The organism is Mesorhizobium qingshengii (genome assembly GCF_027563465.1).
In the GTDB taxonomy this organism is placed as follows: Bacteria; Pseudomonadota; Alphaproteobacteria; order Rhizobiales; family Rhizobiaceae; genus Mesorhizobium; species Mesorhizobium qingshengii_A.
Window position 1 is genome coordinate 1 of sequence record NZ_JAPFQA010000025.1, and the last position, 55,969, is coordinate 55,969.

Below are 55,969 nucleotides of genomic sequence, written 5' to 3' on the forward strand. Positions count from 1 at the left end.
GGTCATGCCAGCGCAACAACGCTTCGAAGCCGGCTATTTGCCCGGTCCGAAGGCATACCTTGGGCTGATAGAAGGGAACGATGCGATCGTCGTCCAAGGCGGACCGTGCGCGAGCAAGCATGGTGGCACGGCTTTCTGACACCTCGCGCATCGCCGGAGTAAAAACCCGGATTGTGCCGGGAAGGTCGGCCTTTGCGGCATAGAGAGCGAGGTCGGCGCATTTCATCAGCTCACCCGGTGTCTCCGCATCGCGAGGCCAAATCGAGGCACCGGCACAGAAGCTGATGGCGACACGCAGTCCCTCGATAAGCGCAGGACTCTCCAAGGGCGCCAAGATCTTTCGCACCGTTTCCTCGCGGGCATCCAGCAAACTCAGGCCCGGCAGAATGATGGCGAACTCATCCCCGCCAAGACGCGCCACGGTGGCCTCCGGAGGCACGGATCTCAACAAGCGGACCGCTATCTCGCAGAGGAGCGCATCGCCGGCAGCGTGGCCCATGCTGTCATTCAAGGTTTTGAAATTGTTCAGGTCGAGCACAATCAACCCGACGTATTGACTCATCTTTCCAGCCCGCGCGAGGGCGCGATCCAACATCCGGGCATAATGCGCGCGGTTCGGCAGCTTGGTGAGCGGATCGTGATAGGCGGCTTGTTGCAGACTTTCTTCCGCCTGCTTGCGTGCGGTGATGTCGAGCATCGAGCCGACAAGGCGGGCAGGCTCGCCATGCTCATTTCTGATGATGAGGCAGCGTGAAGCAACGTCGATGTAGGTTCCGTCCGCCTTGCGGAATTTATATTCCTGATCCCATTCGCTTCCCCCGGAGTCGAATGCATTCTTTTGCGCGGCAATGACGTGATCGACATCCCCCGGATGAATCCGGTCCAGCCACCATTTCAAATCGGTGGTCTCGTTCAAGTTCTTGTAGCCCAGCACCTCTTCGACTGCCCCGCCCCATGTTGCTCGGCCTTGCTCGAATGACCAATCCCAGATCACATCGTTGGTGGCACGTGAGGCGAGCCGATAGCGCTCCTCGCTTTCGCGAAGCGCGAGTTCCGACGCCACCTGATCGTCAATGTCTTCCAGAGTGCCGTACCAGGCGGTGATCTGGCCCACCTCGTCGCGTCTTGGTCGCGCGCGTGCACGAAACCACCGATAGGCTCCATCCTGCATCCGAAGTCTGTAGCGGGTGTCGGCGATCTTGCCGTCACCGTTCTCGATGGCTTGCGACCACAAAGCTGCAACCCCCGGCAGGTCATCCGGGTGAACCGAGGCAGTCCATCCCAGGCCCAGAGCGTCGGCCAAGGACCCGCCAACCAGTTCAACCCAATGAGGCGCCATTTCCACGACGTTGCCCGACGCGTCGGCCAGCCACGGCAACTGCGGATTGAGTTCAATCGAAGCGCGATGGTGGGTCTCGCTGGCCCGTAAGGCATCGAGAGCTGTACGCAATCGCTGACGATCCGCGGCGGTGGCGAGGGCGAGACGCTGACTGTGGTAGGCGACGGTCAAAGCCACCACGAGGATCATGATGCAGCCAAACACGACGATGGTCGCGATGGCGCTGAGGTCCACGGTGCCGCCAGTGCGCCTCTCCGTCGTCAGCGGCGTGACCGTGAGGCTGGCCATTGCAACAAAGTGAAGCGCAAGCGTTCCGGTCATGAGGGCAAGGGCTGCCGGCCAGGCGATTGGTACGTTCCGATAGCGTTGGAACAACCAGCCGGCGCCAGCGCAGATTCCGACACCCGCGACGACTGAAATGACCAAGAGGTCAGGGTCGTACCGAGTAACAGCTGAGAAGCGCAGGGAATATGTATCTAGAAAGTGAGCCGTCGCGAGTCCCGTGCCGACCAAGGCACCACCCAGCATGCCCCGCTGACGGGTATCTCCAAAGGCGACGAGCCAACCCGAAATGGCTAGAATTGTGCAAGATGCGAGCGAAAGCCCAGCTATGTCAGTGTAGATGCGCAGTGCAAGCTGCGCTGCATATCCAAGCATGGCCGTATAGTGCGTCGTCCAAATCGTCACGCCTGTAATTAAACCCGCGAGTGTCAGCCACCACATGCGGATCGTACGTGTTGCGGCCACGAATGCCCGTTGAATGATCACGGCGCTGGTGAAACTGCCAAGTGCGCAGACTGCAACCGCGACTGCAACCATTCTGAGGTCGTGTTGATAGGCGATACAGGTTGCGATTCGCCACATTGTCACTACCAGGTTGACCGTCCACTGTAGGGCCCAAACCTTCGTGAGAACTTAAGGCATTCATACGCTTTCGATATAGGACCAAGACGCGCATGATGCGGCGCAAGAGCTGACTGCTGATCGACACCTCCGACGGATTGCAAAGCGCCCCTTTCGTTGAAGGGTCCGAACTCCATGTCGACGTTTTCCGTGGCAAGCGCAGACCTGAAAGCCAAGCGAACTTCATCGCGGCCTGATGCTTCCAAGATCCAGCAACGTCGAACGTCTCCAGTCGCTTCTCGACTTTGAAAGGTTTCACTTGTCTGTTCAGGGTCCGAGCAGGGCGGAACCGTATTTTGCCCAAAGCACCGCGCAGCCTCTGGCCCGAATGTCTGGCGTTCCGGCAGTTCCGTATTCGACCACTGCAGCGCGAACGTCGTAGCCCAGGACCGATGCGTTGGCGACGAAATGGATGGCTTCGCCCAGCAGGCGGCTCTCGATTACGGCTACAGTGTTGTTGGCGACGTCGAACACACCAAGGATGTTCGCCTTCTGAGTTCTGGCCGCCAAAGCGGCGGCCATTGCCTGTTCGTCCATTAAAAACACTGCGGTTCGCTCGGCGCGTCGGCCCGGACCGGCAAGTGCTTTGCATGTTGCCTGATACGGGCGAGCGGTACCTCAGCACGATCCTGTCCGATCCTATCAGCGAGGAATTTTCGCGAAAGCTTGGGGAATCGAGGTTTGATCTCAAACCAGGTCTGGCGGCGCAAACCTGCCGCCGCCTGTGCCTGGCGAGGCGAGGTGGCCTCGCGCATCCAGCGCACCAATGTCGGGTTGACGTCTATCCGAGCCGACGCCGAGATCCTTCGCTCCCCCGAACCTGAGCGGCTTGCAAGCCCATTGCCCAAATCGCCCCAGCAGCACGGTCCAGCAAAAAACCGCGATTGCTGTTGCAGAGCCCAACGAAGGTTGGCGTCGTTGATGACAACCGGCCTACATTAACGATTTGTCCAGCGCATTGATCAGCCGGTCGATTTCATCGAGCGTGTTGTAGTGCACCATGGATACCCGAATGACACCGGAGGGGGACAGTCCAAGCGCGTCGGCCAGACGGCGCGAATGGAAATCCCCGTGACGCACGCCGATCCTGGCCTGGTCGGTTCGGGTCACGATCTCCTGAGGGGAGTGGCCTTCAACGGTGAAGCTTATCGTCGGCACGCGAACGGTTGCGTGCGAACCTTGGTCGCCGATGATACGGACCCCGTTGTGCGTGCGCAGCCATGACAGCAGCCGTTCTCCAATCACTGCCTCGTGAGCCGCGATCTGGTCAAATGCGTCCTCGATCGCCCGGCGGCCTTGGCCTCGGCCGAGCGCCTCCAGATAGTCGACGATACCGGCAGCGCCCCAGACCAGCTCATAGCAGGGATTTCCGGGCTCGAGTTTGCCGGGCACTTTGTCCTTGCCGTAAAAATAGTGGTACAGACCATCGAGTTCGAGCAGCAGCTCATGGCGACCGTACATGACCGCATAGTGGGGCCCGTAGGTCTTGTAGAAAGAGAACACGTAGTAGTCGACGTCGAGTTCCTGGACGTCAAGCGCCCGATGCGGTGCATAGGCGACGCCGTCGACGCAGATGCGCGCGCCGCGCGCATGCACGAAATCGGCGATCTGCCGAATGGGGTTGATGGAGCCGAGCAGATTGGATGCATGGGTCACGCAGACCAGCCGAGTGCGATCGCACATTAGCGAAGCAAGGGTGTCGAGGCTCGGCATCAGCGTTTCGGGATCGATCTCCCACACCTTGAAGAGGATGCCCCGCTCCTTGAGGATCAGCCAAGGGCCTATATTCGACTCGTGATCGAAATTGGTCACGACAATCTCGTCGCCCGCCGAGAGTTGGCTGGCCATCGCGGTTGCAAGGAAACGCACCAACACGGTTGTCGAGGGCCCGAAGAAAACCTCTTCCGGCCGCGCCGCGCCGACAAATGTGGCGATGCGAGCCCGCGCTTGCGCCAGCAACTCGCTGGCTTTGACCGAGGGCCCGTAGGAGGCTCCAGTCTGCACGCTTGTGGTGAGCAGATAGTCGGCGACGCGCTCGGCTACTGGGCGAAGCACTTGCGACCCGCCGGCATTGTCAAAAAAAGCCCAGTCTGTTTCCAGCGCCGGGAACTGGGAGCGAACAAAATCGATATCGAGCGACATGGATGGCCTCGTGGGTCTTCAACGTTCGGATTTGGCGAGACGCTTCTCGAGCATGCCGACAAGTCGGACCAGCGGAAGCAGGATAATGAGGTAGATGGCGGCCGCGACGATCAGCGGCGTGGGATTGGCGGCAAGCGCCTGGGCCTGGTTTGCCTGCTTGAGAAGGTCCGGCATTGCCACCACAGAAGCCAGTGCCGTGTCCTTCATGACGTTGATGGCGTTCGAAGTCAGCGGCGGGATGACGATCTTGATTGCTTGCGGCAGGATCACCTTGAGCATGGTCGAATAGAAGTGGAGGCCCAGCGCTCGCGCCGCCTCGAATTGACCCTTGGGAATAGCCACGATGCCGGCGCGGATGATTTCGGCGGAATAGGCAGACGATATCATCGAGATTGAAGTGGTTGCCGCAGTGAACGAACTGAACCGAATGCCGGCAAAAGGCAACGCGTAGTAGACGACGAACAACAGTACCAGAACCGGTATGGATCGGAATACATCGATATAGGCGACGGTCAAAACACGCACTGGCGCTGGTCCATAAAGCCGCAGCATTGCAAGGCCGATGCCGACAAGAAAGCCGACGACTATGCAGACGACGCCGAGCGTCAACGTGGTGGCAAGGCCACTCAAAATGAGCGGCAGGGTTTCCACGAAAACGCGGTAGTTCAAAAACGTATCGAAAATGGACATGTCCCAGCCTCTGCTTCACGGTGGAGGGAGATCGCGGCGCAGCGGTCTCCCTTCCCATGATGACCGGGATCAGAGTTTCGGCATATCCAGAACAGTCGATGTGGCAAGCCCCTCATCGGGCTTGGTGCCGAACCAAGTTTCGTGGATCTTTGCCAGCGTGCCGTCTTTCTTGAGCGCGGTGATGACGTCGTTTACCTTGGCGGCCAGTGGCGCATCCTTGGCAAACATCACGGAGTACTGCTCAGTGGTCTTGATGCGTTCAACAACTTTGAACTGCGGCTTGTCCTTTGAATAATAAAGGAGTGCCGGGATGTCCGAGATGTACCCGTCGATGCGGCCCGCCTGCAGATCCAACATCGCCGGCTGCAACCCCTCATACTTGTTGATGGTGGCGATTTTCGTCTCGGCCTGATGCGCGGTGGTCCAGATGTCACCGGTCGAACCGGTGTCGACGCCGACGGTCTTGCCGGCCATCCCGGCGAGACCGGAGATGCCACTGTCGCTCTTGACGGTCAGCGACTGGTCGCTGTCGTAGTAGGGTTGGGCGAAGCTGACCGACTCAAGACGTTTCTTGGTGATCGTTATCGATGAGACCGCAGCGTCGATCTGACCAGATTGTACCGCGGCAAAGAGGCCCGCGAACGGAATGTTGGTGAACTTGACGTCCATGCCGAGCCGCTTGCCTACCTCCGTCATCAGGTCGATTTCGAAGCCGACCATCTTACCGCTGGCGTCTTGGAACTCCCAAGGAACATTGCCGATGTTGGCGCCGACATTGATCTCGGCTGCGTGCGAGGCAGCGGCGCTGAGGGACGCCAGGGCAAATGCTGCCGAAACCCAGAATGCTTTCAACACTTTCATTTTATTCCCCTTTTTTGATGACTTTTTTGATTGGAGTGGTTAGACCGGTCTGACCAGTCCGACCAACCAATCATGAGCCTCTTCAAAATGCAAGGCATTCCGTTGGCCCATCGGATCGGTTACCTCTGGGAGCGATCCTAGGCGCAGCCGGTCGGCTCAGCCACAGAATGGAAGAATTCGATGCTTTCGCGTGTCCCAGTACCCCACGCCGCCGCGAGGAAAATCCAGGGCATGATCCTCAGTGGAGAACTGAGGTCAGGTGAAAAGGTGCCGTCCCAGCGCGAATTTGCGCAGAGCCTCGGGGTCAGCCGCGCCTCGCTGCGCGAAGCCCTTCTGACGCTCGAGACGCTGGGCTTGCTGAAGACGGAACCAGGGCGAGGCACGTTTGTTTCGCAGGCAAGGCCTTCGGCCTCGCGCAATATGGCGCGGTGGCGTTTCGCCGACAGCTATCCGGTTGCTGACGTCTACGAGACGCGCATCATGCTGGAAGGACGGATAGCTGGACTATCGTCACAGACCCTGGCCGAGGCCGACTTTCAGGCTCTTGAGATTGAAACAGATACTATGGAACGGAACTGGGAACGCGGTGACCTGTTGTCCAATGTCGAAGCGGATCTCGAATTCCATTCCATCATTGCATCCGGATGCCGGAACAGGATGATCGTTGATCTGTACCAGTCCGTTCGCGATCTGCTGACCGAGACACAAATGCAGCCAATTCCAATCACTGAACCAGCCCGCATGCAGGCCTCGATCGCCGAGCACAGGCGCATAATAAAAGCGCTGCGCGCGCGCGATGCGGCCAACGCAACCCACGAGATGCAAAACCACATCCTCAACACGGCCCGCTGCGCCGGCATTTCCATCGCCACGGATTAGGCCCGTAACCGGGAGGACGAACCGCACCCACTCTTGATAGCCTGGTTGAACAGATGAAAGTCGCCGGACGGATCGAGCATCCGCACCTCCTAGGGAGGGGTCGCGTTGGATTTCCTGGTCGTCCACGACGAACTGCGGAATTGACCCATGGGAACGAAGATGACCGTTCAGCGTTTCATGCGGCGGTGCAAAAGACCAATCGCCAAGGGGAGGGGCCGACGTTGCAGGTAAGCGGGGGCAGCCGGAATGCCACGGAGAGTTTGGACGAACTCAGCGCGCTTTACGTGCTGACGGATCGATTGTACCGGGCAAAGTCGAACCAGGAGGCTTTTGAAGCCGGCCTGGACGCCATTCGTGACGGCTTGGGGTGCCGGCGCGCGTCCCTGCTTCTCTTTGACGGAGCAGGTGTGATGCGGTTCGTAGCTTCGCGCGGCTTATCCGAGGGGTACAGAAAGGCCATTGAAGGGCACTCGCCTTGGGTTGTGGGCGAACGCAACCCGGACCCCATCTTTGTTTCGCACATCGCTGAAACAAACGAACCTGCCCGCGTCAAGGATATGGTTGCCAGCGAAGGCATCGTTGGATTGGCTTTCATTCCATTGACCGTCCAAGGCGAGGTGGTGGGGAAATTCATGACTTACTATGGACGCAGGCATTCCTTTGCCAGCCACGAGGTCAATCTCGCTACGACAATTGCCAGACAGATAGGGTTTCATCTCGAGCGGACGCGGGCGGAAGAAGCCCGAAGAGTTGCCGAAGAAGAGTTGCGAGAATCCGAGCAACAGTTTCGCCTTATGTCGGAACACGCTCCGGTGATGATTTGGACCTGCGACGCCTCCGGCAAATGCACAAATCTGAACAGGATGCTTCGGGAGTTCTGGGGCGTGGAGACCGATAAGGTCCCCACGTTCAATTGGCACCCAACGATCCATCCCGATGATGCCGCCGATATTGGGGCGCGGATGATGCAGGCACTGACTACACAGTCAGCCGTCACTGTGCAGGGTCGCTACAGAAATTGCAAAGGGCAGTATCGCGTTCTGCTCACGACTGCTCGTCCTCACTTCTCCGCAAATGGCATGTTTCGCGGATTGATCGGGGTAAATGTGGACGTCACGGAACGCGATCAGGCGGAGATGGCGATGCGCCACAGTGAGGAGCGGTTTCGATCGGCCGTGGAGGCTGCCCCAAGTGGCATGGTGATGACGAACGAGGATGGGCGCATTGTTCTGGTCAATCTTCATGCTGAAGCTCTATTTGGCTATGGGCGGGAGGAGATGGTCGGGCAACCCATCGAGATGCTTGTCCCCGATCGCTCTCGCAGCTCGCACCCGGTTTTCCGCCGCGGGTACGGCAGTTTGCCGCTGGCACGCCCGATGGGGGCGGGCAGGGATCTGTATGCCCGACGCAAAGATGGACGAGAGGTGCCGGTCGAGATTGGGCTCAGCCCAATCCAAACGAGCGAAGGATTGATGGCGCTCGCCTCTGTGGTGGATATCAGCGAGCGAAGGCGATCAGAGGCCCATCGTGAGCTGCTGATGGATGAGCTCAACCATCGTGTGAAGAACACTCTGGCGGTAGTCCAGGGTATCGCTCATCAGACGTTCAGAGGAACGGAGGCCACTGATGCTCATGCCGCGTTCGAAGGCCGGCTCATGGCTCTTTCGGCAGCGCACAACATCCTGACCCAGACTAGTTGGGAACATGCATCATTGGACCAACTTGTCTGCGACAGCCTTCAGATTCAAAGTGCGTTCTCCAACCGGGTCTCCACCACTGGGCCTGCAATTCTATTGCAGCCGAACCAAGCTCTTTCCCTGGCGCTCGCCTTCCATGAATTGCTGACCAACGCAGTGAAGTACGGCGCCCTTTCAAACGAGGCCGGCACAATTTCCGTCGAGTGGTTTCGCACCGACAAACCCAAGCCCAGGCTCAAACTGGTTTGGAGCGAACTCGGAGGCCCCACAGTTTCATCTCCGGCCAGGCGAGGCTTTGGCTCCCGCCTTCTCGAGCGGGGCTTGGCGGCGGATCTCGAGGCCGAGGTCGCACTGGAGTTCCAACCTCAGGGGCTCGTCTGCAGGATCGATGCGCCTCTGGCAGCGGGAGTACTCGCGCAATGACAACCCTCTCTGGCAAGCGCGTTCTCATCGTCGAAGACGAAGCCCTGATTGCCATGCTGGCCGAGGATTTCTTGATTGAGCTGGGGGCCACTGTTATCGGCCCTGCCACCTCCATCAACGACGCGATTGCGTTGATATCAACCCAAGAAATCGACGCGGCTGTCCTGGACCTGAATATACGTGGCGAGCGGAGCGACCGCGTCGCTGACGCTCTACGGCTGCGAGGCATCCCGATTGTGTGTGCCACCGGATACGGACAAGGTGCGGCAGACTTCGCGAGAGGATCGACGATAATAGCCAAACCGTATTCCAAGGAGAAGTTGGACGATTCGTTGCGGCTCGCTCTCTCCGACGTGCCAAGCGGGATCCAGCCCGTCGGCAGGGTGAATTGAAAATTGGCAATCCGGGGCGGCGATACGCAGACATGCGGCGCTCTAAGCGCGCAGTCCATGAGCAGCAAGATACTGGCACTCGGAGGCTGAGAGCCCCCGTGCGGCAGCGGCCCGCGGCATAGACGCTTTGCGCAGCACGCCCGCGCACCAGCCTTCCAATGTGGCGGTGTGCCTTCTATTTCGGAAGCGCTCCGCGATCCGGCCTTTGCCCTTTCGTCTCCCGCTTGCCCCATTGCGGACTTGCCGGCGCCACGGGCGCACAGCAGCCAAGGGACGGGGGCTGCAGTCTGCTGCTGCCCCCAGCTCGCGCTGCCCACCCAACGAAAAGAGCCCGCCTAGGCGGGGGCCGAGACGGGCTGCTTGTCGTTCCAGTCAGGATAGGAAGGCACTCGACCGGTGTAGCTTGGAATGCCCAGCAAGGTTCCTGTTTAACGGCTTTCATTCGATGCCGCTCATTCGGGCAGGGCGTTATTTTCCAACAGCGGATGACGGGAGCACGAACTCCAAAAGAGGTGGCCGCGCCGACCGGCAATGCCGCCGGCGCGGGCCCGTCTCAAGTTACTGAGCAACAATGATCCGCTGTTTGTCGCGATTTTGCGCGTAGGTGCCCTTGTCATAGGCGGTCTGGGATTCAAGCTGGGCTTTCGTGAGATTGGTATAGAGATATCGGTTTCCATCCTTGTCGGACAGGAATTTCAATTTCTCCAGGCCTACAGCCACCGCCTTCTCGCCCATGCCCAGGAATCCGCCCACGTTCACGATGACCGCATCCACCTTCTTGTCGCCGGTTAGGACAACGTCACCGATCTCTCCGACTTTCGCGTCATCTGCCCCGTAAACGGTGGTGCCGATGAAATCCTTGGTGCTGATTTTGTCCATCGGCATCTCGGTCAGGGAAGACTTGTCGATAGCGGCGGTGGCCGTCTTGTCGGTCGTGGCCCAAGCCGGATCTTCGTTCGTAGACTTGGCAGCAACGCCATTGGTGTTCAGCGCGGCTGCTGTATCGTAGGCCTTCAGGTTAAAATCGGGTTGAGCTTGCAGGTCTTGCTTGGTGGTCTTTGCCACCAGCCAGCGCTCACCCTTCTTCTCGACCCATTCGGCCTTGCTGAAATCATAGGCCACGTTTTTCTCACCGATGCCCAGAAACCCGCCCACGCCGATGACAATGTACTTGGCTTTCCCATCCTTGGAGAGGACGACATCCTTTACATCGCCTATCTTCACGGCGTTGTCTGCGGCGCTGTCGTAGACGTCGGCGCCGATGATCTTGGTGACGAGGCTGCCATCCGCAACAGCCGCCGATGCCGTGGTGGTCTGCGTAGCGCTGGCAGGTTTGGTGGCGTCTTCGGCTGTGGCGCCGGTTACCCAAAGTCCAGACGTCAGAAGCGTGGCTATTGCTGTGGTAGCCAGGAGTTGGCGGATCATGATACGTTTTCCTTGTGCGTTATGTTGATGCACGCCGCGTTCGGCCGAACCATCGCAGGGGTGGCTGAACGCGGCACTGTTGACGCTTGCACAACGAGCCGCATCAGTCGAAGTTCCATCATTGCCCTGGTGCTTCGGCTGTTTGAAAAAAGCCTCTCGTTTATCGATGATGGCAGCTCGAGCTAGCCGACGCGTTAGCTTTTTCGGACAGGGAAACCGCTCCGTCAGGAGTTTGAATCAAGCGCGCTTTTTCTGTTGCCGGAGCATCTGACGCCAAGGAACTTTGTTGGCTAACGAAACGTACCCCCGCCGGACCAATTGTGGTTCGAGGAAAGGGGAAACTATGCAGAATCCTGGCGTCGGTTGGATCGCGGCAACTATCATCGGCGGCATCGCCGGATGGCTCGCCGAGATGATCATGAAAAGCAATATGGGCGTGCTGATGAACATTGTACTGGGGATCGGCGGCGCCATTGTCGCCAACGCCCTCCTTGGGATTCTCGGCATATCGTTGAGCGGTTGGCTCGGCTATCTGGTCGCTGGCTTTGTTGGCGCGTGTATTTTGATTGCTGTAGGTCGACTGGTAAGCGCTGAGCAAGGAACTCGTCGCCTTCACCCAGAACAAGACCTCTGCACGGAAGATGGTTCAGCGCAGATGAAGCGCTCTGCTGTCCAGCGCTTCGTCGGCCATGCCCGTCTGTGCGAAGGTCACGAGTGCCTTCACAAACGGCGCCGGGGAGAATGGCATTCAGCAAAGGGGAAGCGACATTCCTACTTTGCAGAAGTGGGACATTTTAACTTTGCTCGTACATCCGAAAGTAGCATAACATACATTATGGAACCGTATTTTTCCAATATAAAACAATAGGTTCAGCAGGCGTGAGCGATGTTCGCGCCTCCAGAATGCTGTTTTCCCCGCCGTGCCGTACTGTCTTGAGCTGATCGGCGCCGTTCCGGTTGTCGCGGACCCGGCGATGTCTGACTGAAGTATGCACCTGGCTCGTCAGCCGAGCGCGGCAAGAATGCGTTCAGGTACAAGAGGCAGATGCGTAAGTTCGGTGGCCAGCGCATCGTTGACAGCGTTGACCACCGCCGCCGCCACCGGGATCGTCGCGATCTCGCCCACGGCTTTGGCACCGAACGGGCCGGTCGGCTCACCCTCTTCGATCAGCACGACCCGCATTGGTGGCATCTCTGATGCGTTGGCCAAAGTGTAGCGGCTGAAACTGTTGCCACGCATCACGCCAGTGATGCGGTCGAGCGCAACATCCTCATAGAGCGCGTAGCCAATTCCGATCTGAATTCCACCGTGGATTTGACCCTCCACCAGCATCGGGTTGATCGCCCGGCCGACGTCATGAGCCGCGAGATAGTCCGTCACGCGCACGCAACCTGTCAGCCTGTCGACCTCCACTTCCGCAAAATGCGCGGCATATGAGCCTGGATTGGCTTGGGCTCGGTAGGTTTCGGTTGCCGCCGGCAGTTCCACGCCGCGGGCGACAAGGCGGTCGGCGAGATCCGAAAGCGCCAGTCCCGAGCCGTCCTGGCGACGCACTGCGCCCGCTTCCAACCGTAAGCCAGCGGCTTCCGTATTTAACTCCAGCACTGCCGCGGCCCGGATCGCTTCTGCGAGCGCAACCCCTGCACGTCGGATCGCTTCGCCGCATATATAGGTCATGCGACTGGCCCGGGTGCCGAGATCATAAGGGCAGGTATCGGTATCGGCTGGAACGATGGCAATGTCGCAAGCCCTAAGACCCAATGTTTCACCCGCGATCTGCGCAAGTGTCGTGTCGGCTCCACAGCCGAGATCGTGGAGCGCGCAGACGAGTTCCGCCCGCCCGTCGGGTAGAAGTTTCAATGTCGCAGTCGTCTCCTCGTGGAAACCGGGATAGCAGCCGTTGATATGAGTGGCCGAGGCGACGCCAATTCCCCGTCGCCACCGCCCTCGACCCGTACCCATCTGTCTGCGCGCCTCCCATTCGAAGGCATCGGCCCCACGCACAAGGCATTCTCTGCCGCGTGCGTTGCCGACATCGAGCCCCTGCCAAGGTTCAATTGCGCCCGGACCGACGAGATTCCTCAGGCGCATCGCCACTGGATCGATGCCCAGCCGCCGTGCGGCTATATCCAGAGTGATCTCGGCCACCGTGTGGATCTGCGGGGATCCATAGCCGCGAAAAGCGCCCGCGGGGACAGTGTTGGTGTAGACCGCGCGGCCCCTGTAGCGCTCGGCCGGAACGTCATAAAGCCGAACAAGCCGTTGCAGCATTGAGCTGGGGAGGTAGTCGCCCCCCGTGCAATAGGCGCCGAAGTCCACCAGCGTCTCGGTCTCGCGCGCCAGGATACGGCCGTCGGAACTCAGTCCGAGCCGCATCCGACCCATGACACTCGACCGCGTGCGGGTTGCGGTAAAGGTTTCGTGGCGGTCGTACCGGATCATCACTGGCCGCCCCAGCGCCAGCGCAAAGAATGCGCACAACGGATCGAGGATCGGCTCGGCCTTGCCGCCGAATGACCCGCCTATGGGAGTCTTCGTCACGCGTATCTGCTCTTGCGGCACTCCCAACGCCTGAACGACGACCGCCTGAACGGCAAAAACACTCTGACATGGTGACAGGATCCCGATGCGGCCATCGGGTTCGGGCTTGGCGATGCAGGCGTGGGGTTCAACGGCACAATGGTGGCTGCGTGGAGTGGTAATGTGCGTTTCCACCACCAGCTCTGCAGCAGCAAATCCGGCCTCGGTGTCGCCACGAACAAAGCTCTCATAGGCCACGGGATTCATGAAAGTGGGCGTGCCGTCTTCCCGCATCGCGAGTCCGGCATGGAGGAGTGCGGCTTCCGGGTCAAATATGGCGGGAAGACTCACATACTCGACCGCAACCAGCTTTGCCGCAAGGCGCGCGATCTCCTCGGTGTCCGCCACCACCGCTGCGACCCGGTCGCCGACATGACGCACTATCGGAGCGAACATTCGCTCGTCCGCCAACGCCTCCTGCCCGGCGAACCAGATCGAGCTGTTGTAGTAGCGTGCGGGCGTGTTTTCATGCCAGAATACAGCGTGTACACCCTTGACCGCCAACGCGGATGCGGCATCGATAGAGGCAACGCGGGCATGCGGATGCGGGCTGAAAACGAGCGCGCAGTGCAGCAATCCTTCGACATCCAAATCGGCCGTGAAGCGCAATGCGCCCGTGACTTTTGCCACGCCGTCTACGAGCGGCACGCGACGGGAAATCTGGTTCATTCCACCGCTTCCTCGAAGAGCCGGTCACGCGGGCTCAACCCCACAGCCTGCGCAATCAGGTCGAGTCCCAACCCTGCGACTGCGCGGCGCTTGTAAATCTGCGAGTTCCGACCCGGAATGGCTGCGTCAACCTCGGTGGCCAATGCCGACAAGAATTCGCGCAGTGTGGCGGGCTCCAGTTTTCGGCCCCCGAGTGCGGCGTCTGCGAGATGCATGCGGAGAGGAACAGGGCCGAGCGCGCCGGCAGCGATCCGCACGGTGCCGAAGTGGGAATTCTGAAACTCGGCGAGCATGGCAAGATTGAGGCGCGAGATAGTCAAGTCTCGCCGGGGTCCGAGCTTGACGAAGGCACTGCACGGCAGAAGGGCGTTTCCTGGCAGGATCACTTCCATGATCAGATGACCGGAGTCCGGAAGGTATTCACACAGCGCGGCCTCGTATTGTGTCCCATCGTTTTTGAGCAATGCCAGTCGCGTTCCCGCGGCGGCCAACACGGGCATCAAGTCGGCGGCTGGGGCGGCATTGGCGATGTTGCCACCGATGGTGGCCCGGTTGCGGATCTGGACAGACCCGCATTGTCCGGCAGCCTCGCAAAGCGCCGGAATCCTTGCTCGCAGCCCGCAATCCGCGGCAAGCGCTGCGACAGTGGTGGCGCCCCCGATGCGGACATCCGCGTCATCAGTGGATATGAAGGCCATGCCTGCCACGCGCGCGAGATCAACCAGCAGTCCGGTTCCAGCGAGCGGCCGGCCCGCGATCAGCATGTCCGTCCCTCCGGCGATGAAACGCACCGGCCCTGCCTCCGCCGCAAGCGTCGCCCGCAACGCGGCAATATCGACAGGCGCGACGACCGCAAGCGCGGTCATCGCCCTGCCCGTTGGCGCGCGGCAGCCTCGGCAGCGACGGCCCGCACGATGGTTTCAAACCCCGTGCAGCGACAGATATTGCCTGCCAATGCATGCCGGATTTCGGCTTCGCCTGGATTGGGATTTGCACGCAAGAGCCCCTCAGCTGCCAGAACCATCCCCGGCGTGCAATATCCGCACTGCACCGCACCCATCTCCAGGAAGGCCTGTTGCAGATCGCTGATGCCGTTCCGACAGAGGCCCTCAATGGTGACAATTTCGCACCCTGCGACTTGAAAGGCCAACATCAGGCAGGAATTGACCGGCTCGTCATCCAGCAACACCGTGCAGGCGCCACACTCGCCTTCGCAACAGCCTTCCTTGACACCCGTCAGGCCAAGGACATCGCGCAGAAACCCGCTCAATCGCGAGATCGGCGAAACCTCTGTCTCGACCGCCGCACCGTTAACCTTAAGCGACATTCTCATGGCGAGACCCCCTCCTCGCCTTTGATGTTTCGAAGGTTTGACCTCGACGCCGGCGACCTGGCCGGTCGGTGATGAACAAGAATGCCGGCGAAGGGCCGCTGGGCGTTGCGCTGGACATCAGCTGCCGCTGCAACAGTCGCAGCCAGACGATTGCAGTCTGCTGATTTCGACGCGCCATATATCCGGCCCCCGCTCGAGGTATTCCCAGGAAAACAAGCCGGGGTATCTGGCCTCGATTTGAAGGTGCAGGGGCCGCGGGTCGTGATCGTTGACGATGATGAAGGAAGAGCCCTCGGCCAGTGCGGTCGCCACTCCGAAGATCCGGGGGTGGCGATCCACCGGCGGGATGGTCCGCACGTCGATCAAGGGTATCGCTGCTGCGCGTTCTGCGTCTGCCATGTCTGTTGAATTTCCGGCCGCCGGAAGGGTTGGCGCCGAGGAGAGCGGCAATGGTCGATCCCGGCGGCAGAATCTATCCCGCCAGCAGCCAGCCTATTTGTCGAAACGCAAACAATTCCGAGAAACTCTGAGCAATGCGAGGATTGCCGCCGTTGGCGTTTGGCAAAGAACCGCACGGACTGTCTTATGCCTCCAAGGGGATCCCGCGTCGCTCTATCTCCACAACCCTTTCTGTACATCAACGTGCTGGTACTGGGTTGCCCTACCATGATCGCTCGGCAATTGCAGGACAAACAGCAGCCGTCGCCATAGATGAACGGAGCGCGCAGTCTTGAATATTCTTGGCAACGTTCCTATCGGGCATGCGGCATATCCGGAACGCGGCATAAGACGTGAGGTTCGGCCTGCGCCTTCAAGGAAAGGCATTTTCATTCTCTTTGTTCCTGCGCAAAGACTTCGGACCTCTATCTGGGCAAGTCATGGTTCCGACGGTCGGCACCGGTTCGTCTCATGACGATGCGTTGTCTCGAATGAGGCCGCTCCGAGTTTCAAAGCCGTTGTGTTTAAAATGCATGGAGCATCGTCATGAACACCCAATTCCGAGGTCCAGAACTGTGGGAACGCACTGTCGGTGACCTGGCCGCTACCCTGCCTGGCGCCACCGCCGTTTTCCGCAAATTCAAGATCGACTTCTGCTGCAACGGCGATCTCACCCTTGATGGCGCCGCGCACCGGCGTGGGGCCGATCCCCGCGAACTTGAGCGCGCGTTGGAGGCGCTCGGTACCGGTGCCGGGGAGACAGCCGCGCCGGCGGCTATGGACAGCGAGGAACTGATCGGCCACATCGAAGCCTGCTATCACGAGGCGCATCGCCGCGCCCTGCCCGAGCTCATCGCCCTGTCGCGAAAGGTTGAGGCGGTGCATCGCGGGCATTCGAATGTGCCGGCCGGACTTTCCGATGCGTTGCAGCAGATACAACGAGACCTGGAACGGCACATGGCCAGCGAAGAGGCTATTCTGTTTCCGGCAATGCGGCAGTGGGCCAAAGGCAAATTCGATAAACCGATTTCCGAGCTGCGCCAGGAGCACGACGAGCAGGTCACCTGGCTCAGGCTCCTTGAAAGCCTCACCGACGACTTCGTCACGCCCGACGGCGCCTGCCGTTCATGGCAGGCGCTGTACGTCGGCACGGCCCAGCTTGCCGAGGACCTGATGGAGCACATCCACCTAGAGAACAACATCCTGTTCCCGCGGTTTGCGGCAACGGACAGCCGTGCATAGCCACCCAACGTCGAGGTCGTTCTACGAAGCATCCGCTTGGATGCCGGGTCGCGAAACACCGGCCCGGCACCGGAAGGCAGCGGCGAAAAAAGCATCGAGATCGACTGACCCGGACTCCGACGACAACGCCGAGCTTATGGGCCAAAGGAGAAACCCGCCAGGAAAGGCCAACCGCCATAGCCATACAAGACGGTCGAAAGGGCGAACAGCAGAAACTCGCTTCGGGGAGATCCAGGCTGCCCTGGATGCCGAACCAATGCTGGATCATTGGAGACAGCAGCAGGACGGGCGGGTCAGGACAAGCGAGATCCAGAACCTTCGCCGGTAGTCGGTTTCCATCTCGCCGTGATCGTACCCTGAATGGTTTCCGGCGTGGTCGAAAGCGGACTTACCGTGGCCTGCTGGATGCTGCTGCCCCGCTGATTCAACGATGTGCTCTTTGTGATGAACGTGTGTCATGCAACGCCTCGATGCCGTCGGTGTCGCATCCAATGAATTCTTTGTGACAGCAGGCAGGGCCCGGCCATCTGTCGTCCGGCCCGATGTTTTAATCCCTACGTCTTCCAGCGGAATGGAAGGTCGAGTCCTTCCTCTGATCAGCTTGAGTCTTTGGGGGCCAATCGCGAATGGCTGCCCGTGAGACACGGCCGTGACCCGCGGGCATATCGGACATCGAGGCGGCCCACGCCCTAGGCGGCGGTTTTGCCAATCTTCAGACTTCGATCGATGGTTCTCTTGGCCGCATTGAGAGCAAATTCACCGAACTTGCCGGCTGCGTCGATGCTACAGAACGCAAGCTGTAGGAGGCCTCAACCGCCCTTGATTCATGCGGTTGCACGACGACCACGATCAGGCCGATTGCCCGCTTCGCTTGCATTCCATGAAGAACCCGGCATTCGAGCAGAACTCGGCAAGGCCGGCAAGATCGCCGCCACGCTCCAGCCAATCGCGGCATTCGTGCTGGAAAGCGCATCCTAGGCAGACGTTTCGCGCGCCCGCCATCGCTGTTCCGCCGCATTTGCGGGCCGCCACGAGCGGATTGACCTCTATCTGCTCCATGACGAGATCCATGAACTCGAACTGCCGCCAGACTCTCTCAGACTGCGACCAATTCCGTTGTCCAGACCGCATGACGATCTCCCTCTGCCAGAGTGACCGCTGTCTTTTTCACTCTATCCGCGAATGGCCGGCCGCTCGATGTGTCGCTTCGCCGCGCTCGCGAGAGCCGGCGCCGCCGCCCTCATCCGAGATGTCTTTAGCGCCTGTCTTTGATGTGGAAGCGATGGCCCATCTGCCGCGTCAAAGGCAGCCTCCAGGCTACGCCGCCGCCCCCGACGCAATGCGACATGCCCGTACGGCAGCGCCAAAAGAAATAAGAGCGATGCTACGGTGCCTGATCACTCCCAACAACGTGCACTCTGTCGAGAGGGAATCGACGGCGCGTCGGCGGTTGGCAGACTCCCGCCGATAAAGGAACCGCCGTGGCTACGGTCCTCGCGCCACGCCTGTTGGCCAAGCTCTGCCGATCCGGAACTACGATATCTGTACGGGCAGCAGGGAAAAGCCGCTCGCCGGATAGCTCGCGATTGCCGGCTGCCGGCCCGGCACCAGCGCGATTTCCTGGGTCGGCTTCAGCAATTCCTCCATGAGGACGCGTAGCTCCAGTCGGGCCAGAAGCGCCCCCGGACAGACATGGATTCCGCCGCCGTAGAGGAGATTTTGCGCAGCATTGCGATCGAGGCGGAATTCGTCGGAGTTGCCAAAGACCGCTTCGTCGCGGTCGGCCGACGCCCACATGAGAGTGATCCGCTCGCCGGCTGCAATCCTGCGTCCGCCGATTTCCACCGGCCTGGTCGTCACACGCCGGTTGGAAATAAGCGGTGCGTGTATCCGCAATATCTCGTCGATGGCTGCGGGCAGCACGTGCAAATTCTCTCGAAGCTGCTGCTGCACTTGCGGGTTTTCCGCAACATAGTGGCCCAAAATCCCCACACACGCGGTTATCGTGCCGAGTTCGCCGACGGTCCAGTTACGCAGGATGCTTACGATCTCCTCGTGGTTCAGCGGCCTGTCCCCGATCTTTTGCCGGAGCAGATTCGTCGTGATGTCATCTGGCGCGGCCGCACCGGCCGCACGCCGCGCTTCCAGCAATTCGCTGATATAGCCGTCGAACTCGAGCGCGATGGCAGACATTGCATTCGTGTCTCTGGCCAAGGTGGCCTCATGGTTTTTGCGGACCCACTGAAGCAACGGCTCATGCAGACCTGCAGGCCAGCCGAGAAAAGCGCACTGGATATGCACTGCGAATAGCTGGGCAAGCTGCGTCACCAGATCGATTTCCACGCCCCTTTCCAGGCCGGACACGAGATTGGCTGAGATCGTCCGGCAAAGCGGTTCGAAACCTTGCACTCGCGCGGGTTCGAAATGGCGCTCGATTAGCGACCGGTACGCCGTGTGCTGGGGCGGGTCCATGCCGCTTGGCACTGACAGATGGCTGGAAACGACGCTGCTGAACGTATGGTGATCGTCCAGCGCCTGCACCACGTCCTCATGCCGGAACAGCGACCAGCCGAGATAGTCGCTATACGCCACCGGGCAACCGTGACGCATGGCGTCATAGGCCTTGATCTGGTTGGAAAGGACTTGGTCGGATCGGGGATCCCAATCCGGTTGCGGCTTGTCTTGCGTCGAGTTCATGGCAATACCCAGAAAACTTGCCTGCACCGCAAGCCACGGGCACAGAACACAGTTCCAAATGCAGGTTCTGCTAAACCAGAGCGGTCGGAAGGTATTTGACAGAGATCAAACTCCGTCGCCGTTTCGCCCGCGCGCTAATAAAGGCCGAAAACCCGAACGGCTTGTCCCGCGGGGCTCCGCTCGGTTGGATGGGGTATTGCTGGCTCAGCGTTCCTCCGGGGTCGGGTTGATCGACGACGCGCGCTTTCATGAACTTGTGGTTACGCTGGGATGACACGAGCGAGCAATCAACGGCACCAGCCGTCAGGCTATTCGATGACAGCATCAAGCTGCCTGGTTTCGCGATCACGCGCCCATCAGCGATAGCCAACACACATCACATAATCGCGCAAAAGCATCTCCTCTTGTTCCACCTCCAGCATGAGGGCCTCTAGCGCATCTCGCGCATTGAGCACTCCGATCGGCCGAGACGCCGCATCGGTGACGGGAATGTTTTTCAGCCGGTGCTCCTTCATGATCGACCAAACGTCGTGCAACCAGTCTGTCGGCCGGCAGATTGCGACATCCCGGGTCATCACCGACGATATTGCGGTTTGGCAGGTGGAGCCCCGACAATGACCTATCTGCCTTACGATATCCGTTTTCGTAATCACGCCTTTCAAGAGTCCATCGGGGCCGCAAACCACGACCAGGTCCTGGGAGCCAGCAAGCAGCTGGGCTGCTTCAAGCATTGGAGCATCATATTCGACAGTGACGAGCCTCTTGCGGGTCACGGCCAGGACCCTGTCCACGAGCATCTGTTCGTCCTTTCCCGTCTTTCAACCGCCGACGGAGATACGCAACGTGACGAGGATGCCCGTTCCGGCCAGTGCGAAACAGGCCAAGCGTATCGCTATCAACACCGCAAACCTCGCTCCCGAATGAACGTAGTCCTCGATTACAACCTGAAGTCCGAGCGCCATGTGATAAAACAGTGCCACCAGCAGCAGCACCATGCAGATCGCGGCGGACGGTGTCCTGAGCCAGGTGACGACGCCAGCACGGTCACTGCCGGTGAGGGCGACGACAGACGCCAGGAACCATATTGTCAGGGGAACCAGGGCAATAGCCGTCACGCGCTCGGCCCACCAATGGCCGACGCCTTTCCTGGCTGAGCCGAGCCCGGTCGCGCGGCTTAGCAGTGAGCGCCTGTCCTGCTTGTGCACCTTGTTACCCTGCCATGTAGATGCTGAGCACCCATGTTGCACCCGTAAGCAAAAGGCTTGCTATGACCACTGCCCACCCGGACGCATAGATCGTGCGAAGTTGAAAACCATATCCTGCGTCCCAGAACAAATGCCGGATACCGCCGCTGAGATGCATGAAGAAGGAAAACACGCCGGCTATCATCAAGAGTTGTCCGATCCAGGATCCCATGACGCTTTGAACCGTGGCGAATGCCTGCGGACTGGCGGCGGCAACAGAGAGCCAGATCACCAGGAAGACCGCGAAAGCGCTCAGGACGATGCCGGTGACGCGATTGGCGATCGAGAGAACCGAGGTAAGCTGCGGTCGGTAGATTTGAATGTTGGGCGAAAGCGGCCGCGTGTGGCGGGTTGGCGAATTCATCTTTTCCCTCAACCTGTCCGCTTGACGATCATTTTCTTGATCTCGGCGATGGCCTTGCCAGGATTCAGTCCCTTGGGACATGTGCGTGTACAGTTGAGGATCGTGTGGCATCGGTAGAGCCGGAAAGGATCCTCCAGATTGTCGAGCCGTTCGCCAGTCGCCTCGTCGCGGCTATCAATGAGCCAGCGGTAGGCATGCAGCAGCGCGGCAGGGCCAAGGAAGCGAGCGCCGTTCCACCAATGACTGGGGCATCCCGACGTGCAGCAGAAGCAGAGAATGCACTCATAGTAACCGTCAAGCTCGGCCCTTTCGTCGGGCGACTGAAGCCGCTCCTTCTCCGGCACAGGCGCCGTGGAATGCAGCCAGGGTTCGATGAGGCTGTATTGAGCAAACACATGTGTGAGATCTGGAACCAGATCCTTGATGATCCTCATATTGCTCAAGGGATAGATCGTTGCTGGCTTGTCCGTATCCGCTATGAATCGTGTGCATGCCAGCCAGTTCGTGCCGTCGATGTTCATCGCACAGGAGCCACACACGCCTTCGCGGCATGAGCGGCGAAACGTCAGGGTCGGGTCGACCTTGTTCTTGATCCAGATGAGGGCGTCCAGAACCATCGGGCCGCAGTCGTCGAGATCGATTTCAAAAATGTCTAGGGCCGGATTGTCGCCGGAGTCGGGATCGTAGCGGTAGATCTCGAATGTCTTGACACGCGATGCGGTCGCGATTGGCACAGGCCAGCGTTTTCCTTTTTCTATCCGAGATTCTTTCCCGACGCCGAGTTTTCTGGGCAGCGGAAACCGTTTCAACACCGTCACCAGGGGGAGTTGGTCCGAGGATTCGATGAGGAAATGACTTGTTTTGTCCTCGTTCATCCGCTTGGCCTTCGAAGTGCCCCGGGCAGAGCACGATCGCCAAAATCGACGGCAGATCGCTGGATGATCCGGCCGGTTTCGTCGACAATGACACAGAACCGACGGTTGCCTAAAAAGAACGTCAGCCGTACCCGGCTGGCATCTGCGCCTTCTCCGCGCTCATGCCTGCTGGTTATCCTGCCTTCGCGAATTAAAGACTGGACGACCGTAGGGGCAACATCAAGCCCCTTGCCAATGATGGCGGCATCGACCTCCACTTCGTCGTCTTCCAATTTGATCGTCATCGGCAAAACACGGTTGTCCTGTTCCTTTGGCTCGACCAACGCTGGTCGGGATCGCCGCCGGCTTGCGAGCCGTCGGCGCGGCCTTGCATCCTGATGTCCACCACCGCGCTGGCCCACGCGGCCAATGGGAATAGGGAAAGGAAGGCGGCAAGCCCGCCGCCCGTGCCCAGGATCTCACGACGCGTGCGTGTCATTTGGCGACCCGCGCTTGGTCGGCGACCGGGACATGCCACAGCACGACGTGGGCATGCGGGACGTCGACGCCTGGGTGGCCGGCATTGTAGTAGACGTCGACATGGTCGACGTTTCCGCCCGGTGCCGCGAGGTTGTCAAAACGCGTGTCCGGGTTGAGATCCTTGATCGGCAGCATGTAAATGGTGCTGACAAGCTTGCCATCGTGATCATAAGCAAGGAACGGACCGGCCGGCAGCGTCGCGGGATCGACGAAGAGCTGGCCCATGCCCGGCAGAAAGTCAGGCAGCTTCACCAGCTTGCTTACCTGTTGGTAAGGCGCCGCCAGCGGCGATTTGGCCACGTCGGCCGCCGCCATGGCGCAAACCGAACTGGCCATTGTCACGACAAGAGCGAGGGCGAGTTTTTTCCTCACGACAACTCCTTGTTCAAGCAGAGGCCGCAGCGACCGAACATGGGAAGAGGCACGCTTCATGGCTGTCGCGGTTTGTTCGGGTTTAACAAGGCGGAGACAGCCATTTTCGTCAAACGAAATTAACTGGTAATTCAATGCATTATTTCTGCATGGCCGTGCGTCTTGTTCGGTATCTTCTGGATCCGGTTCGAGACCGATGAATCCTTGTCCCGAACCCATTGGACGGGTTCGGAGACGCGCGTTGGCAGGATGTCGTTTGCCAGCAATCCGCCACAAGGCAAGCCGGGTTGCACGTTCCGTCACGGCTGCCTTTTGTTCGTCTCAACCTTCACAATTCGCGGTAGTGCCGGAGTTCCCTGCCCCGCGATGTTTGCTTGATTTCGAAAAACCTTTCACTACATCTGAATTGCCATGAACAGTTCAACGCGCCATTTCCGACGGGAGCCGCAGCGCCTCAAAGCAGGCCTCTAGCCCGGGTGCGGAAAGACTCTGGTTTTGCGCATCCGGGGCAGCCAGATCCCAGTTCAGTCCAAAGTGAACATTGCCTTGCTTGGGCAATGAGGCTGAGCGCTCGTTCGCAATCGCGTATGGATCAGCTTAGAGGCGACCATGATGATCCCCCACCTCAGCTCTGAAGAAGACATTTCGCTCGACCTCGCTACAAAGGGAAAGCATTCGGCCTTGTCGAGGATCGCCGTCAGGAGTGCACGGAGATCCGGGCTGGACGAGCAGATGGTCTTCCGCGGTCTTTGGCACCGCGAGTGCCTCGGTTCGACCGGCATCGGCCGCGGGGTGGCGGTCCCACATGCTTTGTTCGATAGGATCTCTTCGCCTGTCGCGTCATTCACACGGCTCGCTGCGCCTGTCGATTTCGGCGGACCAGACGACGATCCCGTCGATATCGTCTACACGTTGCTCTGGCCTCGCTCCGCCGTTCCCGCCTTCCTTCCCGCTCTTTCACAGGTCTGCCGGCTGCTTCGGGCGCCTGGAACTCGAGAGGGATTGCGACAGGCACTGTCGACCGGTGAGGTGATGGCGATACTCGATGCTGACAATCATCCGGCCATCTCCGCCAATTTGCACGCTTGCCAGGCCGAGCTTCGCATTGTCATGCCTGGACCCCACTAGTCGCCGGCAGACGACGCCGTCATCGTGTTGACCGTGACCTCGGCTTCGGTCCAAGCTTCCTCAACGCACGACGATCTGCCTACACATGTGCGCCATACGGATTCCCAACCTGCCGACGCTTTGGCCAGGCACTCCGAAAGTCCCGGCCTTCAGCAAAGTGCGGTTCAGCAGAAAGCCTGCCAGTGCAACCACTTCATGATCGCCACTTCCTAAAACATAGATTGACAATGTGTGTTTTAGTTGGGATGCTTATCCGAGTCCAAGCCAAGCTTGGATTGTGCTTGGCGACGATGCCAAAAGCCCCCTTGTCCTTGCCGAGATGGAAGCGCGCATATGAGCGGAAACCGCCGCAGCAAGAGCACCATCGTCCTGGACGGCGTCCCGTTGCCGGACGTGCTTGACGAGACCATGATCCATGGTGTGGTTCACGGCTTCTATGATGAAATTCGCCGCGATGCGCTTCTCGGCCCCATCTTCCACCAGAAGATACAGCCCGACGAGTGGCCGCGTCATCTGGCAAAGATGTGTGACTTCTGGTCCGCGACACTTCTGCGAACGACCCGATATGAAGGGCGGCCCCTGCCGCCACATCTGACGATAGCCGGCCTTGGCGAGGTGCATTTCCAGCGTTGGTTGAAATTGTTTCGCGCCACGGTGCGCCGCATCTGCCCGCCCGAGGTGGCGGCGCTTTTCATGGACCGCGCGCTGCGCATCGCTCACAGCTTTCGTCTTGCGGTCGCCTTCAACCGTGGCGAGACCACGATTGGCATCGAGCCGATTGCCGAGAAAGACCTGTGAGGCCGAATTGGTTTGCAAGAGGTTCCCATAGCAGCACGCCGATCCAAGGAAGGAACCGCCCGTGAGGCTGACCAACTTCTCGGACTATGCGTTGAGGATGCTGATGTACGCGGCCTCAGCTGGTGACCGCCTGATCACGATCGAGGAGACTGCACGCACTTTCGGGGTGTCGAAAACACACCTCAACAAGGTCGCCAATACCCTGACGCGTAGCGGCTACCTGAAAGCAATCCGGGGCCGTTCCGGCGGCCTTGTTCTAGGGCTCCGGCCCGAGATGATCCGGATCGCCGATGTCATACGGCTGACGGAGCCGGATTTCGCGGTTGTAGAGTGCTTTGCCACCGGAAACCAATGCGTGCTCACCCACTCCTGCAAGCTTTCGAGCATGTTTGGCGAAGCGATGGCCTCCTTCCAGAGCATCCTTGACCGTTACACGCTGGCCGACGTCACACTAACGCCCCAGGATTTCCTCGGCAGGCTGCCACCACCCCAACCTTCCGGCCTGGCGGGAGGCGATGGTAGGGGGGCCGACGAGGCGCCCCATCTCGCCGCCGGAACAATTTGAGGACGGAGCGGTGCCGTCACAGTCACCTACGCAGGCGTTGCCCCTTATACGACGCCTGCCGATTCTTCTCGCACGGAGACGAGCCATGGCCGAACCAAAGAAGAGCGACAAGCCGATAGCAAGGCAGTTTGAGTCTGGTATCGACCCCGACAACAGTCTGTTGCCGATGCTGATCGGCAGCCTTGTCCTGATCGTCATCGGCGCGATCGTCGTCATGATGTTCGTCTAAGATCAAACATCTAGTCTTCCGTCCCGAAGGTTGAAAATCTTGTCAAAGCGGTCAAAGATCTTCTCATCATGGGTGACGGCGATGATTGCGGCGTCGCGTTCGACGGCCACTTTGCGCAGAAGATCCATGACGATGCCGGCCCGCTTCGAATCGAGCGCCGCGGTCGGCTCATCTGCCAGAATGATGCGCGGCTGATTGGCGAGGGCCCGGGCGATCGCAACACGCTGCGCTTCGCCGCCAGAGAGTTGTGCTGGCATTGAACGCCGACGGTTCCCTACTTCGAGATAGTCGAGCAGCTCCAGCGCCCGCAACCTGGCCTCACGCGAGTCGGCCCCAGCCAATTGCAGAACCAGGGCCACGTTGTCGGTCGCGTCGAGAAAGGGCATCAGATTGTGGAACTGGAAGATGAAACCGATCTTGTCGAGCCGCAGGCGCCTCAGGTTTGGTCGAACCCAGCGGCCATCCCTTAGCACCAGTTCGCCGTCCAGTTCCATCGTGCCCGAGGACGGGTCGAGGATGCAGCCGATGATATTGAGCAGGGTCGTCTTGCCGGATCCCGAGGGTCCCAGCAGGGCAATGACTTCGCCTGCTTGGACGTCGAGTGATACATCGCGCAACGCATCGACGCGTGTTTCCCCCTCGCCAAAGTGCTTCGACAGGTTCCTTAGCCGGACGAGTGGGGGCTGGGTTGCTTTCTCGTCCGGCACGCTAACCTCCGAGCGCCGTGGCGGGATCTATCCTGAGGGCCGCGCGAACGCCGAGTGCGCTGGCCAGCAGACAGACAACGACGACGATCACGCCGAGTGCCAGGACGTTGTCAGGCTCGAGGACCACCCGACGGGGGAAATAGTCCTTGATGCTGGCGATGAGCGTGGCGCCGATTGCAAACCCGATCAAACCGAGGGCCAGCGCCTGCTGCACGATCATGCCGATGATGGTTCGGTCCGGTGCCCCGATGAGCTTCAGGGTTGCGATCTGCTTAAGCTTCTCCATCGTCATCGTGTAGATGATGAGCGCTATGATGACTGCGGAGACTGCGAGCAGAAGCGATGTGAAAAGACCGATCTGCCGGCGCGCCCGATCGACTAGCGAACGCGTCAAGATCAGTTCCTGTTCCTCCTGCGTCACCGCCGCCAGATGCTTCCACCGCTGTACCGTCTCGGCCACGGCATCGGGTGACGCGTTGGGGTGGAGGCGGGCCACGACGGCGTTGACGGTATCGCGGCCGCTGCTTCCTGTGCCGCCGCGCGCCATCTGTATGCGGGCTGCGGGCGGGGCAAGGTCGAACTGGAGTTTTTGCGCGTCCTGCAAAGTTATGTAGACCACCGGATCGCCGCCGGAACTGACTTGCTGGCGGGTCGATCCGATGACGGTGAAGGTGTCACGTCCGAGCCGAACTCGATCCTTCAGCACAAGCCCTGAGGAGCGGTCGGCGACCATCTCGAAATGGCTGCGAGCGATCGCATGTCCTTCCTCGATCTCGGGTGGACCGCCCGGACGCGTCGGCTCATAGCCGATAACGTAGAGCCTGAGCTTTCGGTCCTGGTATTCGGCTTCGACGGTCTGGTAGGTGATGCTGCCGGCGGCGACCACGCCGGCAATCCGGGCGATCGCCTCGCGTGTGTCGGCTGGTATACGGGAGGCCTCGGCGAACGGACCGCGTGTGTTGGCTTCGACAACCCAAAGATCGACAGCTGGCGCGCGTGCGATGGTGAGCGCCTCGACGACAAGGCCCCTATATATGCCAATCATTGCGAGGACCACGCCGAGAAGGAGGCCGAGCCCGACGCAGGTAAGCAGGAACCGGCCAAGACCGTGCCGGATATCGCGATAAGCGAGGTTCAATTTCCAACTGCCTCCGCCACGCGCGCAGAACGGCCTTCCCGAAAGCCACTTGCGATCCGCGCGACGACACTGGCGCCTTGAGGAAGTCCAGCGACGATCTCCAGTCTTGCATCCTCAGTCCGATGGCCGAAGCTGACGACGCGGGACCGCAGACGCCCAGATTCGACCGTCCAGACAGTGCCCTGCCGGCCGTCGAAACCTTGCACGGCGGCCTCGGGTACGAGCAGAGCCGCGTCGATCTTCGCAACCGTAATCCAGAACTCGACCTGCTCCCCGAGATAGACTCGCGGCGGCGGGTTGTCCCCCTTGATGAAGACGCGCCGTTCCTCGGTTACCCTGTCGCTTTCAAGCCCTATGCGGACCACGCGTCCCGTGAAGGCGTCCTGGGGACGCGAGCGCAGCCGCGCGTCCACGCGCTGACCTTCCTCGATGAAGCCAGCGCGCGCTTCGTCGACATGGGCAAGGCCCCAGTAGGTGTCGGCGGCTATCAGCGTGAAGATCGGATCACCGGCTTTAACCACGGTGCCAATCTCCTTGTGGCGGCTAACGACTATGGCATCGAAGGGCGCAATCAGCCTGCGGTGACGCAGCATGGTTTCCTCGAACCGCAGTTGGGCGCCCGCATCGGCAAGCTGCGCTTGCGCGACGTCGACTTCGCTCGAAGCTACGGCGACATCGGCTTCAGCGACGGCCTCATCCCGAAGCGCCTCCTCCGCGGACTGCCGAGACACCACGCTCTGCCCGGCAAGCGCCTGTCTGCGTGCATTTGCGTCCTTCTTTTGCGCCAGGATGGCTCGCGTCTTTCCCAAGTTGGCATTCGCCTTTTCGACGGTAGCGTCGGCGACGAGCAAGGCGGCCTTGGCCTTCTCCAACTTTGCCTGTTGCTCGCCCAGCGTCAGGCTTGCAAGCAGGTCGCCCTGTTTGACGCGATCACCCTCGTCGGCCTTCAGCTCCACCAGGGTCGCGCCGACCTCGAAGCCGATATCGGAACGGATCCGGGCCTCGACAGTGCCAAGCCCGAAGACACGGACGGGGACATCGTGCTCCTCCGCCACAACCTCAACGGCGACCGGGCGGTTGTTGTAGAAGGCATACGCTCCAAAGCCGGCCAAAATAATTAGGGCCGCGACGAGCGGGTACAGAATCGCGGGTCTGCGCAACAAGGTTGCTGCCGCTGTTCGATTTCCTTGCATATTGCATGCCTCAGGCAGGTCTCAACAGGGCAAAAAAGCGCAAGCGGAAGGCGCGTGAGAAAACCGCAATACCGGTCGCTACCAAGCCAGCTACCCGCACCTTGCCCTCATATCCGTCAGGCGAGGCTAGGTCTTTGATCTGCGACAAATCACGACCGCCGTTTCAGCGGGACCGCATCACCCGCAATGCGGCAATTGGACCAGACGCGCATCGTCGCCATCAAGGTCAAGATGCATCCTCCTGGCCAGTGGAACTGCATGGATTGAGATGAACAGTTCACCGCGACTGTCGGCCCCGGGTTCGAGCTACGGCACCTGGGTCGGGCACGTCGGGACAATCCGAGGAGAGTCCCTAGTCTCAGTTCACCCGGCAAGCATCAGCTTCAGATAGCGGCCGATGAGGATCGCCGCGGGATAGAGGACCTCCTCCTCGGTTCGGGCATGCAGCATCAGCTTCTCGGCGAACCGAACCACATCCGGGCGTCCTTCGACGCTCGCGGCGTCTTTCAACTTCCCAAGCTCGGCGACAATGCTCTCATGTTCGGCGAGCATGGTGCCGAGTTCGGCCTCCAGCCGGTCGGTCATCTGGAGCACCTCCGCCATCTCCGGTTGAACGGTGCCGTGCGCTAGCTTTTTCAGGATACCCAACGGCGGAAGCGCGTAGTCCTCTTCCTTCACAAAATGGTCGTGCAGAACGCGGGCGACGGCATTTGCCGCCTCGCCCGTGCGGCCGCCCGCCTTGGTCGCCTTGACCAGTTCCGCATGCAGTTCGTCGTGCTCGATCTTCAGCGTCGTGGGGATTTCGGCCAGCATTTCACTGTCCTCCTTTACAAGGACGCGCCCGCAAGCGCGCCCCTTTTCTTCTGATTGTAGTCATTCCCTGTGTTCGTGTCCCGGAGCCCCGGCTGCCGCCTGACGCATACCTTCGGCGAATGTCACAAACCCTAGCTCGGCGCTGACGCGCTCGCGCGCGGCGGCCACTTCGGCAGGGTTCTTCGGTTCTAACGCCGAGGTCCTCGTGTGCAAAACGTGGTCGAACCGGGCATTCAGGCCATGCTGTAGCTCCTCCACCAGAATGTTCCTCACCTTATCCAGGTCGCCACTCGCAATCGCCTTCTCGGCCACGGGAATCACGGGCCCGAAATCCATACCCACCGGTTTCAGGCCGGTATAAGCGGCGCCTTCTCCGGCGCGGTGCAAACGAACCGCCGTTTCCATGAATGCCCTGTCGGCAAACCCTTTCGCTTCTGATCCGAGCCCTCGGATCTTCAGCGCCTGTCCGAAGTGCGCTTCGATCTCTGCCTCGGCCGTTGCTGGTGCATAGGGCAGGATCAGCCCGACATTGCCGGTGTCGAGCGCCTTGAGAGCCGCCTGCGCCACCGGCCCATCGATGGAATCACAATGGGCAAATGCACTCTGTGTCCCGAACAGCAGTCCGGCCGCGAGGGTGGTGGCTGTAAGCAGTTTGATCCTGATCATGGTCTAGTCTCCTTATTCAGTTCACGATTTCCCCGAACATATGGTCTGAGCCCAGTCGCGTTCAGCGACGTAAGTCGCACAGGATGGATTTTTCGAACGTCACCGAGCAGGAGTGAATTTCAGATGGCAGGAATGCAGGATCTGAGTGCAGCCATCGAGCGGGCGCCCATCTTTCTCGGTCTGGACAAGCACGTTCTGTCCCGGATCGCGGGGATCATGCGTCCACAGCGCATCGGGGCTGGCAGGCAGGTTCTTGTTGAAGGAGAGCCGTGCACAGGCCTATTCTTGGTAGTCGAGGGGCAAATCCGGCTCATCAAAAGCGCTGCGGAGGGCCGCGATCAGGTGCTTGGGATCCTTGGCCCCGGAGCCACCTTCAATGAGATTGCGGTTTTTGACGGCGGTCCGAATCCTTTCGGTGCCGTCTCCGTAGGCGCTGCTTTTCTCGGCTTCCTGCCAAAGAGCGACATGATACGGCTCCTTGACCAACATCCCGAGGTCGCGCGGGCGGCACTGAAGATTCTATCCTCCCGCCAGAGATCCCTTGGATCAATGGTCGAGGATCTCGCGCTACGCGACGTTACCGCTCGAGTCGCCCGTTTGCTGCTGGGATGCGTAGGCCATCACGGGCATATTATCGAAAGTGCCGAGACCGCATGCGAGCAGATAACGCATCAGGAGATCGCCTCGATGGTCGGCTCTGTGCGGGAGGTCGCGCAGCGCGCGCTCAAGCAACTGGAGCGAGACGGCGCCATCTCGCTCCAGCGAAGCCGTGTCTGTGTCCGCGACGTCTCGAAGCTGAAGGCTTGGGCCGGAGGCGTTGGGCATGCCGGTGTCGGATGAGGATTTTCCTCGAGCTTCCCTGGCTGTCCAGTCTGTTTCGGACAATCAGTCGCGTCGTCTCGTGCATGGCCTGCCAGCTCGACCTCGATCGTCGACCGTCCAGGCCGAGGCTGCAGGTTGCTCGTGGAACGCCTGCATCTTGCAAGAAAATCCAGAAACCCTCCCGCCGGCCGAGATCTGATCTATTGGTCTCGCGTTGAGGTCGATGTTGGGGTGACTATGTCGGGCCGTTCAGCTCCCGTTTGATTTCGTTTCGTAAGGCCTTATTTAGCTTGATCTAGAAGATTTGACGGGCACCGCAGTCTATCTCATCGCTTCGGAAAATGATCTAAAGACTGAGAGACCAGGAGTCGAACGATGATAGTCCAAACACTGTCGGCGCCGGAATGCACGACGTTGTTGGCTAAAAAATCGTTGGCCCCATTTCCATGTGCGAGGGACGGTCAGCCCTATCTGGTTCCGATCTACAATGCCAATGCCCGGCAGGAAGATCGACTGGATGCGGGAGAACCCATTGGTGTCGGTCCAGGTCGACGAACGTCGCATGGGCCGCTAATGGAAAAGCGTCGTCGTCGACGGCCGTTACCAGGAGCTACCGGATCGCATCGGCAACAAGGTTGAGCGGGGCAACTGTCTTGGTGTTGAAGCCAAGGAATAGCACCTTCCATCTCTAGCGGGCTGCGTCGGGCTGGCTCTGGTCCGGGCGGCATGTCCGGCATGGAGGCCATGTGCGCCATTGCCGCCACAGGATCGACAGCCATCGTCGCCGCAGCGGGCGGTGTCACCATCGGCGCGACGAGTATGCTCACGACGACCAAAATCGAAAGCAGACCGGGAAATGCGATCCAGAACTTGATACAGGCCCTATGGTGTATGCAGCAGCGCAAGAAAAGATCATCAGCCGCTCACATTTCCGCAAGGTAAGACGCGCCAATCGCGCTCAGGGCCAGCCCTCCAGACATGGCCGGCAATGTTCGCAAAAATGGCAGGAGCCGCGAAAGCGGGCTCCTTACTGGATTGACCGCCCACCGTCCCTGTCTCCCTGGCTCCAGGCCTGAAGATCGAATGCCGGGTCCCGGACCTGGTCGGGCGTTATCAGAAGGTTCGCCGCCAGGGCCCGACGGGCTGCCATATGGTCGCTGGCGGCATTCACCGAATGGATCGCCGCAAGATGCTCATCCTTGAAAAGGAAGACCGAAAAACGCCCTTCTTCGACATTGCCTCGAACCACTTCGCGGGTAGCGCCCGCAGCAAGTCCCGCCATCAGCAGCTTGGTGCCGCGTTGATCGGACCAGAACCATGGCACGGCTTGATCGGGCGTGGCCTTTGCGACCACGGTGCGGGCGGCGATGCGCGCCTGCTCCATTGCCGATTGAACCGATCCAAGCCGGATCGGGTCGGCGATGCCCGCCCGAGGGCCACGGACGCAATCTCCGGCAGCGAGGATGCCGAGGCGGCTGGTGCGCATTGAACGGTCCACCAGAACGCCGTCCGCGCATGCGAGGCCCGCGGCAACTGCCAGGTCGACGTTAGGATCGCAGCCCGCTGCAACGATCACCATTTCGGCGGGCAGGATTTCGCCATCTGCGAGTTCAACGGCCTCGACCGCATCGCTCCCAAGGAGACGGTTGGCCCCGCTGTTCAGGCGGATGTCGACGCCCCAACTGCGTTGCAGGTGTTCGAGGAATCGGCCAATTTCGGGCGCAACCGCAGGCGCAAGGACGCGATCGGCAGCCTCCACGATTGTGACGGACAGCCCTAGTTCGGACAGGACCGCGCTTATCTCCAGCCCGATAAAGCCGCCTCCGAGGATCACGACGGAGCTGCCGGCGGCGATCCGCGACCGGATGCCGAGGGCATCCTCGGCATTGCGCAGGGACATCACACCCCGGAGATGGGTGCCTTCAAGGGCGGGCCGTCTAGGTCGAGCACCGGTACAAAGCACCACCGCATCGAAGCTGTGTGACGTCCCACCCGCGAGCACGAGCCGTCGCGCGCCGGCGTCAATCGCCGTGACGGACCGGCCTATCGCAAGATCGACGCCCGCGGTTTGATAAAACGCTTGCGATCGGATCAGCTTCAGTTGTGGTTCGGCCGATTTCAAAAAGTCCTTGGACAGCGGCGGCCGATGGTAAGGAAGTTGCGGCTCGGCATTGAAGAGGACGAGGCGGCCGTCATAACCCTCTTCCCGCAGACTCGCCACAACTTGCGCTGCGGCATGGCCGCCCCCAACGATGGAGATGGTCCGCGGGGGTCTCACGTCTGTCTCTCTGGCAAGTAAACGGTGAGGCCGTCGAGGGCGGCCACGACCTTTATCTGGCAGCTCAGCCGACTTGTCGGTCGACGCTCGCTGGCGACTGTATCGAGCATTTCGTGCTCGGTCGCATTGGGTGGGCAAAGTGTCGAGCCATATGCCTCGTCGACATAGACGTGGCAGGTAGCGCAGACACACGCGCCACCGCATTCGGCCTCGATGCCGGGGACCATGTTGAGGATCGCCCCCTCCATGACGCTCAATCCCTGGTCCACCTCGACGTCCCGCGCACGACCGCACGGCTCGACATAGCGGATCCTTGTCATCGCGGTATCCGCGACACCGGTTCGAGGTTCGACAGGTCCCGCTGCGGCGTCTTTGGCCAGAAGCCTTCGATGCGTACGTCGTGCTGCTCAAGGATCGGGCGCAGGTCGTCGAAGGTCTTGCGGTAGCGGTAGAACGGAATTGCCGGCATCATGTGATGGATCAGATGCATGTTCTGCCCAAGCAGAAGCAGTTCCGCTCCGGGCCAGATCGCCACGCGCGTGTTACGGTAGCGACTGGTCTCATGGTGGTCATGGTGCGGTGTCCAGGTGAACAACGTCAGCATGACTGTCTGGCCTATCCACCAGGGCACTAACCAGAGCGTCAGCAACTCGTAGCCGTAACCGCCAGCGATGACGATGAGCGCCAGCGCCGTATAAGTCGTGAACGCGATTGCACTGCGCCGGGTTTCGGACTTTGAACAGCCGAACTTGCGGCACTCGGCGAGCAGCGTGAAAGGGTTGAAGTAGCTCAACAGCGAAATCGGCAAGCGATGCAAGAGCCAGCCGGGAAAGCTCCCGCGCGCGTAGATATCGGGATCGTCGTCCTCGTTGGTGTGCGAGTGATGCACCATGTGCGACTTCTTGTGGTGATCGAACATCAGCCACAACGGTGCGCAGCAGGCGGTGCCCGCAACAACATCCACCCAGCGTCGTCCCTTGATCCGCGAGCTGATGTTCCCGTGCACCGCCTCGTGGACGACCGTATAGAACGAATAGATGAAGATCGAATTCAGCACGATCGCCAACCAGAGCGGGATCATTTTGCCGACGGCCAGGACCACGACCGCGGCGAAACCTGCGTAGAGCGCCACACCAAGGATGACAGTCGGCCACGCGAACTGCGGGATGCACCGCCGTCCTATGTCCATCTCAGCACGGATAGTCGATTGACCCTGACTTGGCGTGTGCATGCGGATCTCCAGTCTCACGGCTTGTTCCGGCGCAGCCGATCCATTGAGAACAAGGTGATCGCCCGCAAAATTAGCCTACCCGGAGAAAATGGATTGTCAACCAATAAGTTGGTTCAATGTCCAATCTTCGAATCGATCACATCGCGCCGAAGTCGATGACAAGCCGGCCTGGAACTTCGCCGCGCGCCAGCCTGTCCATCCCGCGGTTCACATCGGCAAGGCCGATCGTCTCGACCGGGATTGTGATGGCGTGAACTGCGGCAAGGGCTGTCAGATCATTCGCCTGCTGCCTCGTGCCGACGCTTGCCCCGGTGATGCGGACGCCATTGTGCGTGAGCCAGGCAAGGCTGAGCGGCACAGGTTCCTCGACCATGGCGACAGAGACAATAGTCGCTTGGGTGTTGGCTGCCTCGGTCGCGATCGACCAGATCCCCGGTGACGGTGCGAAGTTGATCAGCGCGTCGGCTCCACCGCCGGCGCGGATCAAGGTCCCTGCCCGGCTGTTCGCCAGAAGCGTTTCTTGCGCTCCAAGCACCCGCGCGTGCTCCAGTTTCGAGAGGGTCATGTCGACCGCCACCACTGACGCGCCGAACAGGCGCGCGATCTGGATCGCGTATTGCCCGAGGCCGCCGCAACCGATGACGACGCACCGTTTGCCTGGCGCCAACTCGGCGAGTTGGACTGCGCCGAAGGCGGTAACGCCGGCGCACATCAGGGGAGCGGCCGCGGCGCTTGCGATGGGCTCAGGAATGCGGACTGCAAATCGTTCCGGCATGACGGCGTATTCGGCATGGGTGCCGTTGACCGTGTAGCCATTGGCCAGTTGGCTTGCACAGAAGGACTCATGACCGGTTAGGCATGGGCGGCAGTGGTCGCAGGTGCTGTGTATCCAAGGAATGCCAACCCGCGTCCCGATGGGCGTGGTGGCCCCCGGCCCCTGCTTGACGACACGGCCGATGCCCTCGTGGCCGAGCGTCAGAGGCTGCGGCGCACCTGCGGGGAAATCGGCGGCACGACAAATGTGAAGGTCCGTATGGCAGATGCCGGAAGCCTCTATGCTCACCAGAACCTCGTTAGGTCCCGGGTCGGGCATCGGCACCTGCCGGACTTCCAGAGGGCCGCCTGGACGCATCAATTGCGCGGCCCACATCATCTTTGTCATAGCGCAGTCCCCTTCCCTATGAATTTTGGTTGTTCAACCATTATATTGGATGACAATCAAGCATTGCCCATTGTGAAATGACGATGCTGGTGGCGCAACCAGCTTGTTGGTTGCAAGCCGCTGCTATAGTGTCTCGTCAGCCCCGTCAGTGCGGCTGCAGGAGCCTGAATGCGTAAAAAAATCAGCGAGATCCGACGAAGAGAGCTAGCGGAATCGGCATTTCTGACGCTGCAAGAATACGGCTTCAAGGGAACGACAATTCAGCGTGTCAGCGAACGGGCCGGGATGTCGCATGGCTTGGTTCATCACTACTTCAAATCGAAGGACGACCTGTTGGAAGCTGCGGTGCGGCTGACGAACGAGCGCATCACCGCCGACGTATTACGGCTTCTCAAGCTGTCGCGGACGCCGCGCGAGCGGCTGACCGCCGTTATCGAGGGCAATTTTGCACCTTCGGTCTTCTCGCGGGAAGTTGCGCAGGGGTGGGCGGCATGTTGCGGCGAGGCGGCCTTCGACGAGCGTTTCGGGCGCATCCTGCGCATGATCGGCCGCCGGCTTCGCACCAATCTCCTGTTCGACTTGAAGAAGCTTCTGCCGGCGAGCCGGGCGGAAACGGTGGCGTCGGGGATCGCAATGATGATCGACGGGGCTTGGCTCAAATGCGCGTTTACGCAAGATACATGGGACCGCGAGGCGATCATGACGCCAATCTTCCAATGGCTGACATGTGAGCTCGCGATGGCAACGCCAACTTCAGGCGAAACAGCGACGGACCGCTTGCCCGACACCGCGCCTCCAGCGATGGTCTCACGGCTGTAGCCGCGTTCATGCCGGGCGGATCGCCCTGCCGGAAGGCCGCGTCAACCGGCCTGGATTTCCAGCACGATCTTGCCCGTCACCTGGCCCGTTTCCAGAAGCGCATGCGCCCTGGCCACCTGCACGAGCGGGAAATCGGCGGCAATGTGCACCTTGAGCTGCCCCTCATCCAGCATCCGCACGGCTTCACCTAGCAGATGCGCCTGGTGCGCGGCGTGACTCTTCAGGCCACGCCACATCGGCAGCAGCATCATTTCATTGAGGATTGACAGGTTGGCATTGTAGGCGGTGCCCTCCAGATCGGGCTCGACACCCATCAACGTCACGATGCGGCCATAGGGCCGCATCGCGTGATACGTCCGGCGCAGTGTCTCTCCGCCGACATTGTCGTAAGCGACCTCGACGCCTTGTCCGCCGGTCCAGTCCAGGCAGGTGGCGACGAAATCCGTTTCGTGGTAGAGGACGGCGCACTCCGCGCCGAGCTCGCCGACGAAGCGCGCCTTGTCGCGCGACCCTACCGTTGTTGCGACCCGCGCGCCCATCAGCCTTGCGATCTGGACAGCGACGTGCCCGGTCCCGCCCGCTCCGGCATGAACGAGGACAGTCTCGCCAACGCTCACCCGGGCCCGGTCGAAGGATTCGAGCGCGGTAATGGCGACCAGGCCGACCGCCGCGGCCTGACGGAAGGCAACACCATCGGGAATTGGTACAAGCAGCCCTTCATCGACCACAGCCGCCTCGGCATAGGTGCCGAGCCCGCCGATTCCGCCGTCGCAAAAGCAGACCCGGTCGCCCAGCTTCACCTCGGTGCAGCCAGGTCCGACGGCACTCACCACCCCGGCGCCGTCATGCCCCAGGACCATCGGAGAACCAGGGATGTAGCCTCCGTTCCGGCGGAAGAAGATGTCGGCCGGATTGAGCGCCGCCGCCCGCAATTCGACCAGTACGTCGCGCTCTCCGCGCGGCCAGGGCAGACGGATATCCTGAAGTCGTAGCACCTCGGTGCCGCCCTTGCCGGTAACGGTGACCGCCTTTGCCAACATCGGCCGCCTCAGGCGCGTCGAAGGCTGCGGATATGCCACAGCGCGATGAGCGTTAACGATGCAAAGACAGTAACGGCCAGCACCACGGCGGCTACCGCGAGGTTGGGCGTGCCGGCAGAACGCAGGCTGAGCCACATCAGCACGGGAAGCGTCTGCGTGTCGCGGTTGGTGAGGAACAGTGCCATCATGAATTCGTTCAGCGATATCACCAGGGCGAACAGCATTGAGGAGAACACACCCGTCGACACCATCGGCAGCACGATCTCAAAAAAGGTGCGCACGGGTCCGGCACCCAGATCGCCAGACGCCTCGACTATGCGCTTGTCTACGGTGCGGAACGTGGCTTCCATGAGCAGAAAGACCAGTGGCATCGCCCACAACGAATGGCCGAGCACAACGAGAAACCGCGATCCGTACAGCGGAACGCCGGCAATTTGCACGCCACCGAAGGTGATGGCCAGACCCAATCCGAGTACGACGCCGGGCAGGAACAACGGCATCATGATGAGCAGATAGAGCAGGTTCTTGAACGGCAAATCGTAGCGGGAGAACGCCCAGGCCGCGAGGATGCCCGCGGAGGCCGAAACCACGGTGGTGCCGAGCGCGACGACGATGCTGTTCCAAAGCGCATCCATCCACAACGGGCTGGCGAGAAACCCGGCATACCAGCGCAGCGAGAAACCAGAGAGCGGAAATCGCACCATGGCGGCGCTGTTGAATGACATGACCGCCGTCACCAGGACCGGGATCAGCATATAGGTCGTTATGAAGATTATGAACGCCCAGCCGGCCGCAGCCAGCAGGCTGGCCTCTCCTAAGCGCCGGCGCGGCGCGGAGCCGACCGCCGCTACGGTATCAATCATGATAATCGATTCTCCGGGTGGAGAGGCTGCGGGCAACAAACATCACCATCGCGATAATGGCCACCAACAGCATGGCGAAGGCCGACGCCAATGGCCAATTGTGCTTGGACAGCATCTGCTCCTGGACAAGCAGGCCCATCGTCCATAACGCATCCGGGCCGAGTGCCGTCGGCGTCGCATAGGTGCCCATGGTCCAGATGAAGCACTGCGAGAAAGCGGCCAGGACGCCACCGCGGGTCAGCGGCAGAAGAATCTCGCGGAAGGCGGTGAACGGGCCAGCACCGAGGTCGGCGCTCGATTCGAGCAACCTTCGATCGATCCCGTCGAAGACCGACAAAAGGATAAAGAAGCAGAACGGCAGCGACAGGTAGGTGAGGCCGACCAGAGCTGCGAATTCAGTATACATTAGCGATATCTTCTCATGCACGATACCTGTGCTGACCAGCGCGTAGCTCAAAAGTCCGTTCTTGGGAAAGAACATCCACCATCCGAAAATGATTGAAATTTCGGACACGAGCATCGGCGCGAGCGCCAAACCCATCAGGTAGAGTCTCCAGCGCCGAGGCTTCAGCCAGGTAAGCATGGCAAAGCAGTAGCCCAGCATCACCGTCACCAGGGAGGCGATCAGCGCCAGCCGGATCGTGGTCCATACCGCTCCGCGGAACAGTGGATTGGATACGATCTCGCCGTAATGGTCGAATGTGAGCCCAGGCACAAAGAGCCGCTGGTCGACATGCAGATTGAAACTCATCCGCAGCATCGTCAGGGCCGGGAGGCCGAAGAACACGACTGCGATAGCCAATGCGGGCGTAAGCAACATCAATGGCGTGAAGCGTTCAAGCAGGGCGGCAGATCGCCGGCCTTCGCTCGCTGCGTTCGTTTCGCGGGACGGAATAGCCGCAAGGCTCATGCGTAGACCTGCATGTCGCTGGTGTGCCAGCCCACCCTCATGCGATCTCCGACCGCGGCATGTGTGGAGCCGGATTGTCGCAGAAGAACTCCAGTGCTCCGGCTCGCAGATGATAGCGATAGGATTCGCCGAGGAACTCGACAAAACCCACCTGGACCTCCAGTGAGTTCTCGCAGGCTTCGGCAGCGGCGGCCATCTTGATGCGCGAGGGCCTGAGATAGAGACGCCATTCGCCTTCACGCGGCGGCGTATGGAGCTTCAAATCGATCGCTCCACCTTGGCGATCGCGGACCTCGCCCCCGGAGGCCACCAATGGCATGCAGCAGCTCTCGCCGATGAAATTGTAGACGAACTCGCTGGCAGGCGCCCGGGATATGCCAAGCGGAGTGTCGACCTGTTCGATCCCGCCCCTGTTCATGATGACGATCCGGCTGGAGAGCGCCATCGCTTCGCTCTGGTCATGCGTCACGTAGATAGCGCTGAAGCCGTGCTCCTCGTGCAGGCGCTTGATCTCGCTGCGCAGTTGCAGTCGAAGCGAGAGATCGAGTGCCGACAGGGGTTCGTCGAACAGCAGAATAGCGGGCCTGACGGCCATCGAACGCGCCAGAGCCACACGCTGTTTCTGGCCGCCCGAAAGCTGGTTCGGGTAACGTTCCTCGAATCCCGAGAGGCGAACGACGGCCAGCACCTCCCGCACGCGCGCGGTAATCTCCGGCTTCTGCAGGCCACGCATGCGCAGGCCATATGCGATGTTCTCGGCAACTGTTTTGTGCGGGAAGAGCGCCCCTGCCTGGAAGATGGTGGCGATGTCGCGGCGATGGGGCGGCAGATGGTCGACCCGCTCTCCCTTTATCCAGATGGAACCAGCATCCGGCTGCTCGAACCCGCCGATCATTCGTAGCGTCGTGGTCTTTCCCGAACCCGATGGGCCGAGAAAGGTCAGAAATTCGCCTTGAGCCAGGCTTAAGTTGAGGCTTCGAACCGCAACGATGCCTCCGTAACGGCGCCGCACGTTTTCAAGATGAAGAGCGGGTCTATGTCCGCTGACATCTGCGATCATCAACTGATCCTCCCAGTACCGGGGAAAGGCGACTATTTCGTCGTGTTCTCGACGACCTTTTTAAACCGATCGTCGTACTTCTGGTAATCTGCCAGGATCGTGGTCCACCCATCCATCGTGATGACCTGGAACATCTTGTGATAGTCCTCATTCGAGCGAGGATATCCTCCCCAGTGCGAGGGGACGGTAACGTCCGTACGCGCCATGAACATCATCGATTTGGCCAAGAACCGGTTCTGCGTCTCTTTCTCAAGCAAATAGTTGAGAAAGAGGTCGGCGAGTTCATCATGATGCGTTCCACGCACCTTGTAGTACCAGTCCGCCCAGGCCGACACGCCCTGACTCGGGATCCCCAGCACATATTCGTCCGGCTGCTCGATCACAAAGGTGAAGGCGTCCGAGGAATAGGCGAACGCGGCGTCTGCCTCTCCTTGGCTGAGGACGTTGGCCAGTTCGGCGCCGTCGCTGAACCAGCGAGCGACCTTGAGCTTGTCGAGTTCCTGCATCAGCGACTCAGCCGTGTCGTAGCGGTACATTTCCGCCAGGCCAGGCATGGCATTGCTGATCAGCGCCGGCACTGACAGCGTCCACCACCAGGCACCGCGGTCGAGGGTGATTTTGCGGGAAAGACGATCGTCCCACAGCAGCTTCCAGTCGGTCGGCGCGATGTCAAGGCTCTTGCGGAGCATCAACAGGCAGGTACCACCGGCGAACGGAACACCATGGGCTGCAGCGGCCGCGGGGCGCGTTTCATAGAACCAGGGATAGACTGCCTTCAGATTGGGGATCTTGGACGCGTCCGTCTTTAGGTAGAGACCATTGGAAAGACCTGCTGAAGCGACATATTCGTCGGAGACGGTGAGATCAAACGGAGGATTGTCGGTCGGGGCGGATTCAATCTGACTGACGATCTGGTCCCAGCCCCCGCGCGTCTCGGCAAGAGTGCCGTATTTCTCGTTGAAAGGTTCGATCACCGTCTCGCGAAACAGTATCTCGTAGTTGCCCGCCCAGGACACCGTGATCAACGGCTCGCCAGCGAAAGCGGCATGCGCGGAAGTCACCGGCGCGCGACCAACTACGGCCGGTGCCGCCAATACGGCGGCACCGAGCGCCACGCCCTTGCCGCTTGTCTTGAGAAAATCGCGACGGGTGAATGAAGTGCTGCTTTCGAACTTGCCCATTCTGGCAACTCTCCCTCGACCCTGGACCAACGCCACCGGCAGGTTTGGAGATCTCACCGGCGGAGAAACCGAACCATAGGCATCCAAAATCGGATACGCAACCAATTAATTTGATCATCATCTAATTAATTGATTTTCGGGCAAAGCCAGCGCATCATAGTGCAAAGTCCGAAAGTGCGCGATCTTTGACTTTTCCAAGCGGCTGGTAAAACCTCGGCGGTCAGGCAAATGGGCTTTGTCGATGCGTCCCGCCGGGCGAGATCTGTCGCCAGCCTTCCGCGTCGCGGAAATCTACGAACGGCAGAGCCGATCGTTCATCGCGGCAAGATGGCGATAAACTCGCCCGCATGGACGCGGAACGCATGATGAGGGGATGCTCGTACGATGCCCGCAACCACAAAGAACAAGGCGCCGCCGCAGGCGCTGTTCGTCATATCATTGGGATTCGTGGCGCTCGCGCTGGCCTATTCCTCTAGGGCAAGCGTCGGCCTGATGATGCCGATCTGGGAAAGAGACCTTGGCTGGTCGAGAAGCTTCGTTTCCGGCGGCGTCGCTCTCGCGCTCATCGTCATGGCGGTTCTCGCGCCAGTGGCGGGACGCCTCGTCGATCTGCAGGGATCGCGAAACGCGCTCACGTTAGGCTTGGCGATTCTGTCCCTTGGTAGTGGGCTGATGTCGGGGGCCGATAGCGGGACAGCATTTCTCTTGGCATGTGGAGGGCTGTCTGCGATTGGCTTCGGACTCATCGCCACCCATGTCGTGTCGACTGCCGTCGAGCAGCAACTTGATCGCAATCAGGGCCTGGGAATAAGCATTGCAACCTCAGGCGCCACCGCCGGGCAATTTCTGATCGTGCCGCTGATCGCTGTCATGCTCACGTCGTTGAGCTGGCGTTGGTCCTATGCCGCGCTCGCTGTTGCGTGCGCGGGTCTGGCGGTGGCGATCCACTGGATACTGCCGTCGGGTACCCGCTCGGTTGACACGCCGGCGACAGCAGCCGCCCCGACATTAAGCCTCAGCGCAGACATCAAGCTGATCCTGAAAAACTCGACCTTTCATCTCCTGTTCTGGAGCTACTTCATCTGTGGCTACACGACGAGCGGGGTCATCGAGACCCACTTCCTGCCATACGCTGCGCTCTGCGGTTTCGCGCCGGTGCCGTCGGCAACGGCCTATGGACTTCTGTCTGCCGTGAATCTGGCTGGGATGATCTTGGTCGGATGGCTGACTGACAGGGTGAACCGTCCTTTGCTACTCGGCTCCATCTATGTTGTGCGCGGCTTGACGTTCATCCTGCTCGTCAATGTCGGGGCCGACTACGATACGCTGCTGCTCTTTGCGATTGGGTTCGGCTTGGTCGACTACGCAACAGTGCCGGTGACATCCAGCCTCGTCGCCAGTCATATCGGGCTGCGGGTCATGGGACTCGCGTTCGGCCTGATCTCGGCGGGCCACCAGATCGGCGGTGCAATTGGAGCCTATCTCGCAGGCTATCTGTTCGACATCTACGCGCAATATACGTGGGTGTGGTGGTCCTCCTTCTGGCTGGCTGTCCTAGCCGGTATCCTTGCCTTCGTCATCCGCGACCGGAGGCCGGCGCAGGCGGCTTTGATCGGATCCTGATGAAGCAACAGGGCGGGTTTCACTCTGGGTCAAGTTAGACTGACAAGCCTGCATGTTGGCGGGAGTATGCGTGGTGCAGTGTCGCCGATCGGTGGACCATCGATCCCGCCGGAAAAGCTACTCAGGGCGATGCTGCTGCAAGCCTTCTATTCGATCCGCTCGGAGCGGCTCTTGATGGAGCGTCTGGAATGCGACCTTCTGTTCCGCTGGTTTGTTGGTATCGGCATCGACGATGCGGCTTGGGATCATTCGGTGTTCTCGAAGAACCGCGACCGGCTTCTTGAGGGCAACATGGCGGCGAGGTTACTGAGCGCAGTCCTGGCGTAGCCCAAGGTGAAGAAGGTTCTGTCCACGGATCACTTCTCGGTCGACGGCACGCTGCTCGAGGCCTTGGCGTCGATGAAGAGCGTCGAGCCGAAGGGCAGTCCAAGCGGTGGTCATGGCGAACCGCCGGCAGACGATGGCGGGCGCAACACGGAGGCAGACTTCCACGGCCAGAAGCGCTCGAACGAGGCGCATGCCTCGATCACCGATCCCGAAACCAGGCTCTACCGCAAGGGGCGGGGCAAGGAGGCCAAGCTGTGCTTCATGGGACATGGGCTGATGGAGAACCGCCATGGCCTGCTGGTTGATGCTTGCCTGACACTGGCAGACGGGTGGCAGCGCTGCATATGATCGAGCCCCGGGCCGACCGTCCGCAGACGATCCCGCTCGGCGTCGACATCCCTCCAGCAGCACGCTGAGCCCTGAGCAGCTCAGCGCGGTGGCATGGACGAAGACATCCTTCTCAACGTTGTCTCCGCAGCTTCCGGTGCTTCCAGTATTCGGATATGCAGACAGGCATCCGTGCCGTCCGATAGTTTGACGAAGCCGAAACCCTTGCTGGCATTGAGCCACAATACCTACGCGTCAACAGGGTCTGCTCGGGCGCACTGCTCAACCCCAAGCGTCGAGATCTCAGGCGAAGCCTCGAGCGGTGTCGCTTGGGCGGAACGTTTCCGCGATCAGAGGAATGGGCTCGAGTGCCCGCGGAAAGTCTTCCCGCAGGCGCAGATTCAATTATCTCCAGCCCGTCAGGCTACCAGTACGTTGCGGAACTGCCAGGGATCCGAAGCGTCGATGTTTTCCGGGAAGAGTCCGGGCCGGCCGTCAAGCGGCGTCCAGTCGGTGTAGGTCCCAGAGACCTTCCCCAGATAGGGAGTCTGGATCTCCAGGCAGCGGCGGAAGTCGAGTTCCTCGACCTCGACGATGCCCGCCCGCGGGTTTTCGAGCGCCCACACCATTCCGGCGAGGATCGCCGAGGTCACCTGGAGGCCCGTTGCGTTGTGATAGGGAACGAGCGCGCGGGCCTCTTCAATAGAAAGCGTCGAGCCATACCAGTAGGCATTTTTGCCATGGCCGTAGAGCAGTACGCCGAGTTCGTCGACACCGTCGGCGATCTCGCCCTCGCCGAGGATATGGAAGATCCGTTGCGGGGCGCCAGCCTTGCCGAACAACTCATGCAGAGACAGCACCGCGTCGTCACACGGATGGTAGGCGTAGTGGCATGTCGGGCGATAGGCGGCCGTTCCGTCTTCGTCGCGCACAGTGAAATAGTCCGACAGGGTGATCGCTTCGTTGTGAGTGACAAGGAAAGCCTGCTGGGCGCCGGCGGTCGGGGTCCAGGAGCGAACTCGGGTGTCGGCCCCCGGCTGGAGCAGATAGATCGCGGACTGCGAGCCATTCCCATGCCTGCGGCCGTTCTCTGGCATCCAGGTCTCGTGCGTTCCCCAGCCGAGCTCGGCCGGCTGCAGGCCCTCGGCGACGAATCCTTCGACGGACCAGGTGTTGACGAAAGTGCCGATCGGCTTCGTCGACAGCGAACGCTGGGTGTCGCGCTCGGCGATGTGGATACCCTTAACGCCGACACGCTGCATCAGCGCGGCCCATTCCTCTCGCGTCCTGGGCTCCGGGCCTTCGACGCCCGTGTCCTTGGCAAGGTTCAGCAGGGCCTGCTTGACCAGCCATGAGACCAGGCCTGGATTGGCGCCACAGCAGTTCACGGCTGTCGGGCCGCCGGGATTGTCCGCCCGCGCCTCGAGGATGATCTCGCGCAATGCATAGTTGGTGCGGGCTTCCGGCCCGGCGCTTTCGTCGAGGTAGAAACCTGCCCAGGGCTCAGCAACCGTGTCGACGTACAGCGCGCCAACCTCGCGGCAGAGCTCCATCACGGCGCGGGATGAGACGTCGACCGACACGTTGACGCAGAAACCCTGTCCGCCACCATCGGTAAGCAGCGGTGTCAGGAGGTCACGGTAGCCGTCGCGGGTTACAGCTGCATGGACGAAGCGAATGCCATTGGCGTCGAGCAGCGCACGGTCCGCATCATTCGGATCGATGACGACGAAGCGCGAGCGGTCGAACTCGAAATGGCGCTGCAGCAGGTGCAGCATGCCTCTGCCGATCGAGCCGAAACCGATCATGACGAGGGGCCCGGTAATCTGGCCGTGCAACGGCCATTCGTTCTTGTTCATGAGACTGTCCAATCTTCTTCAATTCTGCGCCTGTTCCGGCGCGCCACCCTGGCTCGGAGAGCGCAGGGAATTTTCCCGAAGGCGTGAGCTCGATCAGCCGCTTGCGCGGCTCTTGGTGGCGGGGGGCGTTTCTGACCCACGCCGTGCGACGAACCGCCTTACGCACAGGGCTTGTCACGCCTATTCATCTTGTTTGGAAAGGAGATCGCCAATGCGGCGTGGATCGGCCGCAAACCAGCTTGTGCCCCGCAGCCGGGCGCGCTGCGTCCGACCAGGGGCTAATGGCCCGCGATGGGGCACACCCTGTAGAGAATTCCGTCGAGGTGGAAGATGCGGCACATGGCCTAGAGGTGGGAGATATCAGCTTGCTTGTCAACCCAGCTATGTCGGCGACGATGAAAGCCCGATCGTTTCGTCCCCGCTTGAACGGGTGTTCCCCATCGCGGGCACCTAACACGGGCGCGTCGCGCTCCGACCGCCGGGCATAGGCCCTTACGCGATGCGATCTTCAGCACTGTAGGAACGACGGCAACAAATCCAGATAGACAATCTTCAGCGCCTGGCGCCATTTCCACGTCCGCGGTTCGATCATTCCAGAAAACGGCCACCGCCAGGGCGGGCGCAAGCCCGCCATCACGATGACCCGCTTCGACCATAAAAGCCTGTCACGGCTTGCTTAATCGCCGGCTGCAAGGTGATCTGAACCGTCCGGGCAGCTTCTTGTCGAATCGACCGCGCTCGCGTGATGGAGGACACGCACATCGCGGCCGACGTCGTTCTTATGATCGACGCGCCATAGGCGGCGCCAGTATCCGCGGCACGTTTGCGGTGAGCTTAAGAGAGCGGGCCTGGAATTTGGGCCAATGCATCGTGCCGATGACTATTCGTTCTCCAGTACCAAGGATCCCGCCTGCGACATTTCTACTGTGCGGAGCCAACGACATTTCTACATCGCCCCCACAATTGGCAGCGATGTGGCAATGCGACAGTCCGTGGGGTTGCCCAAGGGGAGTTGATCCCGGGGTCGTGGGTCCATTTGATTCCAGCTGTAACGTTTTACTCCGACCGGATTGAACTTGTGCCACTGGGCGCGAAGAAGCACGTCCATCTGAATCTGTGATAGGCCTCGAACTTCGTATGGGGAATGATCGTTCGATAAAACGTCATTAGACGCTCGCAGATATGGTATCGATCATCGGGCGAGGTCTGGACACGCTCTCTGGGGATAAACCACTCTGCTTCTGGTGGCTCATTCAGGTAGAGAGGGTGCAGCCTGACAAAATAGCCGTCTTTGGTCATCCTGACGTCGTTAGGATCGATCGGGTGACAATCCTTGTTTCCGCAGCAATCATGTTGAAGAACGGGATCGGTCTTGCCCGTATACCAATCGTGGGCGTCTACATCGCCGGGCAGCACGACCCATGCCAATGCAATGTGTCCTAGCAACTGTCTCATGAAGCTAGCCCCCCGCTATTTTGCTTATAACATATTAGTGAATGCTAATCATAGCGGTATTCACGCAGAGGTCCGACTGGTTGCTGTTACCCCGCAATTCGCTTTTTGTAAGGGCCATGTACAACCGGCTGTTGGTTTGCTTCACCTCGATCAGCGCAACAGAGCTTGTCAGTAACGCCAGCGGCCGTCGCCGGATCATGCGCAATGGCCGGCTCCGAAGGCATCGCGGACGCGCAGGATTGACGGTCGGTGGCTGGGCACCATAGCTGGGCGGGCGTACAGCGCTTCCATTTTGCTGATGGGCTTAACGGACTGCTCTCACATGCCTTATTGGCTTGCCGGGCAAAATTGCTTGCGCGGCACGGGCGATACTCTGGGCGTCTATTCCATGGTGACGACAAAGATCAGCGATGGTGCCAGCTTGGCCGAAATGCTCCACACCCAACGGACGCGTCCGATGTCCTTTGACAGAGCCGAGCCACGCCAGCGTGGCGGGGTGGCCGTCGATGACGGTGATGAGCCCGCAAGTCGACGGAAGATCCTCCAGCAACAGCTCGACATGGCCGCGCGCATGAATCAAACCGTGCTCTTTGGCTCGTTGGGCAGCCGTCCAACCGGCAATCAGCCGATCCGCCAAGGTTACAGCCAGAAGCCCCACGTCACGCCGGTCCTCGCCGATTAACCCTGTCGCCTCGATAGCTTCCTGGGCCACCGCACCGCTGTAGGCGATCACCACTTGCGCATTGGGTCCCGGTTTGCGTCAAGCAGGAAAGGCGGAGAGAAGAGGAACTGGACCGGTTTTCAAATGCCGTGCTGCGCTGGCCGGAAGTCGTGGAGTGTTACCTGATGACCGGCAAGATGGATTTCTTGCTGCGTGTCGTCGTCAATGACCTCGAAGCGTACGAAATGTTCTTAAAGCACAAGTTGACCAGGCTGGACGGCGTCGCCTCTATTGAGACAAGCTTTGCCTTGGGCCAGGTCAAGCACGCACATGGTCTGCCACTCGCTCCTTAGACTAGGCACTGATGACCTTGGCTAGGAACAAGGTGGGAAGGCGTCGGCATGTTTGCATTTCTGAGGCAGGGGGGCTGCCTGGCCGCCAAGTCGCAGCCGAAAGCCGTAGCGTTCCCTGGGGATCCGTGGAGGCAGGCCGACGTCACAGCGCCACGGGCGGGATGTACGCCTGCTCCTGGCGGCAGAGCAGCTATTCGGTTATTCGGTGCCGGCGAGCCACCGCACCATGTTCGCCATCAGCTTGCCGTAGAGCGGCCAAAGGAGAAAATCCTGGGAGAGCCAATGCGGACCGATGTCGGTCGCCCAGGCGGCCGTGCGACCGCGGCCATGGCTGCGAATAGCAAGGAGCGGCCAGTCGGTGCCGCGATGGTGGCAGGTCGCCAGCAGCCGGGACGAGCCGTCGCGCCTGAAATCCAGCTTGTTCATGCCGAGGATCGGCGGCAAAGGCCCCTCCACCCCGGCAAAGATCGGGTGGGAAGACTGCAGGATGGACGCCTGCAGGCCTTGGGGCACCTCCATGCCGTCGCAAAACGGCAAACAACGCACGGGCAGCACGTCTTCGACCGGGGTGTCGTGAAACCGCGCCGTCCCGAACATACCCTGAAAGCCCATATAGCCGCCGGCCAGCATCAGCCCGCCGCCGTTTTCGACATAGGCTTTCAGCACCTCGAGGCGGTTGACGCCGACACGCCCGGCGCGGGCATCAGGCGTGACCAACAATGTCAGAGCGCCTACATCGGAGATCACCACCGCCTGGTACCGGGCGAGCACATCGAGGTCATAGGGAAACTCCGCGGCACAGCGCTCGCCGCCGATCTGCGTGACAGCAATCTCCTCCATGGCCAGTGCGGCGTTGAACGCCGTCGCGCCATTTGTCGAGGTCGCACTTGTCAACACATCGCCGCCGACAGCGACCGAGGTCGTAGCCGCGAAGGTTTCACCTGCAAGCAACACGTTCATCGTCGCACCTGCACCAATCGGTCGATCAAAGAGACGCAGGGACGCCAATCAAGTTGACGCCCCCACGGCGGATTCAGTCGGCAGGATCAGAATTTGAACTCGGCCAGATTTTCGGGGGTCACAATTTTCGCCGGTCCAAGGATCAATTCGCCGCCGGCTCCAATCGTATATTCGCCGAGCCTGCCTGCCTTGAACTTCTCACCTTCCTTGCCGGTGATCTTGCACTGCGCAAGCGCCTGGGCCGTCTGATAGGTCAGATAGCCAAGATCGGTGACATTCCACCAGATATCCTGCGCGGCGCCGTCCTTGATGTATTTCGAGATCAGGGTGGCCGGTGCCAAGCCAGTCAGCTTGACTTTGCCGATCATGCCCGCCTCCTCGAGTGCACGCGCGGCCGCCGGAAGGCCTATGCCCGCAGGAACGATGATCACCTTGAGATTCGGAAACGCCTGCACCAGCGCCAGGGCCTGCTGCTGGTTGATCTGCTCGCTTTCTTCGCCATAAGCGACCTGCACCAGTTTCATCTTGGAGAATTTCGGCTCGGCCGCCATTTTCGCCTTCATGAAGTCGATCCAGGCGTTCTGGTTGGTCGCCGTGGGCGTCGAAGACAGGATGGCGAATTCGCCTTCACCGCCGCTGAGATTGAATGCACTTTCCAGCATCATTTCGGCGAGACTGTCGCCCTTCACTTGATTGACGAATACCGCGCGGGCATCGGCCGCCACATCGGAGTCATACGAAATCACCCGGACGCCCTGCTGGACGGCACGCTTCAGCGCAGGCGCAACCGCATTGGCGTCGTTACCGGCAATTGCGATGACCCCGACCTTCTGCGACACGAGGCTGTTGATGAATTCGATCTGCGCCTCAGCCGTTGCCTGCGATGGGGCGACCTGGGTAGCGGTGCCGCCAATTTCCTTCGCCGCCTCTTCGGCGCCTCCAAAAGCCACCTTGAAGTAGGGGTCGGTGTCGAGCTTGGGCAGGAAACCAACCGTTACAGGTTCCTTGGCGCACTCCTGGCTGAAGGCAAGGGAGGTCGGCGCAAGCAGAACCGCGGATGCGAGCAGGACTAATCTAAACGCTTTCATTTTAACTCCTCCGTCAAAATTCGGGCTTGAAAGAAGGGGCCCGACATTACCCCTTGGTCTCGCGCATGGCGCGCGATCTGCTGAGCATCTCCTGTGTGGAGCGCCAGTAATTGCCTACCAGCAGCGAACCGATCAGAAGCAGGCCGATGATCATGCCCTGCGCGTCGCCGCCGATCTGGTTGAGTGCCAGCACGTTGCGGACGATGGCGATCAGGACCAACGCCAGCATGACGCCGGTCAGGCGGCCCTTGCCGCCAAAGACGCTGACGCCGCCGAGCAGCACGATTGTGATGACGTCGAGTTCCATGCCGAGCGCATTGTTGGCGCGGGCATTGGAGAGGCGGGCGGTATAGACGATGCCGGCAATGGCAGCGATGACGCCTGAAACCACGAACAGGTTCAGGACCATCCGGCGCGTGTTGATGCCGGAATAGCGCGCCACTTCGGGGCTGCCGCCAAGCGCGTAGATGCGCTTGCCGGTCGGCGTCTTCTGCAGGATGACGGCAAACACTGGCGCCAGCACCAGGAACGGCACGATGGTCCACGGTATCTCGGTGCCGGGCAGGTTGTTGATGCCGAAATCGACGACCGCAGGCGGCAGGATGTTGACCGAACCGGTGCCGAGCAGGATGTAGCCAATACCGCGATAGAGCGCCATGGTGCCGAGCGTCACCACCAGCGACTGCAGTCCCAAGCCCGAGACCAGATAGCCGTTGAAGGCGCCGAGCAGGCCACCGGCGACGAGCGTCAGCGGGATCGCCGCCAGCGTCGGCATGCCGGCCTGGACGAGCAGGCCAAAGATCACGGATGTCAGCGCCAACACCGAGGCGATCGACAGGTCGATTTCGCGGGTGATGATGAGCAGCGTCATCGGCAGGATCAGCAACGCCTTTTCCGAGGCGCTCGCGGCCAGTTGCGAAAGATTGAAGCCGGAAACAAAGTTCGGCACGAACCTCGCCGCGTAGAGGAATATGGCCAGGCAAGAGATCGCCAGCAGCAGATCCCAGAAGTCGATCGAACGGAGGAACTTTCTCATCTCGCCCTCGCCTGTCTTGCCTGCTCCGCGCGCCGCACGATGAAGGTGTCGATGCCGATGGCGACCAGGATTACCAGGCCGTAGACGCCCTGCAGCCACAGCGGGTCGACGCGCACCAGCGTCAGCCCGTTCTTGATGACCAGCAGGGTGAGCGCGCCAAGGATGATGCCGAGCAGGGTGCCCGAACCGCCGCGGATGGCGACGCCGCCGACCACCGCCGAAGCGATCACGGTGAGTTCGAAGCCGAGCGCGACACGCGCATCGATGGTGGCGTAGCGGGATGCCCAGAGCCCGCCGCAGAGGCCGCCGAGCAGGCCGGCCATGCCGAAGGCCAGAAGGATGCGGCGGTCGACGGGGATGCCGATGAGACGTGCTCCGTCCGGGTTGGAGCCGGTGGCAAACAGTTCGCGCCCAGTGGCCGTGCGATAGAGCAGCACGTAGCCTGCGCACAGGATGACAATGGCGATGACGACGATCAGCGGCACGCCGGCGATCTTCAGGCCGGTCATGTCGAGCCAGGCTTGTGTGACCTCGTCGGCGCTGATCTGGTCGCCCGCTGCCCAGATCGAGTTGAAGCCGCGAAAGATGGACATCGAGGCCAGGGTGACGACGATGGCGGGGATCCTTCCCCTGGTGACGACAAGGCCGTTGATCAGGCCAGCGACACCGCCGACCGCGCATGCGGTCGCCAGGCCGATGCCGATGTCGAGTCCCGGATAGGCCTGGACCATGCTGGCCGCCATGTAGGCCGAAAGACCGATCACCGCGGCGATCGAAAGGTCGATATTGCGGGTGATCAGCACCAGCATCTGTGCGAGTGCCGCAACAACCAGCAAGGCAGCATCCATCGACACGGCGGTCAGGTTTGCGACGCTCACCATGCGCGGGTTGATGATGGTGACCGGAATGGCGACCGCCAGGATCGCGGCGAGCAGCCCGAACTCTCGCCGCTTCAGGAAATCGAGCGGTCCTTTTTTCTTCTCGTTGAAGACGGCGCGTTCCGCCTGCGTCGCCGGATCGACGCGCTCGTCGGTCTTCGTCGCCGCTTCCAGCACCTTTTCCTGGGTGGCTTCGCCCCTGGCGAATTCGGCCATCTGATGACCTTCGCGCAGAACGACGACGCGATCGCACATGCCGATGAGTTCGGGCATTTCGGAAGAGATCAGGATGATCGCCATGCCCTGCGCCGCAAGGTTTGCGATCATCGCGTGCACTTCCGCCTTGGTGCCGACATCGATGCCTTGCGTCGGCTCGTCGAGGATGAGGACGCGCGGTTCGGTGCGCAGCCATTTGGCCAGCACTACCTTCTGCTGATTGCCGCCGGACAGTTCCTTGACCGGCTGTCGGTAGCCGGAAAAGCGCAGCTTCATGCGCTTCAGCCAGTCCGCAACCAGGTCGATCGCGCGATCCGTGCGGTAGAGGCCTGCCGGGGCGGCTTTGTCGAGTATTGGCAGCACGGCATTGTCGAGGATGGAGAAATCCATCACCAGGCTCTGGCCCATGCGGTCTTCCGAGACATAGGCGATGCGCGCATCCATGGCGTCGCGCGCCGTAGCGAAGCGCACAGCTTCGCCGTCGATCAGGATTTCGCCGGCGTCCGGCTGGTCGATGCCGAACAGCACACGCGCGATCTCGGTCCGCCCACTGCCGACGAGGCCGCCAAACCCGAGCACCTCTCCAGCGTGGAGCTTGAGATCGATGCCGGAAAAGCCGCCGGCGCGTGACAGCCCCCTCGCCTCCAGCACAAGCGCGCCGGTGGCGTGGCGCCGTTCGGGATAGAGGTCGGTCAGTTCGCGGCCGACCATCATGCCGATGGCGGCGGCACGGCCAAGCTCTGCCTTCGGCTTGACGCCGACAAGGCGCCCGTCGCGTAGCACCGCGATGCGGTCGGCGATGCGGAAGATCTCGTCCATGCGGTGGCCGACGAACATCATCGCCACGCCATGCAGCCGCAGATCGGCAACGACGGTGAAGAGCCGCTCGACCTCGCGCTGCGACAGGGCCGCCGTGGGCTCGTCCATGATCAGCACACGCGCGTCGAGCGAGAGCGCGCGGGCGATCTCGACCAATTGCTGTTCGGAGGTGCGCAACGTTCCCAGCCGCGTTTCGGCCGGCACGCCGAGGCCGACCGTCGCCAGCACCCTGCGCGCGCCAGCCAGGATGGCTGCGTTGTCGATGCCGCCGAAGCGGTCGCGCGGCATGTGACCGAGATAGATGTTTTCTGCAACTGAAAGGTCCGGGAACAGGCCGGGATGCTGGTGCATGACCGCAATGCCGGCGCCCTGGGCGTCGTGCGGCGAGTGGAAGACCACTTGCTTGCCGTCGACCTCGACATGGCCGCTGGTGGGAGAATACACCCCGGCCAGCAACTTCACGCAAGTGCTCTTGCCGGCGCCGTTTTCGCCAAGCAGCGCCAGCACCTCTCCGGAGCGCAATTCGAAGGACGCGTCCTTAAGGGCGATGGTGCCACCGAAGGCCTTTGTCGCTTGAACCAGGGCAACGGGGACAGCCACGTTCCTCGTCACCGCAGCATCGGCTTCGCCATGTGCGCCTGAGTGCAGCACCTCTCCTCCCCAGTCATGGTTCAGTCATTGTTATTTTTTCAATTTGCTATATTAAATGGGCCGAAGCCGCAACAGGAAAATTGACTTCCATTGCCCCGGCGGGCACTGTCGTGTCGCGCACAAGCGCGGTCGGAACGCCTCGACCGCAGCAGCTTCACAGCTGTGGACGGCCAAGCTGGCTCGATGAAAAAATGAATGGAGGCGCCGGTTTTGTCTGGAAAAGGCAGCAATTCTGTCAAGGTTCGGCATTACAATGAGCGTTTCGTGCTCGATGCCATCCGACGACTGAAGGAGGCTTCCAAGTCTGATTTGGCGCGCGCCGCAAATCTGACACCGGCGGCTGTCGCAACCATTGTCGATGGGCTGGAGTCCTCTGGTTTCGTAAAGCAAGTGGGAAAAAGGTTCGGGCAACGCGGATCCCCTTCCACACTTTACAGGCTCACGCCGGAGCGCATCTACAGCGTCGGCATCAAGATCGGACGGCGTGCGCTGGAAGCCGTGCTGGTAGACTTCGCCGGCGAGGTCCGGGCCCGAGAGTCGCACGAATACCGGTTTCCGGACCCCGATCTGGTGCTCAGGGCCGGAAATATGTCGCTTGCCAATTTCGGCAAGGTGGTCGCCGGACTTGGCGATGCCAGCATCGTCGGCGTCGGCATTGCCTCGCCCTATTTCCTCGGTGGCTGGAGCGACGAGCTCGGCTTTCCCGATGATCTTGGCAGCCGCTGGGACGCAATCGACCTGACGACATTCTTCACCACCCGGTCGAAGACCCCGGTCTTCGTGGAGAACGACGCGTCATCGGCGGCGTTGGCCGAACTCATACAGGGGGCGGGTGCGCGGTTCCGCGACTTCATGCACATCTCGATCGACACTTTCGTCGGCGGCGGGCTGGTGCAAGGCGGCAAGGTCCATACCGGTCCGCATGGCAACAGCGCCGCGCTCGGCCCGCTGCCCGTCTCGCCTTCAAGCCTCGATTCGGTGGCAACCAAGCCGGCACGTTACCAGAGCCTGCTGCACCGCGCCTCGATCTACGTGCTGGTCAATCATCTCAAGTCTCGCGGCGTCGAGATAAATCGTGTCCGGGAACTGGATCCGCTGCCGCCAGGGGCGCGCGAACCACTGTTTGAATGGATCGACGATTGCGCCAACGCGCTGGTCGAGGCGATCATCGCCATCACCTCTGTCATCGACGTCGAGGCGATCGTTCTCGACAGCATCCTGCCGCGCCCCATCCATCTCGAGCTGTTGGCGAGGGTGCAGACCCAGTTCAACCGGACCAGCGCTATGGGCATCGTAGCGCCGGAAATCGTGTCGGGACAATTCGGCCCCGAGGCGTCGCCGATCGGCGCGGCCATGTTGCCATTTTCGGCACTGCTAGCTCCCGACAGCGGCGTGCTGATGATTGGCAAAGACAGAACAATGCTGCTTGGTAGTCTTTCTAGGCTTGCCGACCAAAGCTAGCTAAGCGGAGGCTCAGTCGCAGATAGACGGGGCCGCGGCCTGCGCAATCAGGCTTAGCAGGTATCGCAACGGGTCAGTGAGACCTCCGTCGGCACTCCGCCGAGGGCCATAGTCAGTGCTGCTCGTCCTCAGCCTGTTCTCCCCGCCTCGACGAAGTAACATGCTTCGCGGACATCTTAGATCATACCAACCGTGTTAACTGGCCACTGGGCCAATAAGCACGCAGTCCAACATAACTGTGTGCCTGGCGTATCGCCGATGGAGATCCGGCGCCATAAGAGGGTTGATCGGTTTCGACCGACCACAATCTCTCGGATTTTCGTCTTGACTAGCTTCCCATTACCGAACTTTGGCCATTCGTTCCAGAACACATACCCCATCGGCAGTTTGTAGCGTTCAATCTTGTCTGCAGCCAAGTATCAACGTGGGAGCGCGACGTGCGAGGTGAACGTGAAGCATTTGCCTGGTTCTCTGGAATATTCCGCGACTTCGACAAAGACCGAAGACCGTCGCATCTAGGACGCAGTCTGGATACGCTTTCCCGGCCCCATTCGGCTGTTTCTGGAG

General features: G+C 60.7%; 49 protein-coding genes and 4 pseudogenes. 15 read left to right on the forward strand and 38 right to left on the reverse strand.

Annotated elements, in window-relative coordinates:
- The 5 genes from OOJ09_RS29435 to OOJ09_RS29455 form a co-directional block, all read right to left on the reverse strand.
- Window positions 1-2,158 (reverse strand): diguanylate cyclase domain-containing protein (locus tag OOJ09_RS29435; protein WP_269908571.1); only part of this gene is annotated, 2,158 nt, incomplete at its 3' end.
- Window positions 2,159-2,509: 351 nt separating this feature from the next.
- Window positions 2,510-2,779 (reverse strand): hypothetical protein, encoded by a 270-nt coding sequence (locus tag OOJ09_RS29440; RefSeq protein WP_269908572.1) that lies wholly within the window; start codon window positions 2,777-2,779, stop codon window positions 2,510-2,512.
- Window positions 2,780-3,175: 396 nt separating this feature from the next.
- Window positions 3,176-4,384 carry a cysteine desulfurase-like protein gene (locus OOJ09_RS29445; protein WP_269908573.1) on the reverse strand — a complete coding sequence of 403 codons (1,209 nt, stop codon included), beginning with the start codon at window positions 4,382-4,384 and terminating at the stop codon, window positions 3,176-3,178.
- Window positions 4,385-4,402: 18 nt separating this feature from the next.
- Complete coding sequence (locus tag OOJ09_RS29450) at window positions 4,403-5,074, reverse strand: amino acid ABC transporter permease (RefSeq protein WP_269908574.1); 672 nt, start codon at window positions 5,072-5,074, stop codon at window positions 4,403-4,405.
- 69 nt (window positions 5,075-5,143) lie between these two features.
- A complete protein-coding gene (locus tag OOJ09_RS29455; RefSeq protein ID WP_269908575.1) occupies window positions 5,144-5,935 on the reverse strand; it encodes a transporter substrate-binding domain-containing protein in 792 nt (263 codons plus the stop codon).
- A gap of 180 nt (window positions 5,936-6,115) precedes the next feature.
- Here OOJ09_RS29455 and OOJ09_RS29460 point away from each other — a divergent pair, with 180 nt between their 5' ends.
- The 3 genes from OOJ09_RS29460 (at window position 6,116) to OOJ09_RS29470 (ending at window position 9,326) form a co-directional block, all read left to right on the forward strand.
- Entirely contained in the window at window positions 6,116-6,814 is a 699-nt protein-coding gene (locus OOJ09_RS29460) for a FadR/GntR family transcriptional regulator (protein WP_269908576.1), read from the forward strand.
- Window positions 6,815-7,074: 260 nt separating this feature from the next.
- Entirely contained in the window at window positions 7,075-8,934 is a 1,860-nt protein-coding gene (locus OOJ09_RS29465) for a PAS domain S-box protein (RefSeq protein ID WP_269908577.1), read from the forward strand.
- The gene (locus OOJ09_RS29470) at window positions 8,931-9,326 is read left to right on the forward strand and encodes a response regulator (RefSeq protein WP_269908578.1); all 396 of its coding nucleotides are present in this window, start codon (window positions 8,931-8,933) and stop codon (window positions 9,324-9,326) included. Before OOJ09_RS29465 ends, OOJ09_RS29470 begins: the two co-directional genes overlap by 4 nt.
- A gap of 558 nt (window positions 9,327-9,884) precedes the next feature.
- Here the strand turns inward: OOJ09_RS29470 and OOJ09_RS29475 are convergent.
- Complete coding sequence (locus tag OOJ09_RS29475) at window positions 9,885-10,751, reverse strand: PRC-barrel domain-containing protein (protein WP_333474500.1); 867 nt, start codon at window positions 10,749-10,751, stop codon at window positions 9,885-9,887.
- Window positions 10,752-11,094: 343 nt separating this feature from the next.
- On the opposite strand from OOJ09_RS29475, the pseudogene OOJ09_RS29480 reads away from it, so the two are divergent.
- Window positions 11,095-11,337 (forward strand): annotated as a pseudogene (locus OOJ09_RS29480) (GlsB/YeaQ/YmgE family stress response membrane protein); the annotation flags it as partial.
- A 417-nt stretch (window positions 11,338-11,754) separates the two neighbouring features.
- On the opposite strand, the gene OOJ09_RS29485 reads toward OOJ09_RS29480, so the two are convergent.
- The 4 genes from OOJ09_RS29485 to OOJ09_RS29500 all read right to left on the reverse strand — a co-directional run bounded on the left by OOJ09_RS29485 (window position 11,755) and on the right by OOJ09_RS29500 (window position 15,733).
- Window positions 11,755-14,001 (reverse strand): xanthine dehydrogenase family protein molybdopterin-binding subunit, encoded by a 2,247-nt coding sequence (locus OOJ09_RS29485; RefSeq protein ID WP_269908579.1) that lies wholly within the window; start codon window positions 13,999-14,001, stop codon window positions 11,755-11,757.
- Window positions 13,998-14,867: an FAD binding domain-containing protein gene (locus OOJ09_RS29490; RefSeq protein WP_269908580.1), complete on the reverse strand. Its 870-nt coding sequence runs from the start codon at window positions 14,865-14,867 to the stop codon at window positions 13,998-14,000. The genes OOJ09_RS29485 and OOJ09_RS29490 overlap by 4 nt, the downstream gene beginning before the upstream one ends.
- On the reverse strand, window positions 14,864-15,334 hold the full coding sequence (locus tag OOJ09_RS29495; RefSeq protein ID WP_269908581.1) for a (2Fe-2S)-binding protein: 471 nt from the start codon (window positions 15,332-15,334) through the stop codon (window positions 14,864-14,866). Before OOJ09_RS29495 ends, OOJ09_RS29490 begins: the two co-directional genes overlap by 4 nt.
- Window positions 15,335-15,451: 117 nt before the next feature.
- On the reverse strand, window positions 15,452-15,733 hold the full coding sequence (locus OOJ09_RS29500) for a DUF2249 domain-containing protein (protein ID WP_269908582.1): 282 nt from the start codon (window positions 15,731-15,733) through the stop codon (window positions 15,452-15,454).
- Window positions 15,734-16,318: 585 nt separating this feature from the next.
- Between OOJ09_RS29500 and ric the strand changes: the two genes are divergently transcribed.
- A complete protein-coding gene (ric, locus tag OOJ09_RS29505; protein ID WP_269908583.1) occupies window positions 16,319-17,014 on the forward strand; it encodes an iron-sulfur cluster repair di-iron protein in 696 nt (231 codons plus the stop codon).
- Between the two features lie 849 nt (window positions 17,015-17,863).
- Here the strand turns inward: ric and OOJ09_RS29510 are convergent.
- The 8 genes from OOJ09_RS29510 to OOJ09_RS32110 form a co-directional block, all read right to left on the reverse strand.
- Complete coding sequence (locus tag OOJ09_RS29510) at window positions 17,864-18,085, reverse strand: DUF6455 family protein (protein WP_333474501.1); 222 nt, start codon at window positions 18,083-18,085, stop codon at window positions 17,864-17,866.
- A 462-nt stretch (window positions 18,086-18,547) separates the two neighbouring features.
- Window positions 18,548-19,711, reverse strand: coding sequence for a cytochrome P450 (locus tag OOJ09_RS29515; RefSeq protein ID WP_269908585.1), 1,164 nt, complete (start codon window positions 19,709-19,711; stop codon window positions 18,548-18,550).
- Window positions 19,712-20,067: 356 nt separating this feature from the next.
- Window positions 20,068-20,508, reverse strand: a complete 441-nt coding sequence (locus OOJ09_RS29520) for a cyclic nucleotide-binding/CBS domain-containing protein (protein ID WP_269908586.1) — start codon at window positions 20,506-20,508, stop codon at window positions 20,068-20,070.
- 21 nt (window positions 20,509-20,529) lie between these two features.
- A complete protein-coding gene (sdhD, locus tag OOJ09_RS29525) occupies window positions 20,530-20,916 on the reverse strand; it encodes a succinate dehydrogenase, hydrophobic membrane anchor protein (protein ID WP_269908587.1) in 387 nt (128 codons plus the stop codon).
- Window positions 20,917-20,920: 4 nt separating this feature from the next.
- Window positions 20,921-21,319, reverse strand: coding sequence for a succinate dehydrogenase, cytochrome b556 subunit (gene sdhC / locus OOJ09_RS29530; protein WP_269908588.1), 399 nt, complete (start codon window positions 21,317-21,319; stop codon window positions 20,921-20,923).
- 8 nt (window positions 21,320-21,327) lie between these two features.
- A complete protein-coding gene (locus tag OOJ09_RS29535) occupies window positions 21,328-22,128 on the reverse strand; it encodes a succinate dehydrogenase iron-sulfur subunit (RefSeq protein ID WP_420107570.1) in 801 nt (266 codons plus the stop codon).
- A 62-nt stretch (window positions 22,129-22,190) separates the two neighbouring features.
- Entirely contained in the window at window positions 22,191-22,478 is a 288-nt protein-coding gene (locus OOJ09_RS29540; RefSeq protein WP_269908590.1) for a DUF6522 family protein, read from the reverse strand.
- 190 nt (window positions 22,479-22,668) lie between these two features.
- Window positions 22,669-23,049, reverse strand: a complete 381-nt coding sequence (locus OOJ09_RS32110) for a DUF5602 domain-containing protein (RefSeq protein WP_420107571.1) — start codon at window positions 23,047-23,049, stop codon at window positions 22,669-22,671.
- Between the two features lie 648 nt (window positions 23,050-23,697).
- Here OOJ09_RS32110 and OOJ09_RS29550 point away from each other — a divergent pair.
- The 4 genes from OOJ09_RS29550 to OOJ09_RS29565 all read left to right on the forward strand — a co-directional run bounded on the left by OOJ09_RS29550 (window position 23,698) and on the right by OOJ09_RS29565 (window position 25,805).
- The gene (locus OOJ09_RS29550; RefSeq protein WP_269908592.1) at window positions 23,698-24,213 is read left to right on the forward strand and encodes a PTS sugar transporter subunit IIA; all 516 of its coding nucleotides are present in this window, start codon (window positions 23,698-23,700) and stop codon (window positions 24,211-24,213) included.
- Window positions 24,214-24,546: 333 nt separating this feature from the next.
- Window positions 24,547-25,011, forward strand: coding sequence for a group III truncated hemoglobin (locus tag OOJ09_RS29555; RefSeq protein WP_269908593.1), 465 nt, complete (start codon window positions 24,547-24,549; stop codon window positions 25,009-25,011).
- 61 nt (window positions 25,012-25,072) lie between these two features.
- Window positions 25,073-25,576 (forward strand): RrF2 family transcriptional regulator, encoded by a 504-nt coding sequence (locus OOJ09_RS29560; RefSeq protein WP_269908594.1) that lies wholly within the window; start codon window positions 25,073-25,075, stop codon window positions 25,574-25,576.
- 85 nt (window positions 25,577-25,661) lie between these two features.
- Window positions 25,662-25,805: a hypothetical protein gene (locus tag OOJ09_RS29565; protein ID WP_269908595.1), complete on the forward strand. Its 144-nt coding sequence runs from the start codon at window positions 25,662-25,664 to the stop codon at window positions 25,803-25,805.
- A gap of 2 nt (window positions 25,806-25,807) precedes the next feature.
- Here the strand turns inward: OOJ09_RS29565 and OOJ09_RS29570 are convergent, their stop codons facing one another.
- The 5 genes from OOJ09_RS29570 to OOJ09_RS29590 form a co-directional block, all read right to left on the reverse strand.
- On the reverse strand, window positions 25,808-26,512 hold the full coding sequence (locus OOJ09_RS29570) for an ABC transporter ATP-binding protein (RefSeq protein ID WP_269908596.1): 705 nt from the start codon (window positions 26,510-26,512) through the stop codon (window positions 25,808-25,810).
- 1 nt (window position 26,513) lies between these two features.
- Window positions 26,514-27,650, reverse strand: a complete 1,137-nt coding sequence (locus OOJ09_RS29575; RefSeq protein WP_269908597.1) for an ABC transporter permease — start codon at window positions 27,648-27,650, stop codon at window positions 26,514-26,516.
- Entirely contained in the window at window positions 27,647-28,813 is a 1,167-nt protein-coding gene (locus tag OOJ09_RS29580) for an efflux RND transporter periplasmic adaptor subunit (protein ID WP_269908598.1), read from the reverse strand. The genes OOJ09_RS29575 and OOJ09_RS29580 overlap by 4 nt, the downstream gene beginning before the upstream one ends.
- 393 nt (window positions 28,814-29,206) lie before the next feature.
- Complete coding sequence (locus OOJ09_RS29585) at window positions 29,207-29,656, reverse strand: hemerythrin domain-containing protein (protein WP_269908599.1); 450 nt, start codon at window positions 29,654-29,656, stop codon at window positions 29,207-29,209.
- A 60-nt stretch (window positions 29,657-29,716) separates the two neighbouring features.
- Complete coding sequence (locus OOJ09_RS29590) at window positions 29,717-30,322, reverse strand: DUF6448 family protein (RefSeq protein ID WP_269908600.1); 606 nt, start codon at window positions 30,320-30,322, stop codon at window positions 29,717-29,719.
- A 123-nt stretch (window positions 30,323-30,445) separates the two neighbouring features.
- Here OOJ09_RS29590 and OOJ09_RS29595 point away from each other — a divergent pair, with 123 nt between their 5' ends.
- On the forward strand, window positions 30,446-31,162 hold the full coding sequence (locus OOJ09_RS29595) for a Crp/Fnr family transcriptional regulator (protein WP_269908601.1): 717 nt from the start codon (window positions 30,446-30,448) through the stop codon (window positions 31,160-31,162).
- 1,009 nt (window positions 31,163-32,171) lie between these two features.
- Here the strand turns inward: OOJ09_RS29595 and OOJ09_RS29605 are convergent.
- From OOJ09_RS29605 to OOJ09_RS29620, 4 genes are all read right to left on the reverse strand, one after another.
- Window positions 32,172-33,422, reverse strand: coding sequence for an NAD(P)/FAD-dependent oxidoreductase (locus OOJ09_RS29605; protein ID WP_269908602.1), 1,251 nt, complete (start codon window positions 33,420-33,422; stop codon window positions 32,172-32,174).
- Window positions 33,419-33,742 carry a 2Fe-2S iron-sulfur cluster-binding protein gene (locus OOJ09_RS29610; protein WP_269908603.1) on the reverse strand — a complete coding sequence of 108 codons (324 nt, stop codon included), beginning with the start codon at window positions 33,740-33,742 and terminating at the stop codon, window positions 33,419-33,421. The genes OOJ09_RS29605 and OOJ09_RS29610 overlap by 4 nt, the downstream gene beginning before the upstream one ends.
- Window positions 33,739-34,671, reverse strand: a complete 933-nt coding sequence (locus OOJ09_RS29615) for a fatty acid desaturase family protein (RefSeq protein WP_269908604.1) — start codon at window positions 34,669-34,671, stop codon at window positions 33,739-33,741. Before OOJ09_RS29615 ends, OOJ09_RS29610 begins: the two co-directional genes overlap by 4 nt.
- A 118-nt stretch (window positions 34,672-34,789) precedes the next feature.
- Window positions 34,790-35,815, reverse strand: coding sequence for an alcohol dehydrogenase catalytic domain-containing protein (locus OOJ09_RS29620; protein ID WP_269908605.1), 1,026 nt, complete (start codon window positions 35,813-35,815; stop codon window positions 34,790-34,792).
- Window positions 35,816-35,983: 168 nt separating this feature from the next.
- Here OOJ09_RS29620 and betI point away from each other — a divergent pair, with 168 nt between their 5' ends.
- The gene (betI, locus tag OOJ09_RS29625) at window positions 35,984-36,634 is read left to right on the forward strand and encodes a transcriptional regulator BetI (RefSeq protein WP_269908606.1); all 651 of its coding nucleotides are present in this window, start codon (window positions 35,984-35,986) and stop codon (window positions 36,632-36,634) included.
- A 41-nt stretch (window positions 36,635-36,675) separates the two neighbouring features.
- Here the strand turns inward: betI and OOJ09_RS29630 are convergent, their stop codons facing one another.
- The 5 genes from OOJ09_RS29630 to OOJ09_RS29650 are packed head-to-tail and all read right to left on the reverse strand — an operon-like array spanning window position 36,676 to window position 41,688.
- Window positions 36,676-37,674 (reverse strand): zinc-binding dehydrogenase, encoded by a 999-nt coding sequence (locus OOJ09_RS29630; RefSeq protein WP_269908607.1) that lies wholly within the window; start codon window positions 37,672-37,674, stop codon window positions 36,676-36,678.
- A gap of 8 nt (window positions 37,675-37,682) precedes the next feature.
- The gene (locus tag OOJ09_RS29635) at window positions 37,683-38,537 is read right to left on the reverse strand and encodes an ABC transporter permease (protein ID WP_269908608.1); all 855 of its coding nucleotides are present in this window, start codon (window positions 38,535-38,537) and stop codon (window positions 37,683-37,685) included.
- A complete protein-coding gene (locus tag OOJ09_RS29640; protein WP_269908609.1) occupies window positions 38,530-39,447 on the reverse strand; it encodes an ABC transporter permease in 918 nt (305 codons plus the stop codon). The genes OOJ09_RS29635 and OOJ09_RS29640 overlap by 8 nt, the downstream gene beginning before the upstream one ends.
- A 37-nt stretch (window positions 39,448-39,484) precedes the next feature.
- On the reverse strand, window positions 39,485-40,507 hold the full coding sequence (locus OOJ09_RS29645; RefSeq protein WP_269908610.1) for an ABC transporter ATP-binding protein: 1,023 nt from the start codon (window positions 40,505-40,507) through the stop codon (window positions 39,485-39,487).
- 32 nt (window positions 40,508-40,539) lie between these two features.
- Window positions 40,540-41,688 carry an ABC transporter substrate-binding protein gene (locus OOJ09_RS29650; protein ID WP_269908611.1) on the reverse strand — a complete coding sequence of 383 codons (1,149 nt, stop codon included), beginning with the start codon at window positions 41,686-41,688 and terminating at the stop codon, window positions 40,540-40,542.
- Window positions 41,689-42,072: 384 nt separating this feature from the next.
- Between OOJ09_RS29650 and OOJ09_RS29655 the strand changes: the two genes are divergently transcribed.
- A complete protein-coding gene (locus OOJ09_RS29655) occupies window positions 42,073-43,311 on the forward strand; it encodes an MFS transporter (protein ID WP_269908612.1) in 1,239 nt (412 codons plus the stop codon).
- An 81-nt stretch (window positions 43,312-43,392) separates the two neighbouring features.
- Window positions 43,393-44,033: pseudogene (locus tag OOJ09_RS29660) on the forward strand (transposase); the annotation flags it as partial.
- 351 nt (window positions 44,034-44,384) lie between these two features.
- On the opposite strand, the gene OOJ09_RS29670 reads toward OOJ09_RS29660, so the two are convergent.
- Both OOJ09_RS29670 and OOJ09_RS29675 read right to left on the reverse strand, forming a co-directional pair.
- Window positions 44,385-45,824 carry a homospermidine synthase gene (locus OOJ09_RS29670; RefSeq protein ID WP_269908613.1) on the reverse strand — a complete coding sequence of 480 codons (1,440 nt, stop codon included), beginning with the start codon at window positions 45,822-45,824 and terminating at the stop codon, window positions 44,385-44,387.
- Between the two features lie 1,759 nt (window positions 45,825-47,583).
- Window positions 47,584-48,039 (reverse strand): annotated as a pseudogene (locus tag OOJ09_RS29675) (transketolase); the annotation flags it as partial.
- Between OOJ09_RS29675 and OOJ09_RS29680 the strand changes: the two are divergent.
- Window positions 48,039-48,293 (forward strand): annotated as a pseudogene (locus OOJ09_RS29680) (Lrp/AsnC ligand binding domain-containing protein); the annotation flags it as partial. The pseudogenes OOJ09_RS29675 and OOJ09_RS29680 sit on opposite strands and share 1 nt — an antisense overlap.
- A 198-nt stretch (window positions 48,294-48,491) precedes the next feature.
- On the opposite strand, the gene OOJ09_RS29685 reads toward OOJ09_RS29680, so the two are convergent.
- The 4 genes from OOJ09_RS29685 to OOJ09_RS29700 are packed head-to-tail and all read right to left on the reverse strand — an operon-like array spanning window position 48,492 to window position 53,941.
- Complete coding sequence (locus OOJ09_RS29685) at window positions 48,492-49,301, reverse strand: glutamine amidotransferase (RefSeq protein ID WP_269908614.1); 810 nt, start codon at window positions 49,299-49,301, stop codon at window positions 48,492-48,494.
- Window positions 49,302-49,339: 38 nt separating this feature from the next.
- Entirely contained in the window at window positions 49,340-50,341 is a 1,002-nt protein-coding gene (locus OOJ09_RS29690) for a rhamnose ABC transporter substrate-binding protein (protein WP_269908615.1), read from the reverse strand.
- A 46-nt stretch (window positions 50,342-50,387) separates the two neighbouring features.
- Window positions 50,388-51,377, reverse strand: coding sequence for an ABC transporter permease (locus tag OOJ09_RS29695; protein WP_269908616.1), 990 nt, complete (start codon window positions 51,375-51,377; stop codon window positions 50,388-50,390).
- Window positions 51,374-53,941: an ATP-binding cassette domain-containing protein gene (locus OOJ09_RS29700; RefSeq protein ID WP_269908617.1), complete on the reverse strand. Its 2,568-nt coding sequence runs from the start codon at window positions 53,939-53,941 to the stop codon at window positions 51,374-51,376. The genes OOJ09_RS29695 and OOJ09_RS29700 overlap by 4 nt, the downstream gene beginning before the upstream one ends.
- 390 nt (window positions 53,942-54,331) lie before the next feature.
- Between OOJ09_RS29700 and OOJ09_RS29705 the strand changes: the two genes are divergently transcribed.
- The gene (locus OOJ09_RS29705; protein ID WP_269908618.1) at window positions 54,332-55,402 is read left to right on the forward strand and encodes an ROK family protein; all 1,071 of its coding nucleotides are present in this window, start codon (window positions 54,332-54,334) and stop codon (window positions 55,400-55,402) included.
- The last annotated feature ends 567 nt before the right edge of the window (window positions 55,403-55,969 follow it).

Bases quoted from the DNA above. Each gene is read 5' to 3' on its own strand.
- OOJ09_RS29440 (WP_269908572.1), bottom strand. From the start codon at position 2,779: ATGGACGAACAGGCAATGGCCGCCGCTTTGGCGGCCAGAACTCAGAAG.
- OOJ09_RS29445 (WP_269908573.1), bottom strand. From the start codon at position 4,384: ATGTCGCTCGATATCGATTTTGTTCGCTCCCAGTTCCCGGCGCTGGAA.
- OOJ09_RS29450 (WP_269908574.1), bottom strand. From the start codon at position 5,074: ATGTCCATTTTCGATACGTTTTTGAACTACCGCGTTTTCGTGGAAACC.
- OOJ09_RS29455 (WP_269908575.1), bottom strand. From the start codon at position 5,935: ATGAAAGTGTTGAAAGCATTCTGGGTTTCGGCAGCATTTGCCCTGGCG.
- OOJ09_RS29460 (WP_269908576.1), top strand. From the start codon at position 6,116: ATGCTTTCGCGTGTCCCAGTACCCCACGCCGCCGCGAGGAAAATCCAG.
- OOJ09_RS29470 (WP_269908578.1), top strand. From the start codon at position 8,931: ATGACAACCCTCTCTGGCAAGCGCGTTCTCATCGTCGAAGACGAAGCC.
- OOJ09_RS29475 (WP_333474500.1), bottom strand. From the start codon at position 10,751: ATGATCCGCCAACTCCTGGCTACCACAGCAATAGCCACGCTTCTGACG.
- OOJ09_RS29485 (WP_269908579.1), bottom strand. From the start codon at position 14,001: ATGAACCAGATTTCCCGTCGCGTGCCGCTCGTAGACGGCGTGGCAAAA.
- OOJ09_RS29490 (WP_269908580.1), bottom strand. From the start codon at position 14,867: ATGACCGCGCTTGCGGTCGTCGCGCCTGTCGATATTGCCGCGTTGCGG.
- OOJ09_RS29495 (WP_269908581.1), bottom strand. From the start codon at position 15,334: ATGAGAATGTCGCTTAAGGTTAACGGTGCGGCGGTCGAGACAGAGGTT.
- OOJ09_RS29500 (WP_269908582.1), bottom strand. From the start codon at position 15,733: ATGGCAGACGCAGAACGCGCAGCAGCGATACCCTTGATCGACGTGCGG.
- ric (WP_269908583.1), top strand. From the start codon at position 16,319: ATGAACACCCAATTCCGAGGTCCAGAACTGTGGGAACGCACTGTCGGT.
- OOJ09_RS29510 (WP_333474501.1), bottom strand. From the start codon at position 18,085: ATGGATCTCGTCATGGAGCAGATAGAGGTCAATCCGCTCGTGGCGGCC.
- OOJ09_RS29515 (WP_269908585.1), bottom strand. From the start codon at position 19,711: ATGAACTCGACGCAAGACAAGCCGCAACCGGATTGGGATCCCCGATCC.
- OOJ09_RS29520 (WP_269908586.1), bottom strand. From the start codon at position 20,508: ATGCTCGTGGACAGGGTCCTGGCCGTGACCCGCAAGAGGCTCGTCACT.
- sdhC (WP_269908588.1), bottom strand. From the start codon at position 21,319: ATGAATTCGCCAACCCGCCACACGCGGCCGCTTTCGCCCAACATTCAA.
- OOJ09_RS29540 (WP_269908590.1), bottom strand. From the start codon at position 22,478: ATGACGATCAAATTGGAAGACGACGAAGTGGAGGTCGATGCCGCCATC.
- OOJ09_RS32110 (WP_420107571.1), bottom strand. From the start codon at position 23,049: ATGGCCAGTTCGGTTTGCGCCATGGCGGCGGCCGACGTGGCCAAATCG.
- OOJ09_RS29550 (WP_269908592.1), top strand. From the start codon at position 23,698: ATGATCCCCCACCTCAGCTCTGAAGAAGACATTTCGCTCGACCTCGCT.
- OOJ09_RS29555 (WP_269908593.1), top strand. From the start codon at position 24,547: ATGAGCGGAAACCGCCGCAGCAAGAGCACCATCGTCCTGGACGGCGTC.
- OOJ09_RS29565 (WP_269908595.1), top strand. From the start codon at position 25,662: ATGGCCGAACCAAAGAAGAGCGACAAGCCGATAGCAAGGCAGTTTGAG.
- OOJ09_RS29585 (WP_269908599.1), bottom strand. From the start codon at position 29,656: ATGCTGGCCGAAATCCCCACGACGCTGAAGATCGAGCACGACGAACTG.
- OOJ09_RS29590 (WP_269908600.1), bottom strand. From the start codon at position 30,322: ATGATCAGGATCAAACTGCTTACAGCCACCACCCTCGCGGCCGGACTG.
- OOJ09_RS29595 (WP_269908601.1), top strand. From the start codon at position 30,446: ATGGCAGGAATGCAGGATCTGAGTGCAGCCATCGAGCGGGCGCCCATC.
- OOJ09_RS29610 (WP_269908603.1), bottom strand. From the start codon at position 33,742: ATGACAAGGATCCGCTATGTCGAGCCGTGCGGTCGTGCGCGGGACGTC.
- OOJ09_RS29620 (WP_269908605.1), bottom strand. From the start codon at position 35,815: ATGACAAAGATGATGTGGGCCGCGCAATTGATGCGTCCAGGCGGCCCT.
- betI (WP_269908606.1), top strand. From the start codon at position 35,984: ATGCGTAAAAAAATCAGCGAGATCCGACGAAGAGAGCTAGCGGAATCG.
- OOJ09_RS29630 (WP_269908607.1), bottom strand. From the start codon at position 37,674: ATGTTGGCAAAGGCGGTCACCGTTACCGGCAAGGGCGGCACCGAGGTG.
- OOJ09_RS29635 (WP_269908608.1), bottom strand. From the start codon at position 38,537: ATGATTGATACCGTAGCGGCGGTCGGCTCCGCGCCGCGCCGGCGCTTA.
- OOJ09_RS29640 (WP_269908609.1), bottom strand. From the start codon at position 39,447: ATGAGCCTTGCGGCTATTCCGTCCCGCGAAACGAACGCAGCGAGCGAA.
- OOJ09_RS29645 (WP_269908610.1), bottom strand. From the start codon at position 40,507: ATGATCGCAGATGTCAGCGGACATAGACCCGCTCTTCATCTTGAAAAC.
- OOJ09_RS29650 (WP_269908611.1), bottom strand. From the start codon at position 41,688: ATGGGCAAGTTCGAAAGCAGCACTTCATTCACCCGTCGCGATTTTCTC.
- OOJ09_RS29655 (WP_269908612.1), top strand. From the start codon at position 42,073: ATGCCCGCAACCACAAAGAACAAGGCGCCGCCGCAGGCGCTGTTCGTC.
- OOJ09_RS29670 (WP_269908613.1), bottom strand. From the start codon at position 45,824: ATGAACAAGAACGAATGGCCGTTGCACGGCCAGATTACCGGGCCCCTC.
- OOJ09_RS29690 (WP_269908615.1), bottom strand. From the start codon at position 50,341: ATGAAAGCGTTTAGATTAGTCCTGCTCGCATCCGCGGTTCTGCTTGCG.
- OOJ09_RS29695 (WP_269908616.1), bottom strand. From the start codon at position 51,377: ATGAGAAAGTTCCTCCGTTCGATCGACTTCTGGGATCTGCTGCTGGCG.